Raw genomic sequence first — 56736 nt, forward strand, 5'->3', positions numbered from 1 at the left:
TGACGTGGATGCCGAAGCCCAGGCCACGGGTGACCAGGTCGGCGAGGTCGGGTTCGAGCTGCTCGTACTCCTGGCGCAGGATCGACCAGCCGTCCACCACCAGGAACACGTCGCCCCAGCCGTCGCCCTCGTAGGCGCCCGAGGCGACCATCCGCCGGTAGGTGGCCATGGTGTCGATCCCGCGCTCCACGAACAGCCGTTCCCGGCGCTCCAGCAGCGTCTTGACCTCGGCGATCGTCCTCCGTACCGCGTCGGTGTCCAGTCTGCTCGCCACCCCGCCGACGTGCGGCAGCCCGGCGAGCGCCGACAGCGTGCCGCCGCCGAAGTCCAGGCAGTAGAACTGCGCCTCCTTGGGCGTGTGGGTGAGCGCGATCGAGGCGATCAGCGTGCGCAGGAGCGTGCTCTTGCCGGTCTGCGGCGCGCCGACGATCGCGACGTTGCCCGCCGCCCCCGACAGATCCAGCCAGTACGGATCCCGCCGCTGGTCGAACGGGCTGTCCACGATCCCCGCCACGGCGTGCAGCCGCCCCGGCCGATCCTGGCCCGTGCCCGCGGCGGTGAGCCCGTGCTCGGGAGTGGCCTCGATCCTGGGCAGCAGCCGGTCGATCGGCGACGGCTCCTTGAGCGGCGGCAGCCAGATGCGGTGCGCCGCGGCCCCGTGCCCGGCCAGCCGCTCCACCACGATGTCCAGCAGGCTGTCCGGCCGGCCCTTGTCCTCGACGACCGGCGGCGCGGCCTCCACGGGCGGCAGCGGCACCCGTTCTGGGCCGTACCAGACGATCTTCCCGCGATGCCCGGAGCGGGCCGACGCCACCGGGCTCTGCGCCGAGACCGCCTGGTACGGCCCCGACACGTACGCGGCCTTGAACCGCGTCATGCCCGTCGTCTCGAACATCAGATAGGCGTTGCCCGGCTCGGGCGGCAGCGAGTACGCCTCCGCCACCCCCAGCACCGCCCGGCTCTCCGCCGCCGAGAACGTCCGCAGCCCGATCCGGTAGGACAGATGCGTGTCCAGCCCGCGCAGCCGCCCCGACTCCAGCCGCTGCGAGGCCAGCAGCAGGTGCACCCCCAGCGAACGCCCGAGCCGCCCGATCATCACGAACAGCTCGATGAACTCCGGCTTGGCCGACAACAGCTCGCTGAACTCATCCAGCACGATGAACAGCGTCGGCAGCGGCCGCAGGTCGGCCCCCTGCTCGCGGGCCTGCTCGTAGTCGCGCAGCGAGCCGTGGTTGCCGCTCGCCCGCAGCAGCTCCTGCCTGCGCACCAGCTCGCCGTGCAGCGCGTCGTGCATGCGGTCCACCAGCGGCAGCTCGTCCTCCAGGTTCGTGATCACCGCGGAGACGTGCGGCAGCCCGTCCAGCCCGAGGAAGGTGGCGCCGCCCTTGAAGTCGACCAGCACGAAGTTGAGCGCCTCGGAGGAATGCGTGATCGCCAGCGCCAGCACCAGCGTGCGCAGCAGCTCCGACTTGCCGGAGCCGGTCGCGCCGACCACCAGCCCGTGGGGTCCCATGCCGCCCTGGGCGGCCTCCTTGATGTCCAGCTCGACCGGCCGGCCATCGGCGCCGAGGCCGATCGGGACCCGCAGCCGGTTCCTGACCGGGCGGGGCTGCCAGGTCGCGGTGGGCGAGAGCCGCCGCGCGTCGCCGATCCTGAGCAGGTCGGTGAGCGTCGTGTTCGTGGCGAACACGTCCTGCGCGTCCTCCTTGCCCGCGGTGGCCGCCCGCATCGGCGCGAGCTGCCTGGCCAGCGCGGCGAACGCGGCCGGGTCCAGCCGGTCGGGCCGCCCCAGCAGGGAGCGCAGCTCCTTGCCGAGATCGTCCTCCGCGACCCTGGTCACCTCGTCCGCGGTGACCTCTAGGCGCAGGGTGAGCTGCGCGGGCGCCTGCGGGGCCGAGCCGCTGAGGTCGATCACGGTCACGCCCTCGATGACGTCCAGCGCGAGCTGGCTGCCCGCGGGCACCGTGCCGCCGTCCACGACCACGACGTGGTACGGCAGCGCGTCCGGCGCGAGCCCCTTGCTGAACCGCGGCCGGTCCTTCAGCTCGAACCCCAGCAGATCGTCCAACTCGCCCAGGTCGCCGGTGACCAGCCGCACCGGGCCCGCCCCGTCCTCCTCCACCGGGTGCAGCGCGTGCGGCAGCCACTTCACCGGCTCCCACTCGCGGGCCCGGTCGCCCGCCGCGCACACCGAGATCCGCAGGTCCTCGGGCGAGTGCAGCGCCGCCGCCTGCGCCAGCGCCGCCCGTACGAGGCCGCGCGCCGCCGCCGGGTCGCCCGAGATCAGGATGCGGGCGAACGAGTGCAGCGCCAGCGCCACGGGCAGCCCGGGAACGGTGGCGTGGGTGCGGACGAACCTGCGCAACGCCCCCGCCGTCACCGGGTCGAGGTCCTCGATCGGCTTGGTCTCCGGCGGGATCATCGGCAGCGCCAGCCGCTGCGCCGAGGTGGCGATCCTGATCTGGGCGAAGTCGTCGTCGCGCGGCCGGCGCTCCCACAGCCGGGTGGTCATCACCAGCGACCAGAGGGCGGCCGGGTCCGGATGGTTCCAGGTCATGGCCTTGTGCTGCTGCGCGGCGGCCGTCCGTACCCGCTTCCTGACCTGCTCCAGATAGCGGTAGTAGTCGCGGCGCTGGCCGTTGAGCTGGTTCTTGCGCTCACCCGCGTTGCGCGTCATCTGGCCCAGGGACATGCCGATCATCGAGACCGCGAACAGGCCGCTGGACACCAGCATGATCGGGTTGTTCGTGTTGCCGCCGGTGAACATGAGCGCCATCGCCCCCGCCCCGGCGATCATGGGCAGGTAGGTGAGGAGCTGGGTCAGGCCGCCGCCGGAGACCGTCTCGGGGATCTCCGGGGGCGGTTCGAGGAGGACCTCGCCGCCGGGTGGCTCGGGTGGCCGGCGCCGCTCGGGCCTGCGGACCACGATCAGGCTGCCGCTCACGACGCCATACAAGCCGCTGACGTAGCGATATAGGCGATATTTCAAAATTCCTGAACGTTTTTCGCCCGTCGCGCGCGGCGTCCGATCCATACACTCGTCCGGGTGAGCGCCACCGGAACCGACCTGTGCCGGGTCAGCGTCGTGACCCCGCGCGGCTTCCTGGACCTGGGCCTGCCGCCGGACATCCCGCTCGGCAACCTGCTGCCCACGCTGCTGCGCATCGCCGGCGAAGGGCTCGCGGAAGCGGGCCTGGCGCACGGCGGCTGGGTGCTCCAGCGGCTGGGCGGCCCGCCGTTCGACGTGAACGCGACGCTGTCGGAGCTGGCCGTCCACGACGGCGAGCTGCTGCACCTGCGCCCGCGCGGGCACGAGCTGCCCGAGGTGGTCTTCGACGACGTGGCCGACGCGGTGGCGACCGGGGTGCTGGAGCGCACCGGCCGCTGGCAGCCGGCCGTCACCAGGGCGTACGGCCTGCGCGCCGCCGCCGGCCTGCTCGGCGCGGGCGCTCCCGCGCTGCTGCTGACCGGGCCTCCCTGGGGGGCGACCGCGCTGGTCGCGGGCGCGGTCGCGCTGGTCCTGCTGATGGTCGCGGCGGCGCTGTCACGTGCGCTGGGCGATTCGCGGGCCGGCGCGGTGTTCGGCTACGCGGCCCTGCCGTACGGGTTCGTCGCCGGGCTGGCCGGTCCGGCGTCGGGGACGGACCTGTTCCAGGCGGAGACCCTGCTCTCGGCCTTCGGCGTGGTGCTGATGCTGGCGACGGCGACCGGGTTCGCGGTGGAGCGGGGGCTGCCGGGCTTCCTGGGCCTGGCCGCCGCCGCGCTCTGCGGGCTGCTGGGCTCAGGCGCGGTCATGGCCTTCGGCCTGCCGCCGGCCGGGGTGGCCGGGGTGCTGGCCGCGCTCGCCGTGGGGCTGACGACGGCGATCCCCTCGCTGTCGTTCAGGCTGGCGGGGATGCCGCTGCCCGCGCTGCCGACCACGGCCGAGGAGCTCAGGCGGGAGAGCGGCGACCTGGACGGCGCGCTGGTGATCGACAAGACGGTGGTCGCCGACCGCTTCTGCGCCGGGCTGCTCGGCGGGGTGTCGCTCGTGGTGCTCGGCGCGCAGGTGCTGCTCGTGCTGGAGGGCACCTGGGCCGGGTTCGCGATGAGCGCGGCGCTGACCGTGTCGCTGCTCATGCGGGCGCGCGTCTTCGAGGGCCGCGGCCAGCGCGCCTGGCTGCTGACCACGGCGCTGGCCGGCGTGGCCTGGCCGGCCGGCGCCGTGGTCGTGGCGGCGCGCGGGCTGATCCTCTACGGCATCGTCCCCGCGTTGGTGGTGCTCGCGCTGGCCGTGGCGGGGACGGCGCTGTGGCTCGCGTCCGCGCGCCCGTCCCCGTTCTGGGGCCGCGTGGGCGACATCCTCGACATCCTGCTGATGATCGCCCTGGTCCCGCTGTCGCTGGCCGTGATGGACCTGTACGAGACCATCCGCGGCCTGGTGAGCTGACCCCGCCCATGTCGTCGTCAGGGGGTCCGGTTGGTCACCACGTCGTCCAGGCTCATGTCCCCGTCCGGGGTCCTGACCCGCCAGCCGAAGGTCCGCGTGCTGTCCGGCAGCGCCTGACCCGCGCCGGGCGCGGTGAAGGTGCCCGCGTTCGCGGTGTCGATGGCCGCCTCGGTGAAGTCGATCCCCGCCTTCCCGTCCGGCCGCATGAACGCCAGCTGCACCGCCGCCGAGCCGCCGATGCCCGCCGCGACGCCGCCCAGCACGTCCTTGAACCCGAGCGAGCCCAGGAACTTCTGCAGCCGCCCGGTCGCCGCGACCAGCGCCGCGCTCGACTGGGCGCCCGTCCTGCGCATCGCGATCCTGGCCGCCACCCTGGTCTGCGGCGCCAGCGCGAGGACCTGCAACGCGGCCAGCCGGAGGTACGTCTCCTGCGCGATCTTGAACGCCGCCCCCAGTAGACGAGGAACCCATCGCCGATGCTGTCCACGTGCCCCGCCGCCCACCGCACGTTGGTGCGGAAGGCGTCGAGCCGATGGCGTCGGGGGTGATATTCCGCGTGTCCGGATTCACGATGCCCACCTTTTGACGGCTCGGGCGCGTGATGCGGGAACGTACGAGAAGGTCATTTAGTGTTCTTGATTGCGATACTGCTCGGCTTCTTGTGATTTATCCCGATAAATTGGTGTGAGAAGTGACTCTTGTGATCTGAGGGGCGGAGTGCACAGCCAGCGCGACCTTTACCAGGCTTACCGCCTCACCGTTCAGCGGATCGGGCTGGCGCTCATGCGTGCCCAGCCGAACCAGCCCGAGTGGCCGCTGCGCCGCCAGAACGTCGGTTTCCTGGCCGGCATCATGGTCGCGGTCCTGCTGTGCGTCGGCTTCGCCGTCTACGGCCTGCTGCGCCCAGGCGGCACGAAGGCGCTGGAGAACCCCGGCACGCTGATCATCGAACGGGAGACGGGGGCCAGGTTCGTCTACGACCAGGCGCAACGCCGGCTGGTCCCGGTCGCCAACTACGCCTCGGCCCGGCTTGTCCTGGGCTCGGGGACGATCAAGGAGCGGGTCGTCGCGCGGGAGGCGCTGACCACGTACGAGCGGGGCACGCCCATCGGCATCCCCGGCGCGCCCGACTCGCTGCCCAGCCCCGCGAACCTGGTCAGCGGCCCCTGGTCGGCCTGCGTGCGGCAGCGCGTGGACACGACCGGGCGCGAGCCGTACGTGACGCTGGTCGCGGGCAGCCAGGTCGGCGGCACGCCGGTCGCGGAGGGCGACGCGCTGCTGGTCGGCGTGGGCGGGCAGACGTGGGCGATCTGGCGCGGCACCCGCATGCGCGTGGCCGGCGGGATCGCCGGCGGGCTCACCGCGGCGACCCCCGCCGCCGTGCCCGTGGCCTGGCTCAACGCGCTGCCTGAAGGCCCCGACCTGGCCGCGCCGGCCATCGGCGGGCGCGGCAGGCCGGTGACCGGCCCCGGCGGCAAGACCGCCGCCGTCGGGCAGGTGTTCCTCGCGGGCGCCGTGGCCGGCGGCGAGACCCGCTGGTACGTGCTGCTCGCCGACGGCCTCGCCCCCATCACCCAGGGCCAGGCCACGCTCCTGCTGAGCGACCCCGCCAGCCGGGCGGCCTACGGCGGCGGCGCGGTGCGGGAGATCCCGGTCGACGCCGCCACCGCGAACGCCGCCCGCCGCTCGCGCACGAAGCTCCCCGCCGACGGCCTGCCCGCCGTGATGCCGAAGATGACCGCCTACGACCCGGCCGGCCCGCTCTGCGTCGTCTACGCCGACACGGGCACCGGCTCCACCCGCGCCCGCCTGACGACCGGCGCGACGCTGCCCGAGCCGCGCGGCGACACCACCGACCTGGTACGCCTCCCGCCCGGCCGGGCGGTGCTGGCCGGCGTCCTGCCCGGCGACGCCCAGCTCGACGTCGTCCAGTCCTACTACCTGGTCACCGCGGAGGGCCGCCGCTACGCCGTGCCCGGCAAGGACGTGCTGGGCAAGCTCGGCTACACGCCCGGCCAGGCGGCTCCCGTGCCCATGAACGTGCTCCAGCTCATTCCCGAGGGACCCGTGCTCGACCCGTCGCGGGCCGCCAAGCCCGTGCTGGCGGCCGATCAGTAGCCGCGGTAGCCGCCGCCGGTCTTCGTGCCGACCACGCCGGGCACGTTCGAGACCGAGCCGTAGCGCTCGACAGCGTACCGGACGCCCGCGATGATGTTGTCCACGGGATTGTAGATGTCGCCGTGACCTGCCAGTTTCCACCGGTTGAAGGTGGGGTCGATGGTCTGCATCAGGCCCTTGGACGGCGTGCCCTTGGCGGCGTTGGAGTCCCAGTTGTTGATGGCGTTCGGGTTCCCGCCGGACTCATGCTTGATGATCATCCAGATGTCGTTCGGGTTCATCTTGTCGGCGGGGTAGCCCTGCGCCTTGAGAATGGTGATCGCCTGGTTGATCCAGTCGGCGACCTGGCCCTGAGGAGCCGGGCCGCCGCCTGCGGGGGGCGGGCCGCTGGGGCCGTACCCGCCGAAGCTTGGTGACCCGGAGCTCTGCGGGGTGGTTCCGGCCAGGGCGGTGGAGCGGTCGTCCGGCTCCGCGGGCGACCAGCCGAGCGGCTTGCCCACCGCGGGCGCGAACGGCTGCGCGTCGGGCTCGTGCACCGCGGCGACCGCGCCGGGGATGGGGGAGAGGGCGGCCTGGATCTTCCCCGCCGCGTCGGCCAGCGTCGCGCCCGCGCCGTCGGCGATCCCCTTCAGCTCCTCGCGGGCCTGGCTCAGCCTGCCCTGCATGCTCTGCAGCACCTGGTCGTCGGTGGGCCGCGGCTCGGCGTCGTACTGGGCCCGCGCGGTGGTGGCGTAACCGCCGCAGATCTCCAGCGCGGCCGACTCCGCCGAGCTGAGCGCGCCGGCCGCGGTGTCGAGCTGGCCCGCGCAGTCGCGCAACGCCTGCTGCAGCGTGTCGCCGCAGCCCACCAGCCCGCTCATGTAGCCGGCGAAGGCGTCGGCGCTGTCGCCCTGCCAGGCATCGTCCACCTCGGCGGTCGCGGTGCGGACCGCGCCCGCCTGCTGCTGCGCGGTGTCGGCCGCCGCGCGCCAGGCGTTCGCCGCCGCGGTGATCGCCCCAGGATCGCCGATCACCCGGGCGGCCAGGTCGGCCAGCTCGGCGCCGCCGGGCACGCCTCTGACGTCGTCGAGCGCGCTCATCGGCGGACCGCGCCCCCGTCGGCGGCGGTGATGGTGCGATCGACCGCGTCGAGGGTGCGATCGACCGCCGCCAGGCGGCTCCCCAGCGTCCTGGCGGCCAGGTCGGCGGTGCTCACCAGGCTGCCCATCGCGGTGACCATGGCCGCGGACCCGGACACGTTCCCGAAGGCCGCCGCCGCCGGCGCCTGGCCGGCGAGCCCGGTGAAGGCTCCGGAGGCCGTCTTCGCCGCCGCCGCGCACCCGTCGAGCGCGTCCCGGTGGAACTTGAGCACCACGCCGCTGCCCCTTTCTCTGACTCCTTCTAACGGCGGAACAGCTCCAGCAGCTCTTCCGCCCGATGGGTGCGGGCGATCCACACCTCGCGCCCGCGGCGCTCCCGCGTGATCAGCCGACCGGCCCGCAGCCGGTCGCAGTGGTACGTGAGCCCGCTCGGCGCGATCTGCATGCCGGTCGCCAGCATGGACATGGTCATGGGCTGGTCGAGCACGCAGAGCAGGTCCGCGCGGACCGGCCCCACCAGCGCCGACAGCTCGTCCACTGCGGGCGCGACGGGCTTGCGCCACAGCGAGTCCGCGCCCGGCACGGGGTAGGCGATCCACACCACCTCGGGGTGGTCCAGGCTGACGATCAGGGCGTCCTTGCCGGCCAGCATCGGCACCAGGACGATCTTCCGGTCGCCCAGCTCGTACGTGCCCGGGTCCTGGCGGGGGAGGAGCAGGCCGCGCTCGCCGTACGCGATGCGGTGGCCGAGTGCTCCGAGCAGGAGCTCGGGCCCGCCGCGCACGGTCGCGACGCCGACCCGCTCGACCTCCCTGTCCAGCAGCGGGCGGGCCCGCTTCCACAGCGGCTCCATGGTGTTCCAGACGTCGCCCAGCGCGCCCGCGTAGCCGCGCAGCCAGCGGGCGGGCCGCTCGGCGGCCGCGCGCCAGTGCGGCGGCGGCGTCCCCGGCCCGAACGCCTGCTCCAGGTCCTTGAGCAGGACCTCGGGCGGGAGGTCGTACAGGGCGCTGATCTGGGCCTGCATGGAGACGTCCGCGCCGACGGGCGCGTGCGGCACGAGGCTGTCGGGTGCGACCGAGGTGCCCGGCGCGGCCAGCGGGCGCACGGCCTCGTGACCGAGCGGGCCGACGCGCGAGGCGATCGCCCGCCGCCAGAGCTCGGGCAGGCCACGCCGCCGGCCGGCGAGGGCGTCCGCGATCATGGCAAGGGCGGTCAGGTTGGGCGAGATCGAGAGATGTAGCTGTGGTGTGGAGCTCACGCGCAGCTCGCTCCACACGTCGGTCCTTGTTACTTGGGCCCCCACGGGTAGGACTGTAGACATTGAAGACATCGCTGGAGGAATGCTTCAACAATGCTCGAAACATCCGGAAGTGGATGATCATTCGGTCCTACGTGATGCGAACGCTCCTGCTTTCGAAGACGTCCGTCCGCTCTTGGGTCAAGGCCATGACATGTCCTCTTAAGTCATGAGGTGATGTGTTTTCGGCCGTGAAGCTACGCCCCTCCACTAACTACTCACTTAAAACCCTCTTACAACCCATTAACCCCTTCAGCCCCAGTGGCCCCAAGCAGGGCCGTACGGGGTCGGCGTCTTACGGTGGGGCGGGAAACCCTCTTACAACCCATTAACCCCTTCAGCCCCAAGGGCCTCAGGCGAGCCGTACGGGGTCGGGGTCTTGCGGTGGGGCCGGGAAAGCCTCTTACAACCCATTAACCCCTTCAGCCCCAGTGGCCCCAGACAGGGCCGTGTTCAGCGGGGCTGCTGAAAGCCTCTTGCAACCCCTTGACGCTTCAGCTCCAGACGGGCCGTAGGCGGCTCGTGCTGTCGGAAGGCGTACTCATCGGGCTCCTCGGCGGGCTCGCGGGCGCGGCGGGGGCCGCCGTGCTGCTGGCCGCGCTCGCCTCGGTGGTGCTCGCGACGGTGGCCAGGAGGCTGCCGTTGGCGGTCGTTCTGGCACGGGAGTGACCCCTGGGCTGAGATGTCTTTCACCCAGGTCAACGAATCGATTCCCGCGTGTGGGGTTTTCTGCGACCGTCCGGCTGGAACGGGTGGCCGATGTCCCGGCGGGATGACAGGCTGCCCGCAACCGCCCCGGTCCTCCTGCGAAAGGGTGGCCGGGGTGGAGACCTCCGCAGGGTGCACTGGAAGGAGTGCAGCATGACTGAAGACGCCAGCCGCGTCGCGGCTAAGCGGATCAACGACCACGTGGAAGTCATCCACGTGGACAACCCGGACACGGTACTGGAAGTACCTCGCCGTGACTGGGAGAGGTTCACCGCGGCCGTCAAGTCGGGTGCCTTCGACCTGGAGACGCTGAACAGGGAGGCAGCGGAGAACGTCGCCTGACATTCCCCGCAGGACAAGGGCGCCCGCTCTCGCGCAGGGGAGCGGGCGCCCGGCTTTCCCTCAGGTCCTCAGCCGCGGCCCGTCCAGTAGCTCTTGGCGCGCTCCCATGCGGCCGTGCCGACCGACCGCCCCAGCGCCCGGCCCTCCAGGTCGCCGAGCTTGAAGTGGATGCCGCCGTACCTGCGCGACACCCCGGCCTGGTCGGCGGCCTCGGTGAAGGTCGGCCAGCGCAACGTCACGTCCTGCGCCGGCGTCACGCCCGGCTCGACCTGCGACGAGCCCTGCGCGATCACCGCCTGCGAGCCGAACGCGTCGCCGCCGGTGAAGCGCTTGAGCACCTCGGCCGCCGCCGCGCTGAACGTGCTGTGGCCCGAAACGTACTCGGCGAACGGCGGCGTCGGGAACGTCGCCGCCTGGTACGGCACCCACGTGGCCCCGTCGATCACCCGGCCGCCCCAGGTCGGGATCTGCTGCCCCTTGTACAGGAAGCGGATCGTGGTGATCGGGCGGCCCGAGTCGTGGTCCCGCTTGACCTCCCACGAGGCGATGCCCGCGTCCATGACCGAGTTCGTCAGCGAGAAGAACATCTTCACGTCCTGGTCGAGCCCATGGTGGTCACGTGCGGAGACCTGCTGCGCGAACAGGCTCCAGTGCCCGGGCGGCGTCTCGCTGGCGGGGCCGTCGGCCCAGTATTCGGCGATCGCCTTCTGCCGGTCCGTCAGCGCGGCCGTGATCGACACGATCTCGGCGGACTGCGCGCTGAACGCGGCCGAGCCGTAGGGGTAGGGCGCGCGTACGGCGTCGGCGAGGTCGCGGGCGGTGCCGCCGAACGACGCCACCCGGCCCCAGTGCGGAGCCAGGAACGGCGGCGTGACCAGCGCGCCCGCCCTGTTGACGTACGTCAGCGGCGTCCAGCGCCCCGGCTGGGCCAGCGAGGTCAGCGGGTCCGCGACCACCATCGGGGCGTTGACCGGCGCGTAGCCGGTGGTGTCGGCGTAGCCGGCGAGCTGGTTGGAGCCGTCGGCGTGCCGGTGGTCGAGCACCGCCTGGCACGCGGTCCTGCCGGTCTGGGCCGCCGGGCTCGCCGGGTTGGCCGGGTCGTAGCCCAGCTCGGCCATCAGCGCGTCGAACCCGGCTCGCTGCGCCGGGTAGAGATCGACGGCCGCCAGGTGGGCGGCGAAGCTGATGGCCTCGGCCTTGTTCGCCTGGGTGCGCTCGGCGGCGGGCCGCCGCAGCGAGCCGCCCAGCCGGGTGCCGACCGCGACGCCGTCATAGGCGGCCCAGGCGTCGTAGGCGCAGGTGTGCACGATGGCCAGGGCCCTGGCCACCAGCGGCGGGCCCAGCGTCCCGGTGCGGATCGCGGCCAGCAGCGCCGTGTTCCACCTGAGCACCACGTTGGGCCCCGGAGTCTGCGCTGCTAAGGCCTGGGCGCCGTCGGCTCCCTGCGCGGGTAAGGCGGGTGTCGCGACCGCGACGCCCACGGCCAGGGCGAGCGCGATCAACGATCTCCGATCGGGCATGACGATTCTCCTCGCGTCGGCGGGCCCCCGTGTGCCCGGTAGGACGAGACGATTCCACACTCGAACTCAGGTTCGAAACTGACGCTTTGGTTACAGTTACCTGCCGCCGATTCGACGCCGATTATTGCGGATATTTTTCCGAAACTTTCGGTATCGGGGCGATACTGCCGCGCAGGGTGAGGTCGTTCGCGGGCTCCAGCCGATTGCGCGGCAGCGGCTCGCCCCGCGCCAGTGCGAGCACCACGCCGGTCGCGTCTCCGTGAGCGGCCGCGGATCGTAGTCAGGGCCGCGTGGAAGTCGCCCTCGCGGACCAGTCCGGGGCCGCCGGTGTGCCGGTCCTGCGGCTTGGACGGCACCACGGCCAGGCCGTGCTCGCGGGCCGTCCGCTCGGCCCCTTTGGCGATCTCGCGCGTACCGGCTTCCGAATGTTTCGGTGATCTTACGAAACATTATTGACGAGCTTCCCGAAGGGTGCCTAGAGTCCGGATGGATGCCCGGAACCATGCGCCGAAACTTTCAGCAGGCTGCCGTCGTCGCCGTGCCTGCGCAGATCGCCGTCATCCCGCCGTACCGGATCGTCTCCACCTGCGGCGGCTGACCGACAACCGCGAAGGAAGCCATGACCTCTGTGAACGCGCCGGGCCTCGCGCCCTGGCGGGACAGCGCCCGGACGCCCGGCGAGCGCGTGGAGTCGCTGCTGGCCGAGCTGACCCTGGAGGAGAAGGTCGCGCAGCTCGGATCCGTCTGGGTGCAGACGGACGAGCCCGGCGGCGTCGCGCCCCTGCAGGACCTCTTCATGTCCGCGGGCGGCCTGGAGGAGCGGCTGCGGTACGGGCTCGGCCACCTCACCCGTGTCTTCGGCACCGCCCCGGTCAGCCCGGCCGAGGGGGCGCAGCGCCTGCGCTCGCTCCAGGAGCAGGTGATGGCCGCGAACCGGCTCGGCATCCCGGCCATCGCCCACGAGGAGTGCCTGACCGGGTTCGCCACGTACGGGGCGACCGCGTACCCGACGCCGCTGGCCTGGGCGGCGACGTTCGACCCCGGGCTGGTCGAGCGCATGGCCGGGGCCATCGGCCGCGACCTGCGCGCGGTCGGCGTGCACCAGGGACTGTCGCCGGTCCTGGACGTGGTGCGCGACTACCGGTGGGGGCGGGTGGAGGAGACGCTCGGCGAGGACCCGTACCTTGTGGGCCAGCTCGGCGCCGCGTACGTGCGCGGCCTGGAACAGGCCGGGATCATCGCCACGCTCAAGCACTTCGCCGGGTACGCCGCCTCGCGCGCCGCGCGCAACCACGCGCCGGTCAGCATGGGGCCGAGAGAGCTCGCCGACGTGATCCTGCCGCCGTTCGAGACCGCGATGCACGAGGGCGGCGCCCGATCGGTCATGAACTCCTACACCGACCTCGACGGCGTCCCCGTCGGTGCGAGCGCGGACCTGCTGCGGCGGCTGCTCCGGGACGAATGGGGCTTTGTCGGGACGGTGGTGGCCGACTACTGGGCCATCCCGTTCCTGGCCTCCATGCACGGCGTGGCCGAGGACGACGCGGGGGCCGGCGCGCTGGCCATCCGGGCCGGCATCGACGTGGAGCTGCCCGAGACCGTCGGCTACGGCGCGCACCTCGTCGCCCACGTGCGCGCGGGCCGGGTGGACGAGACGGTGGTCGACGAGTCGGTACGCCGGGTGCTGCGGCAGAAGATCGAGCTCGGGCTGCTGGACGGCGGCCCGCTCGTCCCCGCCGGCGCGGACGACGTGGACCTGGACGGCCCGCGCAACCGCGAGCTCGCCGCGACCGTGGCCGAGCGCTCGCTCGTCCTGCTGAGCAACGACGGCGTCCTGCCCGTCGATCCCGGCGAGCGCCTGACGATCGCCGTCGTCGGGCCCTGCGCCGACGACCCCCGCGCCCTGCTGGGCTGCTACGCCTTCCCCAACCACGTGCTCGACCGCTACCCGGAGCACGGGATGGGGCTGCCCATCGCGTCCATCAGGGAGCGGCTGGCCGCCGAGTTCCCCATGGCGGACCTCCGCTACGAGCTCGGGACCGACGTGTCGGGCGGCGACGGGTCCGGCATCGCGGCCGCCGCGGCGCTCGCGGCCGGGTCCGACCTGGCCCTCGTGTTCGTCGGTGACCGGGCGGGGCTGTTCGGGGCGGGCACGTCCGGCGAGGGGTGCGACGCGGCCGACCTGCGGCTGCCCGGCCTCCAGCAGGACCTGGTCGAGGCCGTCCTGGCGACCGGCACGCCGGCCGTGCTGATCGTGGTGTCCGGGCGGCCGTACGCGCTCGGCGCGGTCAAGGACCGGGTCGCCGCCGCGATCCAGGCGTTCTTCCCCGGCGTCGAGGGCGGCTCAGCGGTCGCGGGCGTGCTCAGCGGCCGGGTGAACCCGTCGGGGCGCCTGCCCGTGCAGATCCCGGACTCGCCCGCCATCAACCCCTCCACCTACCTCCAGGCGCCGCTGGGCCGGCGGGCGGACGGGATCACGGTGCTCGACCCCACGCCGGCCTTCGCCTTCGGGCACGGGCTGTCGTACTCGGCGGTGGAGTACACGGCCATCGCCACCGACCGCGCGGACGTCCTCACCGACGGCGCGGTCGAGGTGAGCGTGACGATCAGGAACGCGGGCGGGCGGCCCGCCGAGGAGGTGGTGCAGCTGTACGCCTCCGACCCGGTCGCCCAGGTGGCCAGGCCGGCCATCCAGCTCATCGGGTTCGCCAGGGCGGCGCTGGAGCCGGGGGAGTCGCGGACGGTGACGTTCGTGGTGCCCTCGGACGCGTTCTCCTACACCGGCATCGACCTGCGCCGCATCGTGGAGCCGGGGACGATCGTGCTCGCGGCCGGCCCCTCGGCGGCCGACCCGCCGCTGCGCGCGGTCATCCGCCTCACCGGCGAAACCGTCGCCCTCGGCTCCGCACGCCGCCTCACCACCCACATCAGGGAGCCCTGAACGCCCGGACTCCCATCGCCTCGCCAGGCTCGGTCCATCGGACGCCCCAAACGCGCGGACTCGGACCGCCTGCCCATGCTCGGACCCTAAGGAGCCCTGAACGTGACCTCGAAGAAGCTGGTCAGCCCCCAGGACGGCACGCACACCGCCACCTTCCGGATCACCTCGCCGGGCTCCAGGAGCAAGTCCGTCACCTTCACCATGTGCCCCACCCAACCCTGACGGGCGCGGTCGTCAGGGCAGGCGCAGCTCGGCGAACACGCCGCGATGGTCGGTTCTGGGCACGTCCACGACCTCGACCCGCCGGACGCTCACCCGCCGGTCCGCCAGCACGTGGTCGATGGAGATGATCGGCGGGATCGGCCGGAAGTTCGGCCAGGTCGGCGTCAGGCCCTTGCCCACCTGCTCGGCCGCGTCCACGTAGCCGCGATCGAGCAGGTCGCGGAAGGCGCGGTGGTCGAGGCTGGCGTTGAAGTCGCCGGCCAGCACCCTGACCGCCGAGGAGGAGGCCGGGGGGAGCGCGCGCAGGGCGGCGTTCCACTCCACCTCCATGCGCCCGAGCGGCGGGTTCGGGTGCACGGCCACGAACTCGACCTTGCCGCCGCCCGGCAACGTCACGGTGGCGGCCGGCATGTTGTGGCCGATCGGGGTGAACAGGCCGGTCAGCTCCGTCGCCGGATGCTTGGCGTAGATGCCGCTCCCGGTCGCGCCGTACTCCGGCTGCAGCACCCGGTACGGCATGAGCTGCTTCAGCCCGGCCGCGTCCAGCCGCTCGGCCTCGGCGTGGGTGAGCTCCAGCGCGCTGAACACCTCGACGTCGTACTTGCGTATGAGGTCGACCACGGTCTTGGCGTCGCCCCGGCCGAACAGGTTGATCGTCAGCACCCGCAGCGGCGCGCCGTTCGCGGCCGGCTGCTCCGCGCTGATCGCGCGCGGCACGAGTACGGTGACCAGCGCCGCGCACACGAGCGCCGCGGCGAGCGCGGCCGGGCGGTTGCGCCTGGCCAGGCACAGCAGCGCGGTCAGCGCCGCCAGCCCGGCCCCGTAGGGCGTCGCGGTCACGAGCTGCGTCAGGAACGAGCCCTGCTCCAGGCCGCCGATCCTGATGATCGCCCACAGGGCCAGCAGCGTGACGACCGTCCAGGACAGCCATCGCCTGCGCCGCCGCCGCTTCCCGGAAGGCGGCGGATCGCCCGCGGCCTGCTGGGCGCCGACCGTCGTACTCACCGCGCCGTCCCGTCCCCGATGTGCTGCACAACTTGAACCTTAAACGGCTTTGGAACGGTACGGCGCACTCCGGATGCCTGGGTTGCGCACGTCATCCTCATGTGCGTACAGTGTTCGCATCAGAGGAACGATGTACGCAGCAAGGAGAGAATCATGGACCTGGCCCACTGGCAGGAGCGGCTGGACCGGTTGCGCGAGGCGCACCACGTTCCGGGTGCGACCCTGGCGATCCTGTCCGGCGACGAGCTTCACGAGCTGGCGAGCGGGGTGCTGCACCGTGGCACCGGCGTCGAGGCGACCACCGACTCGATCTTCCAGCTCGGCTCGATCGCCAAGATCTACACCGCCACGCTGGTGATGCGGCTCGTGGATGCGGGGGAGCTCGACCTGGACGCCCGCGTGGCCGGCCTGCTGCCCGGGTTCGCCGTCGCCGACCCGGAGGCCGCCGAGAAGATCACCGTCAGGCAGCTCCTCACTCACACCAGCGGCCTCAGCGGCGACTTCCACGTGGACACCGGCCGCGGCGACGACTGCCTGGCCCGGTACGTCGAGGCGTGCGCGGACCTGGGGCAGGACTGCCCGCCGGGCGCGGCCCTCTCCTACAGCGGCAGCGGCTACATCATCCTCGGCCGCATCATCGAGGTGATCACCGGCCTGACCTGGGACCAGGCGCTCAAGGACCGGCTGCTGACCCCGCTCGGGCTGGGCCACACGATGACGCTGCCGGAGGAGGCGCTGAGCTTCCGTACCGCGATGAGCCATCTGGGCGCGCCGGGTGCGTACCCGGACCCGGCGCCGCTGTGGGACTTTCAGGCCCGCGCGGCCGCCCCCGCCGCGCGTGTCCTCGCGAGCGCCGGCGACCTCGTCCGGCTGGCCAGGGCGCACCTGGACGGAGGCGTCGCCCAGGACGGCACCCGGGTCTTGTCAGCGAGAGCCGTCGAGGCCATGCGACGCCGTGAGGTGGACGTCCCCGACAAGTGGACGGTCGGCTCCGACGGCTGGGGCCTGGGCTGGACCCTGTACGACTGGGCCGGTGTCCCCGGCTTCGGCCACGATGGCGCGGCCGTCGGACAGTACGCCTACCTGCGCGTGGTGCCCGGCGCGGGCGTGGCCGTCGCCCTGCTGACCAACGGCGGCGGCGCCCGGCTGATGTGCTCGGACCTGTTCAGGGAGCTGCTCGGCGAGCTGGCCGGGGTGCGGATGCCCGAGCCGTTCGGCCCGCCCGCGACGCCGCCGGCCGTGGATCTGGCGCCGCTGACCGGCCGCTACCGCCGCGCGGGCGTGGCCATCACGGTCAGCGAGCGCGAGGGGCGGGGGCACCTGCGGTACGAGTTCGTGGACGGCATGAAGGACATCTCGCCGCCGATCGAGGCCGAGCTGACGCCGCTCAGTGCGACGGTGTTCGCCGGGTCGGGGGCGGGGCCGTCCTTCAGCGACGGTTATATGCCGGTGGTGTTCTCGACGCTGCCGGATGGCACTGAATGCGTGTATGTCGGCATGCGTGCCACCCCACGCGTCAGGTGAGGCCGGGGTCAGAGCTTGCGGCCGACCCCCGCGTACATCCAGGTCGAGGTGTCGGTGAAGAACGGCGTCTGCCGCCACTCGGAGACCGCCACCAGCCCCGGCTCGACCAGCTCGAACCCGTCGAAGTAGCCGGCGATCTGCTCGCGGGAGCGCGGTGTCCTGTGCGTCGCCTGGTTCGCGGTGACCGACAGGTAGTTCTCGGCCGTCTCCTCGGACAGGAAGTCCAGCGTCAGATGGCTCAGCACGAGGTAGCTGCCCTGGGGCAGGGCCTCGGCGAACGCCTTGACCAGGCCGGCCGGGTCGTCCTGGTCGGGGATGTGCATGAGGACGGCGACCATGACGAGCGCGATCGGCTGCGTGAAGTCGAGCGTGGCCAGCACGTCGGGGTGGTCGAGGATGCTGCGCGGATCGCGTACGTCGGCCTCGATGTAGGCGGTCCTGCCCTCCGGCGCGCTGGTCAGCAGGGTTCTGGCGTGCGACATCACGAGGGGGTCGTTGTCGACGTACACCACGCGGGACTCCGGCGCCTGCGCCTGCGCCACCTCGTGCGTGTTGCCCTGGCTGGGGATGCCCGTGCCGAGGTCGAGGAACTGGCGGATGCCGAGCTGGGAGAGGTGGCGGACGGCCCGGCCGAGGAAGTCCCGGTTGTTCCTGGCGCTCTCGCGCGCCCCCGGCACCGCCGCCATGGCCTGCTCGGCCGCCCGGCGATCGGCCTCGTAGTCGTCCTTGCCGTCCCGCCCGAAGGCGTAGACGCGCGAAGAGCTCGGGACGTTGGGGTTGCTGCCACCCGGAGGGTTCACAGGCATGAGCTTAGGTCATCACTGCCCGATAAATCGGCATTTTGGGGGACGGGTGATCGAGGAGCTGAACGTCCCTCGATCACCCTCCGTACAGGCCCCTCCACCCGTACGGCCTCCCAACCCGCACAGGCCCCTCCACCCGTACGGCCCCCATCCGTGCGAGGCCCCTTCACCTCGCACGGCCCCTCCTCCCGCGCGGGGCCCACAGCCCGCACGGCCCCTTCGATCCGCACGGGGCTCGCACCCCGCACGGCCCCCCGATCCGTACGGCCCCCGCACCGCACCCCCGAACGGTCCTCGGCTCAGGTGCCCGTGACGATGTCCAGCCGCCACGCGCTGAGCACTCCCGCGGTCGCGTGCGCCGGGGCCAGGTCGCTGACCCGCAGCGTCCACCCGCCCCCCGCGGGCTGCCCCACCAGCGGCGTCAGCACCGACGGCGGCTCGGTCGCGTACTGCAGCACCTCTCCGGTCTTCAGCGGCTCCCGATGCGACAGCACGATGCGCCGCCCCGTCGGCGAGTGCAGCACCAGCCGCAGGTCCTCCGGATGGTCGTGGTCGAGGTCGATGAGCACCTTCAGCGTCCGTACGGTGCCCTCGGCCTCGATCATGATGGTGTCCGCCACCCCGTGCGGATCGCTGTCCGGGATGCGCAGCTCGGGCCGCGACACCGAGGTGAACATGGCCCCGTTGACCCCCGTGGTTCCCGCCCTGAAGCGGATGGCAGGGCCGGGATCGCTGATCGCCGACAGGGTCAGCCCCGACTCGGCGCCGCTCCACAGCAGGCTGGCGGGCACCGTCGAATGTGACAGCGCCGTGCCCGCGACCCGGCTGTACAGGTCGCGGCTGTCGCCCCTGTTGAGGTTGTTCTCCAGGTCGAGGTGGCCGTCGGCCTGGAGCAGCCCGACCTGGTAGTGCCGCAGCGGCGTCCCCTCCTGCAGCTCGTTGGAGCCCCTGGTGTCGCAGTGGTAGACGGCCAGGCCGCTCGACGGCAGGTGCAGGTCGAAGCCGAGCTTGGACCGGTTCTCGACCAGGAAGTACTCCGACGGCACGCCCGTCGTGTAGCGGAACACCCGGCGGCAGTCCCCCTGCCGCGCCTCGAACGTGCCGCCCCGGTTCAGGTCCACCTTGTCCGGGCACCAGCCGGCCAGGTCACGCAGGTAGGCGCTGACCGGCGCGGGCGTCTTGCCGCCGTTCAGGTGGTTGCCCGCGCTCATGAGGCAGTACAGGCCGAGGCCCGAGCTGGTGAAGTCGTCGCCGTCGCGGTCGCCGTAGTCGTACAGGTCCGGGAAACGGCAGAGCAGGTGGCCGCTCTCGTGGCAGAAGGTGCCGATGGACAGCTCCTGCGGCCCCGCGCCCATGCTCGTCACGAGGTAGAAGTGCGTGCGCATGTCGCCGAACGTCAGCTCGATGACGCTGTTGTGCGGCCACAGGACGCTGTCCTTGATGTGGCGGCTCTCGCCGGCGTACATGATGGTCACGGCGTCCACGACCTGCTGGCCGAGGGAGTCGTACCTGGTGAGGTCCACGCCCGAGTCGACGGCCGCCTGGAGCGCCTCGGGGACGAGCACGTCGTGGTTCTCCGGTTTTTCGTAGAACGTGATGTCGCGGCTCATCCTGAACGGGCCTGCCACGTCGTTGGTGAACTGCAGCAGGCCGCTCGACACGGTCGCGAAATACTCGTTGACGGAGCAGGCGTTGCCGTTCTCCCGGTAGCCGGGCGCGTTGAGCAGCGCCTCGACCTGCTGCCGGCTGACCGTGGCGGCCTGGTCGGCGAAGTCGACGAGGATCGTCAGCCCGCGTACCGTGCCGACGCTGAGCCTGCGCCCCTCCAGCAGCCCGCCCGTCGGCCCGAACGTCATCGCGGCGTCCGCCGCGGCCTCGGCGGAGAGCGTCCCCGGCCGCTCCATGCGCGCCGCCGCCCTGACGGCGCCGGACTCGCGCAGGTGGCGCGGCACGTCGCCGGGCGCGTCGCGGGAGTCGATCCGGACCCCCGTGGAGTGCAGGCGCCCGTCCTTCAGATCGGCGTAACAGTAGGCGCCGGTCGCGGCGTCGTAGACGGCGGTGAAGCCGTCGGGGGTCTCGTAGCGGGCGTAGTGCTCGTCACCGAAGACGACGAGCCGCACCCTCTCGCCGTCCGCCTGGGTGAAGCTGAGTGTCTCTCCGAATATGGCGCTCATCGAAGCCTCCGGTCCATGGTGGGAGATTTCTCCGATCGTCGCCGCGGCACGTGGGTCCTGACCTGAGTAGCCCCCTACTCAACAGGCCGTCACGCGGTCACGTAGTCCGCGATGATCACTGTGGCGTCGTCGGCCGGCTCGGCGGCGGCCATCTCGTCGTACAGGCGGTCCAGGCAGGCGACGGGGGAGACGGCGTTGCTGACCAGCTCCGTGACGCGCGCGGCCCCGAGCGCGCGGATCACGCCGTCCGTGACGATGACGATCCGGTCGCCCGGACGCAGCGGCACGGAGCCGATCTCGGGGTTGAGCGCCGAGGGCAGGCCGATGCCGCGCAGCAGCGCGCCGTCGTCGAAGGAGTGCGAGGTGGTGAGGGGCTGCGGCGTCCCGCCCTTCGGGCAGTGCCAGATCGCGCCGTTGCCGATGTGGGCGAAGCGCAGCCGCGGGTACTCGCCCCTGTCGAGCACGACCACGTCGAGGGTGGTGGCCAGGTTCGGCATCGCGGGGTTGCGCAGCGCCGCGGTGCGCACGGCGCGGTGCGCGGCCTGGGCGCACTCGTCGAGGTCCTCCTCCCGCGTCCCCATGTGCTGCGGCCGGGTCGCGACCACCGCGCCCAGTGCCAGCGCGGCGGCGGCGTGCCCCGGTTCCGCCCCGCCCGCGCCATGGGCCGCTGCCACGAGCCGCTCCTGGATGACGTACGCGTCCGAGGGCCGCCCACCCGAGCCCTCGTACGTGCCGCCCACGGCCATCAGCCGCGGCCGCGCCACCGGCATGCCCGTCGGCCAATTCCCCCGCCGGCCTTGGACGGTCATCACCGACAGACAGCCGACCAAGATCGAGATCACGATGTAAGTCATTGGGGTCCCCTCCCGCCGCGGTGATCGCGACCTGCGCCCAGTACACGCTCATATGAAGGGACGCGACTGACGGCCGATCGGCCGTCGTAGCACTTTGACGGCCGATCAGCCGTCATGCCGCAGAGGCGGGAACCGACGAAGGTTCGGGAAGGCGGTGAAGACCGCAGAAAGCCGGCCCGAGGGACTCAGCCATGCGACCCATGACCCCATATGCCGCCACGTCTGGAGAAATCCATTTCCGTTGCTTTTTACCCACTGTGCCCTGCGTTATCGTGAGACCCGTCTTGTGCTCTCGGCGCGTACGGGCGGCTCATGGCTCAATCCGGCTCCACCAGATACGACTCGGCGACGAGCCAGTTCGACAAGGCCGTCGCGCGTACTGGTGCGGGCGCGCGGAGCGCGGTGGGCTCGGTGGCGGTCATCGCGGCGGTGCTGGGAGCCGTGCCACCGGTCTCCATGGGGTGGCTGGCCCCGATGCTGGCGGTCCATCTCGTGGCGACGGGGCTGTTCCTGCGGGTGCTGTGGCGCAAAGAGCTGCTGCCGGGCTGGCTGGTGGCCGGTGATGTGGCCATCACGGTCGCGCTGTGCCTCGCGCAGCGTCACCTCGTCGCGGAAGACGCCCTCGACACGGGGTCGAGCTGGGTCGCGGGGCTGGTCACGATGACCATCGTCGTCGCCGGGGTCACCTGGCGGATCAAGGTCGCCGTTCCCGTCGGCCTGGGCTTGGCGGCGGCGTTCGCGGTGGGCGTGCGGCTCGCCTCGCCCGCTCATGACGTGTTCGGCACGCTGGGGATCCACCTCGTCCAGCTCACGGCGATCCTGCTGCTGATGACGCTGCTGCGGCGCTCGTCCGCCGCGACCGACGCCTTCCTGAAGGAGAGCGCGCGGGCCGGGATCGCGCTCATGGTGGAACGGCTGCGGCGCGAGGACGAGCTGCGGCAGGTCGGCAGCATCCACGAGACGTCGCTGCACACGCTGACCATGGTCGGCCTCGGCACCTACGAGGAGCCCTCCCCCACCCTGCGCGCCCAGGTCGTCACGGACCTTTCGGCGCTGGAGAAGCTGCGCGACACCCCGCAGGCCGACTCCGCGCTCATCGCCCTGGACACGCTGCTGGACGAGGTGGCCGGGCGGGCGACCGGCCTGGACGTCCACAAGCGCCTCACGCCGGAGACGGTGCCGGGGAACGTGGCCGAGCACTTCGCCCGCGCCGTCACCGAGGCGCTGGCGAACATCGCGCTGCACGCCGGCGTACGCGAGGCCGAGCTGGTCTCCACCAGGAGCGGCGGCGAGGTGCGGGTCGAGGTCGCCGACTCGGGCCGCGGGTTCGACCAGCACCGGTTGCCGCCCGACAGGTTCGGCGTGCGGGGCTCGATCCTCGACACGATGCGCTCCCTGCCGAACGGCGGCGCCGAGATCTCCTCCGGAGCGCAGGGCACCCGCGTGCAGCTCTGGTGGCGGCCATGACCGAGGAGATCGAGCAGGTCGCGCAGAGGTACGCGCGCTTCACCGCGCTCGGCGCCGCGGTGATCGCCGGGGTGTGGCACCTCGGCTACGACCTCACGGTCACGATCACCGGCTGGAGCTCCTTCCGCTGGCCGATGCTGGCGCTGGTGGCCTGGGTCGTCTACTCCGTGATCTTCGTGATCGCCGCCATGTCGCTGGCCCGCACGTCGAGCGGACCGTCCAGGATCCGCGAGCTCGCCGTCGCCACGCTGGCCGTGGACGTCGCGGTGATCGCCGCCTGCCGGCCGGCCGAGCTGCTCGGCATCAGCGACTGGGGCTGGGGCTCGATCGGCTGGATCGGCGTCATGCTGGTCTGGAACCGGCCGCGCTGGCGGGCCGAGCTGATCGCGTTCCTCGTCGCGAACGCCGCCATCATGCTGACGGCCATGGCCGTGACCGGGATGCTCGACCGCGTGTCCATCGCCAAATACCTGGTGGTCATCGTCGGCGGCATCACCATGCAGCTCGGGTACACGGCGGGCTGCCACATGCTGCTGGCCCGCGCGGAGGACGCCGTGCTGCTGTCGCGCCGCCTGGCCGCCGACGACGCCTGGCGGGAGTCCGCCCAGAGCATCCACGCCGACCGGATCCGCCGGTACGCCGCGATCCGCGACGTGGCGGAGACGCTGCTCACCCAGCTCGCGGACGGGGCCGATCCGGGGGATCCGCGCGTACGCGAGGACTGCACCGCCGGAGCCGCGCGCCTGCGGCGGCTGATCACGGAGCGCGAGGACGTGCCCGACGTCCTGGTGTCCGCGCTGCGCGAGCGCATCGACGCGGCGGAGCGGCGGATGGTCCTGGTGACGGCGCCGCCGTTCGGGGAGCATCTGCCGACGATGCCGGAGGGAGTACGCGAGGACCTGCTAGCAGCGCCACTCAGAGCGCTGGACGGCGCCAGATCCCGGGCCAGGGTCACGGTGTCCGCGATGTCAACCATGGTGAGCGTGGCCGTCGTGGCCGACAACGACGACCTGCTCATCAGCGCGACCTCAGTGCAGGAGGCGAGCGGGGTCGTCGTCACTTATCAGCGGCAGGGAGGGGAGGTATGGGTCAACAGCATCTGGCAGCAGGGCCCATAACGGAGCATGTGACAGGAACGGCCGCCCGGGGTCCCGTGACGGTCGCCCTGGTGGAGGACCATCAGGTCGTCGTGGACGGCGTGCGGTCCTGGTTCAGCGCGCCGGGCCCGGTCGAGCTCGTCGCCCAGGGGCCCACCATCGAGTCGGTACGCGGCACGGACGCGGACGTCCTGCTGCTCGACCTCAACCTCAACGGCACCATGGTCATCGACCGCGTGGGCGAGCTGTGCGGGGGCGGCCAGCGCGTCATCGTCTTCTCCGAGCACGAGGAACCTGAGACGGTGCGCGCCGTGCTGGACGCGGGCGCCTCGGCCTTCATCGGCAAGGGGCGCGCGACGCGCGACTCCTGCCTGGAGACGATCCTGGAGGTGGCGGCCGACCGGCCGAGCGTCACGCCGCCGATGGCCCAGGCGATCGCGACCGACGAGGGGCCGCATCGGCCGCAGCTCTCGGACAAGGAGCGGGCGGCGCTGCTGTACTGGTTCCAGTCCATGTCGAAGGCCTCGGTGGCGGCCCGGATGGGGATCAAGGAACGGACCGTACGCCAGTACATCGACCGGGCGCGCGTGAAGTACGCGGCGGCGGGTCGTCCCGCGCCCACCAAGGAGAAGCTGCTCATCTGTGCCATCCAGGACGGACTGCTCCAGCCCGACGAGGTGACGGTGTACACCTCGCTGGCCGCCCGTCCGGGCGTGCCCTAGGTCCCAGGCCCCGGAGCGCCTTCTCGCTCCGGGGCACAGCTTCGGGGTTGAAACTTTCACCCCTGCCGCACCTCCCTGGGAAAGCCCTTTCCGCTGCTCACCCCCACCGGCACCAGGGCACACGGCAGCCGCGCGGGCGTTGACTTCAGCCCGTCATTTGTACGGATTTGTGCGGTCAGCTACCGTCCCCCACCGGGAGCGCTCCTATCTACCGGAACCCCGACCGGAACACGGAGACCGCACTATGCCCCATGCCGCACCGACCCGATGGGCGCAGCGCGCCCTGGCCCTGCTGCTGTCCATGGCGATGCTCTTCGCCATCCCCCTGGCGGACACCGCCCTGGCGCACGGCTCGACCACCGACCCGGCGTCCCGCAACTACGGATGCTGGCTGCGATGGGGCAGCGACTTCCAGAACCCCACGATGCAACAGCAGGACCCGATGTGCTGGCAGGCGTGGCAGGACAACACGAACGCCATGTGGAACTGGAACGGGCTCTACCGGGACAACGTCGCCGGTCAGCACGAGGCCGTCATCCCCAACGGCCAGCTCTGCAGCGCGGGCCACACCTCGGACAGCCGTTACCGCTCCATGGACACGCCCGGCGCCTGGAAGACGACGGCGATGTCGAGCACGTTCAACGTCAGGGTCACCGACCAGGCCCTGCACGGCGCGGACTACATCAAGGTCTACATCACCAAGCAGGGGTACAACGCCCTCACCACGCCCCTCGGCTGGAACCATCTCGACCTGGTCCGTGAGACGCCCAAGTACGCGCCCTCCGGCACGTACATGATCAACAGCCTCAGCAAGGGGTCGCGCACCGGCCACCACGTCATCTACACGATCTGGAAAGCCTCGCACATGGATCAGACGTTCTACTTCTGCAGCGACGTCACCTTCAGCTGACCGGCCTTTCCGTTCCCCAGCCACCGCCGGGCGCCCTCGTGCGTCCGGCGGTGCGCGTCATCGGGGGTGGGTCGACGCGCGTACGGCCAGCTCGATCGGGTGCAGGCGCTCCGTCCCCGCCGGCGCTGCCCCGGAGAGCAGCTCGAACAGCAGCTCGGCGCAGCTCGCCCCGGCCTCGCGCGGGCGCAGGTCGATCGCGGTGATGGGCGGGTCGGCCAGCCGCGTGCCGGCGCTGTCGACGCAGGAGGCCAGCAGGACGTTCGCGCCCGCCTCCCGCAGCAGCGGGGCGACCTCGGTGGCCGCCCCCGCCGGGGCGCAGACCAGCGCATCCATCGGCCCCCCACCGCCCGGCCCGTCGGCCATGGCACCGGACGGGGTGTCGCGTGTGGCACCGGACGGGGTCTCGCGCGTGCTGCCGGGCGGGACGTCGAGGAGGGCGCGGGCGGCGGCGCGGACCTCGTCGCCCGTGGCGTCGAAGGACACCCGCCGCACCAGCGGCAGCACCCCGTGCGAGCCGCACCAGTCCAGGTAGCCCCGGTGAACGCTGGCCGCCCAGTCGCTCTCGTCACCGGCCACGATGAGCCCAGGCCGGGTCGCGCCCGACTCGCGCAGGTGGTCGAGCAGCCGGGCGAGCATCGGGGCGTGATCCGACCACACCACCCCGTCCGCCTGCCTGGCGCCGGGGAACCGCTCGCAGGAGACCGTCGGCAGCCCCGTGCCCATCAGGCTCTCCACCACCGGATCGCCCCCGAGCGGGTCGCCGAGCACCAGCCCGTCCACGCGCGGCGCCCGGGCACGGCGCTGGCCCGAGGTGATCAGTGTGACGTCGTAGTCGTGCCGCGCCGCCTGCTCGACGACGCCGAACACGAACGACATGTAGTAGGACGATCGCGTCAGGACCTCGGGCACGTGCAGGCCGATGGTCCCGGTGCTGGCCTTGCGCAGGTGCCTGGCCGAGCCGTTGGGCACGTAGCCGAGCCGCTCCGCCACTCGCGCGACCGTCTCCCGCGTCGCCTCCGACACGCGCCCGGATCCGCGCAACGCGTCGGAGGCCGTCGTCTTGGAGACCCCGGCCTCCCGGGCCACGGTGAAGATCGTGACCGGCTCGTCTGCTTGCACGCCCCGATGGTAGCGGCCTGCCCGCGAGCTCCCGCCCGCCCGGTGTCCCAACCCCGCCCGAGATCCCGCTCGCGGGCAAGGACCCGTCCTCCCGGTTTCGCTCACCCGTGAGAACCCGTCCTCCCGGTTTCGCTCACCCCGGGAACCCGCCCTCCCGGGGCTCCGCATGCCCCGGAAGGCCCACCGGCACGGGGTTCTGCTCGTTCGCGAGGGTCCGGCCGGCCGGGCCGGTCCGGTAAACGATGTGTTTCGCCTTGACCCAAGGTCTTGTCCTACTTCCGCCCTCGCAATTATGTTAGCCCGACATTGCCGGAACGTTCCGGCAGCAGAAAGGGGCGGAACGTTGCACCTGTCCACCGGTAAGCACCCTCATCCTCTCGACCCGCTCGCCGCGCAGGAGATCGACGAGGTCAGGCGGGTTCTGATCGACGAGGGCCTGCTGAGTGAGACGGTGCGGGTCGCCTATCTCGGCCTGGAGGAGCCCAGGAAGGACGCGGTCCTGGCGTACGAGCCGGGAGCCGAGCCGGCCCGCCGCGCCCGCGCCCTCCTCCTGGACCTCGCCACCGAGCAGTCCGAGGACGTGATCGTGTCGATCAGCGCCGGCCGGGTCGAGGAGCGCAGGCCGATCGACCCGATCACCGACGGCCAGGTCCCGATGCTGGACGAGGAGCACGCCCTGGTCAGGCGGGTGCTGCGGGAGGACGCCGGCTGGGCCGGGGCGCTCGCCCGCAGGGGCATCGACGACCCCGCGACCGTCTACCTCGCCGCCCTGAGCGCCGGCCACTTCGAGCTGCCCAAGGAGGAGGGCCGCCGGGTGGCCAGGGTGCTGGCCCACCTGATGCCCACCCCCGACAGCCTTCCGTGGGCCCACCCGGTGGACGGCCTGGTCGCGTACGTGGATCTGGTCAAGGGCGAGATCCTGGAGATCGTCGACACGGGACCCCAGCCCATCCCCGCCGAGCCCGGCGACTACCACCAGGGCCCGCACAGGACCTCGCAGAAGCCGATCCACATCACCCAGCCGGAAGGCCCCAGCTTCACGGTCGACGGCCCCCTGGTCACCTGGGAGAAGTGGAGCCTGCGCCTCGGGTACGACATGCGCGAGGGCCTCACCCTCCACCAGATCGGGTTCGAGGACGGCGGGCGCACCCGGCCCATCGTCTACCGGGCCTCGGTGGCCGAGATGATGGTCCCGTACGGCGACCCGAGCCCGATCCGCTTCTGGCAGAACTACTTCGACACCGGCGAGTACCAGCTCGGCAAGCTGGCCAACTCCCTGGAGCTGGGCTGCGACTGCCTCGGCGAGATCACCTACTTCGACGCGGTCGTCACGGACGGCGCGGGCGTGCCCAAGGTGATCACGAACGCGATCTGCATGCACGAAGAGGACTACGGCGTGCTGTGGAAGCACACCGACCCGGCCAACGGCTCCAGGGAGACGCGCAGGCAGCGGCGCCTGGTGATCTCGTTCTTCGTCACGGTCGGCAACTACGACTACGGCTTCTACTGGTACCTCTACCTCGACGGCACCATCGAGCTCGAGGTGAAGGCCACCGGCATCGTCTTCACCGGCGCCTACGACGACCGCGCCGCGCCCTACGCCTCGGAGGTCGCGCCGGGGCTGGCGGCACCGTACCACCAGCACCTGTTCAGCGCCCGGCTGGACATGACGGTGGACGGCGTGGCCAACGCCGTGGACGAGGTGGAGGCGGCGCGGGCCGAGAGCCCGTACGGCAACGCGTTCGGCCGGGCCGTCACCCGGCTCCGCACGGAACAGCAGGCCAAGCGCGACGCCGACCTGAAGGCGGAGCGCACCTGGCACGTCGTCAACCCCTCGGTGCGCAACCGTCTCGGCCACCCGGTCGGCTACGCGCTGTTCCCGGAGGGCAAGCCCACCCTGATGGCCGCCGAGGGATCCTCGATCCACCGCAGGGCGGAGTTCGCGACCAGGCATCTGTGGGTCACCCGCTACCACCCCGCAGAGCGCTATCCCGCCGGGGACCTGGTCAACCAGCATCCCGGCGGCGCGGGCCTGCCCCTCTACACCAGGGCGGACCGCGACATCGACGGGCAGGACATCGTGCTCTGGCACACGTTCGGCCTGACGCACTTCCCCCGCACCGAGGACTGGCCGATCATGCCGGTCGACACCTGCGGGTTCACTCTCAAGCCGGTCGGCTTCTTCGACCGGAACCCCACGCTCGACGTCCCGCCGAGCGCCGCCGAACGTTCCTGCCACTAGAGGAGAAGAGGCCCATGCGTCCCATACGCCTGGCCTGCGGTGTCACGGCCGCGCTGCTGGTCTCGGCCTGCGCCGCCACCGGAACGACCAGCACCCCGCCCGCCGCCACCCAGGAGACCGCCGCCCCCGGCTACCTCGCCGTCGCCGATCAGGCGCTCCCGGCCGGTGGCACGCTCAACCTGCAGGTGCACATCGACAGCGGCGCGGCCACCGGGTACGACCCGCAGCTCGCCGACGTCGCCACCACCTGGCAGCTGCTCTCGCTGTCCTACGAGACGCTGGTCACGATCGGCCCCGACTTCAGCGTCCAGCCGATGCTGGCCGAGAAGTGGGACACCCCCGACCCCAAGACGTACGTCTTCCACCTGCGCAAGGGCGTCACCTTCTCCAACGGCAGAGAGATGACGGCCGACGACGTGGTCGGGAGCCTCAAGCGGCTGCTGGCCTCCAAGTCGGTGTGGCGCGGCCAGCTCGGCCCGGTCGAGTCGGTCACCAAGGACGGCGACGGCAAGGTCAAGGTCACGCTGAAGGAGGCGTACACGCCGTTCCTGGCCGCGCTGGCCAACGTGCCCGCCGCCGTCCTGCCGATGAAGGAGATCGACGACAAGTCGGTCGATCCGGCCACCACACTGCTCGGCACCGGCCCGTACGTGGTCGAGAACCACCGCCAGGACGTGTCGTGGACGTTCAAGCGCAACGACAAGTACTGGTCGAAGGACAAGCCGGCGGCCGACGCGCTCAACATCACGATCGCCCCGGAGGAGGCCGCGCGCATCGCCTCCCTGCAGAACGGCAGCGCCGCCCTGGCCACGCTGGGCAACGTCGACTCGGCCACGATGCTGGCCGGCGCCAAGAACGTCCAGGTCGTCACCCAGGCCACCACGGACTTCTACTACCTGATGCTCAACACCCTGGCGCCGGGCTCCAAGCTCGCCGACCCCAAGGTGCGCCAGGCGATCAACATCGCGCTCGACCCCCAGCAGATCGCCGACGTGGCGCTCGGCGGCAAGGGCAAGCCGACCGCCGTCACCCCGGCGGGCCTGCCGGGCGCCTGCGACCCCGCCGCGCTCCCGTCGGCGAAGCAGAGCCTGGACGAGGCCAAGAAGCTGCTGGCCGAGGCGGGGGCGCAGAACCTGACGTTCACGCTCAGCATCTTCGCCACCGAGCCGGCCCCGGCCGTCGCCCAGGTGATCCAGCAGAACCTCCAGCAGGCCGGCATCACCGTCAAGATCGAGCAGATGGACGAGGCGAGCTGGTCGGGCAAGGTGTACGGCAAGGCGCCCGCCGAGTTCGACGCCGCTCTGTCCTGGTTCGCCGGCTACGCCGACCCCGGCATGGTCACCAAGTGGTGGAACCCGGAGACGGCCGGCTTCAACGTCGGCTTCATGAAGCCCGACAAGGACCTCAACGCGCTCATCGACGCGGCCGGCAAGGAGCCCGCGGGCGCCGCGCGGGACCAGGCGCTGGCCGCCGTCTGCGCCAAGGCCGACGCGGACGCGCAGATGATCCCGCTGGTCACCAGGCCCGCCACGGTCGCCTTCAGAGGCGACGCGCTGAGCCCCAGCCTGTACGCCACCGAGGGCTACGGCAACGTGCTGCGCCTGGTCGCCGACGCCCGCGTGAAGAAGACCCAGTAGCCATGCGGTTGCTGATGTGGTGGTCAGGCCGGGCGCTCAGCTCGGCCGCCACACTCCTGGGCGTCTCCGTGCTGATCTTCGCCGCCGTGCGCCTGATGCCCGGCGGCTTCGCGGAGACCGTGCTGGGACCCTTCGCCACGCCGGAGCAGAAGGCGGAGCTGGCCACCCGTTACGGCCTGGACCAGCCGGTGTTCCTGCAGTACGGGCACTGGCTGGCCGCCGTCACGGGCGGCGACTTCGGCGTCTCGATGATCAGCCGCCAGCCGGTCGGCACGGAGCTGCTGGCCCGCCTGCCGGTGACCGCCGAGCTGACCGTGCTGGCGGTGGCCGCCAGCGTGCTGGCCGGGGTGCCGCTGGGCGTGCTGACCGCCGTCCGCACCCGCCCGGCGCGTAATAAGGGCGGCGCAGGGGGAGGTACGGTGGGCCGGCTGCTCAGCGGGCTGGGCGTCAGCGTGCCGGAGTTCGTGCTGGGCAGCCTGGTGGTGTTCGTCTTCTCCCGGTACGCGCTCGGCCTGGAGGTCGGCTCCTGGGTGCCGATCGGCCAGGACCCCGTCGCGAACCTGGCCGCCATGATCCTCCCGGCCGCCGTGCTGTCGATCTTCTCCATCTCCGTGACGGCCAGGACGACCCGCGACGCGGTCATGGGCGTGCTGGTCGAGCCGTACGTCACGGCGGCCGTCGGGCGTGGCGAGTCGCCGTGGTTCATCGTCAGGCACCACATCCTGCGCAACGCCGCCACCCCGGTGGTCACGCTGCTCGGCACGATCACCGCGTACCTGCTGGGCGGGACGCTGATCGTGGAGCACGTGTTCAACCTGCCGGGCGTCGGCTCGTACATCGTGCAGGCCGTCGGCCGCCGCGACTACGCGGTGGTGCAGGCCGGGGTGCTGCTGGCGGCCGGGGTGTTCATCGTGATGAACGTGCTGATCGACCTGCTCGTCGGAGTGCTCGACCCCAGGCTCGGCGTGCTGGCGGGAAGGCGATCATGAAGGCGGCGTCGGTTGGGACGGCGTTCATGAAGACGGCGTCCATCAGGGCTGGGAGGCGCGCATGAAGAGGCTCGGCTTGGACCGGCTTTCCGTCGCCGGGCTGGTGTGCCTGCTGGTGCTCGTGGTGTTCGCGCTGGGCAGCCTGGTCGGCGCCGGGGGAGACCCGGACGCGATCGTCGGCCCGCGCCTGCAGCCGCCGGGGCCCGGCTGGTGGCTGGGCACCGACAATTTGGGCCGCTCGGTGCTGCCCAGGGTCATGGAGGGCGTCGGCACGACGCTGCTGCTCTCGTCGATCGCCGTGCTGCTGACGGCGGCGTTGAGCGCGACATTCGGCATCATCGCCGGATACCGTGGCGGTTACCTCAACGAACTGGTGATGCGCCTGGTGGAAGTGCTCTACTCCTTCCCCGCCATCGTGCTCGCGATCCTGGTGGCCGCCGTGCTCGGCCCCGGGCAGCTCGCCGCGCTGGCCAGCATCGTGCTGGTGACGATCCCGCTGATGACCCGCCTGGTGCGGGCCGCGGCCGTGGCCGTGTCCCAGCGCGATTACGTCACCTCGGCGGTCATCAGCGGCGCCCGGCTGCCGCGCGTGCTCGGCCGCCACGTGCTGCCGAACGTGGCGGGCACGATCGCGGTGCAGGGCACGTACGCGCTGTCCGTCGGCATCGCGGTCGAGGGCGGGCTGAGCTTCCTCGGCTTCGGCGTGCAGCCGCCGCAGGCCTCGCTCGGCGTGCTCATCCAGCAGGGCGGCACGTACATGATCGCCGCGCCCTGGCTGATCCTCGGCCCCGGAGTCGTGCTGGTGCTGGCGATCCTGTCGATCAACGTGGTGGGCGACGGCCTGCGCGACCGCCTCGAACCCCGGGAGACGAGGTCTTTGACATGAGCCTTCTCACCGTGCGCAACCTGGTGATCGACTATCCGCAGACGCGGGCGCTCGACGGGGCCGACCTCGACCTCCGGCAGGGCGAGACGCTCGGCCTGGTCGGCGAGAGCGGCTCGGGCAAGTCCACGCTCGGCTCCGCCGTCGGGCGGCTGCTGCCGGGCACGGCCGTGCGCTCCGACGGGGAGGTGACCGTTGCCGGGGAGCCGGTGTTCGACCTGCCTCCCGGCAGGCTGCGCCACCTGCGCAAGAAGCATCTCGGGTTCGTCTTCCAGGACCCGATCGCCTCGCTCGACCCGACGATGCGCGTCGGGGCCCAGCTCAGGCTGGTGCTCGGGCGCGGCGCCGACGTCGGCTTCCACCTGGGGCGGGTCAAGCTCGACGACGCCCGCGTGACGCGCGCGTACCCGCACCAGCTCTCCGGCGGCATGGCGCAGCGGGTGGCCATCGCGATGGCCATGGCCACCGCGCCCGAGCTGCTCGTCGCCGACGAGCCGACCGCCGCCCTGGACAGCCAGGTGCGTGAGGAGGTGCTGAACGTGGTCTTCTCGCTCGCCGCCGACGCCGGGACGAGCATCCTGTGGCTCAGCCACGACCTGCCCGCCGTCGCGCGCCGCTGCGACCGGGTCGCGGTCATGTACGGCGGCCGCGTCGTCGAGAGCGGCCCCGCGCGCCAGGTGCTCGGCGACCCCGCCCACCCCTACACGGCGGCGCTGGCCAGGTCGGCGCCCGCCGCCGCGGCCCGTGGCACCCGCCTGGAGCCGGTGCCAGGCCGCCCGCCCGTGCTCACCGGAGCGGCACCCGGCTGCGCCTTCGCGCCGCGCTGCCCGTTCGCGGTCGAGCGCTGCGAGCACGAGCGCCCGGCCCCGGTCCGGATCCGCGAGCAGGACGTCCTCTGCCACCGGGCGGGGGAGCTGGAGGCGCACATGACGGCAGGCCGGCGGCCGGAGGTGACCGCATGATCCTCGAACTCGACGATGTCACCGTCACGTTCACGGCGGGACCGCCGCTGCGGCGCATCCACCTGAACGCCATGCGGAACGTGTCCCTGTCCGTCGCCGAGGGCGAGACCCTCGGCCTGGTCGGCGAGTCGGGCTCGGGCAAGACGACCACGAGCCGGGTCGCGCTCGGCCTGCAACGGCCCACGAGCGGCGCCGTCAGATTCGACGGCCGCCCCTTCCCCAAGCGGCGGCGCGAGCTGGCCGGCCGCATGCAGGCCGTGCTCCAGCACCCGCACTGGTCGCTCAACCCCAGGATGCGCGTCGGCCAGAGCGTGGCCGAGCCGCTGGCCGTGCTGGGCCGCCCGGCCGGTGACGCCGTCACCGGCATGCTCGAACAGGTCGGGCTCGAAGCCGCGCTGGCCGGACGCTACCCGCACGAGCTGTCGGGCGGCCAGCGGCAGCGCGTGTCCATCGCCCGCGCGCTGGTCACGAAGCCCAGGTTCATCGTGTTCGACGAGGCGGTCAGCGCGCTCGACGTCTCCGTGCAGGTGCAGATCCTCAACCTGATCAAGGACCTGCAGGCCGAGTACGGCTTCAGCGCCCTGTTCATCTCCCACGACCTCGGCGCGGTCCGCTACGTCGCCGACCGGATCGCGGTCATGCGCGCCGGCGAGATCGTCGAGACCGCCGACACGGCCACCTTCTACACCGATCCGGCCCACGAATATTCGAAGCAGCTTTTGGAGGCCCTATGAATGCCCCAATGGATGACACAGTGGATGACACAGTGAACGACGCTGTGACCGACGGGCACCGGCTCGCGCGGCCGTCCGAGTTCGCGCCCGGCGTCCCGCGCAACGCGGACCTGCCGCTGACGCCGCAGGCCAGCCCGGGGCGTGGATCCGTCGCGTTCGACCTGCCCGGCGTGTTCGTCGGCACGGCCGAGTACGGCGAGGGCCCGACCGGCTGCACCGTGATCCACCTTCCGGCGGGCGCCCGCACGGCCGTGGACGCGCGCGGCGGCGCGGTCGGCATGAGCGGCGGCTACGACTACAACCACGCGATCTGCCTGGCCGGCGGCTCGGTGTACGGGCTGGCCGCCGCGGCGGGCGTGAGCGACGAGCTGCTGGCCCGCCGCGACAACCGCACCAAGTGGGACGAGCTGCAGCTGGTGTCCGGGGCGGTGATCTACGACTTCTCCACCCGCGACACCGCCGTCTACCCCGACGCCGAGCTGGGCCGGGCCGCCCTGCGCAACGCCGTCGAGGGCGAGGTCCCCGTCGGCCGGTGCGGCGCGGGACGCACGGCGAGCGCGGGCAAGGTCGACTTCGGCCGGGCCGAGTTCGCCGGGCAGGGAGCCGCGTTCGGCACGTTCGGCGCGGCCAAGGTGCTGGTGGCGACGGTGGTCAACTCCGTCGGCGCGGTGATCGACCGGCAGGGCCGGGTCGTGCGCGGCAACTACCACGAGGACCTCGGCGCCCGCCGCCACCCGAGCGAGGACTACGCGGAGCTGATCGACGGCCCGGCCGTCATGGGCAACACCACGCTGACCGTGATGATCACCAACGTGAAGCTGACCGACGTCGAGCTGCTCCAGATCGGCCGCCAGGTGCACAGCTCGATGCACCGGGGCATCCAGCCGTTCCACACGCTGACGGACGGCGACACGATGTTCGCCATGACGACCGACGAGGTCGAGCTGACCGGCGTCAAGCCCACGGGTCTCGGCACGCTGGCCTCCGAGGTCGCGTGGGACGCCATCCTGAGCGCCGCGGAGTAGGGCGTGTACACCTTCCCCCGCTATGCCGCCGCCGGCCCCGAGCAGGTGGCCGGCCTGGTCAGGCAGAACCCGTTCGCGCTGGTCGTCAGCTCGGCGGACGGCGTTCCGGTGGCCACGCACGTCCCCGTCGTCGTCGAACGCCTCGAAGAGGGCCGGTTCGAGGGCGGCACGCTGCTCGGCCACATGGCCCGCGTCAACCCGCACTGGCGCTCCTGGGAGTCCGGGACCGAGGTGCTCGTGGTGTTCTCCGGGCCGCACGGCTACGTCTCGCCCACCGTGTACGCCACCGACCCGGCCGTCCCCACCTGGGACTACGCCGCCGTCCACCTGACCGGCCGGGTCGAGGTGATCGGCGACACGCTGGACGTGGTCGAGCGGACGGTCTCCGCGGTGGAGTCGCTCCGCGAGCCCGCGTGGGAGCCCACCCCGGCGTCGAGGGAGAGGTTCACCGCGCTGCTGCCGGGGGTAGTGGCATTTCGCGTTCATGTGCGTACGGAGCAGAGCATGTTCAAGCTGAGCCAGGACATCGACGAGGAACGTTACGAGCGGGTCCGCGACTCGTTCGCGGCCGACAATCCGGGGCTCGCCGACCTGATGGATCGTTCATGACATTTCCCACGTTCACCTCCACCCAGACCGACCCCCACGCCCGCGGCAAGGAGCTGGGCACCCACCGCCGCAAACAGATCACCGGCAACCTGGCCGGCTACACCGACCTGTTCGAGACCGCAGGAGCCACCCCCGCGCAGGTGCGCGTGTGGGGTGAGCGGGCGCTCGACCGCTGTGCCGGCTGGGCGCCCAGGCTGGCCGAGGAGATCACCGGGATCGCGGCGGGCGCCGGGCTGGAGCCCTGGCAGGTCGCGGTCGTCAACGCCCGCACCGAGATCCTGGCCGCCATCGACGCGACCGGCGAGGGGGAGTGCTCCACCTCGGTCGTCCTGCCGGGCGGCGGCCTGCCCCCGCGCACCGTGCAGACCTGGGACTGGCACGACCACCTGCGGGACGCGCCCATGCTGTGGGAGCTCGAACCCGCACCCGGTCACGTGGTGCGCACGTTCACCGAGGCCGGGGCGCTGGCCAAGATCGGGATCAACACGGCGGGGCTCGGCATCCACTTCAACATCCTGCGCCACGACACCGACACCGCCGACGTCGGCGTGCCGGTGCACCTGATCGCCCGCAGGATCTTGGACGAGGCGGCCACCGTCGAGGAGGCCGCGGACATCGCGCGCTCCGCCACGGTCTCGGCCTCCACCGTGATCACGGTCGTGACCGGCTCGGAGGCGGCCTCGATCGAGATCTCGCCTGCCGGCGTCGCCGTCGTGCCGCCCGGGCCCGACGGCGTCCTGCTGCACTGCAACCACTTCCTCGACCCCGCGCTGGCGGTGGGGGAGCGGCACGCCACCGAGCGGCCCGGCACGTACATCCGGCATCGGCACCTGCGTGACAACGTCGAGGGACTGAGCGGGGAGGACCTGACGGGGCGGGCGCTGACCATGCTCAGCCACGGTCCCGACGACGCGCCCGTGTGCGCGCACCCCGACCTCAGCCAGCCGCTCAACCAGCGGTGGGAGACGCTGGCCACGATCGGGCTCGACCTGCCCGCCCGGCGGATGCGGGTGCACCAGGGCGGCCCCTGCCAGGTCACCGAGGCGACCTGGCAGGTGTTCTGAGCTCTTCCTGAGCCGGGGCCCTGTTTGAAGGGCCCCGGCTTGAAGGTGAGGCTCTACTTGAAGGCGGCGACGCCGGTCAGCGCCTTGCCGACGACCAGCGAGTGGATCTCCGAGGTCCCCTCGTAGGTCAGCACCGACTCCAGGTTCACCGAGTGCCTGATCACCGGGTATTCGAGGGTGATGCCGCTCGCGCCGAGCAGCGTGCGGCACTTCCTGGCGATGTCCAGGGCTTCACGCACGTTGTTGAGCTTGCCGACGCTCACCTGCTCGGGGGTGAGCGTGCCGGCCTCCTTCAGGCGGCCGAGGTGCACCGCGAGCAGCAGGCCCTTGCCCAGCTCCAGCGCCATGTCGGCGAGCTTCTCCTGGGTGAGCTGGAAGGAGGACAGCGGCTTGGCGAAGACCTCGCGCTCGCCCGCGTACGCGATGGTCGTCTGCAGGCAGTCCAGCGCCGCCCCCATCGCCCCGAAGATGATCCCGAAGCGCGCCTCGTTCAGGCAGCCCAGCGGCCCGCGCAGGCCCCTGGCCTCGGGCAGCATCGCGTCGGCCGGCAGGCGGACGCCGTCGAGCACCAGCTCGCTCGTCACGCTCGCGCGCAGCGAGATCTTGTGCTTGATGTCGTTGACGGTGAAGCCCGGCGTGCCCGCGGGGACCAGGAAGCCTCTGACGCCCTCGTCCGTGCGCGCCCACACGACCGCGACGTCCGACACTGAGCCGTTGGTGATCCACATCTTGGTGCCGTTCAGCACCCAGTCGCCGCCCTCGCGCTTGGCCGTGGTGCGCATGCCCGCCGGGTCGGAGCCGAAGTCGGGCTCGGTCAGGCCGAAGCAGCCGATGCGCTCGCCGGCCGCCATCGCGGGCAGCCACTCCTGCTTCTGCTCCTCGCTGCCGTACTTCCAGATCGCGTACATGGCCAGCGACCCCTGCACCGACACCAGGCTGCGCAGGCCGGAGTCGGCGCCCTCCAGCTCCAGGCAGGCCAGTCCGTACGACACCGCGCCCATGCCGGCGCAGCCGTACCCGTCCAGGTGCATGCCGAGCACGCCGACCGAGCCGAGCGTGCGGGCCAGCTCGCGGGCGGGCAGCTCCCCGGTCTCGAACCAGTCCGCGACGTGCGGCCGGATCTCCCGGTCGCACACGCGCCTGACCGTGGTCCTGATCTCGCGCTCCTCCTCGGTCAGCAGCGTGTCGAGGGCGAACAGCGCGGTCGGCTCGATCATTGTCCCGGGTCCTCCTATTTTGGATCCAATATTGAAAATCCAATATTACACAGTTAGGGTGCGTTGACCATGGACGTTCTGAATCTCATCGGTGGCCGCTGGGTCGAGGGGGACGGCGAGGAGTTCGCCGACACGAACCCGGCCAGGCCGGCCGAAGTGGTGGCGCGTGGCCGGTTCGCCTCCCCGGAGGAGGTGGGCCGGGCGGTCGCGGCGGCCAGGGAGGCCGCGCCCGGCTGGGCGGCGACCCCGCACCACGCCCGCGCGGCCGTGCTCAACGCCGCCGCCGACCTCGTGGACGCCGCCGCCGAGGAGTGGGGCGCCGAGCTGGCCCGCGAGGAGGGCAAGACGCTGCCCGAGGGCATCGCCGAGGTGCGCGGCTCGGCCCGCATCCTGCGGTACTACGCGGGCGAGGCCGACAGGGAGAGCGGCGAGATCTACGCCTCACCGCGCCCCGGCGAGAACGTCCTGGTCGTCCGCAAGCCGGTCGGCGTGGTCGGGATGATCACGCCGTTCAACTTCCCGATCGTCATCCCCGCCTGGAAGATCGGCCCCGCCCTCAGCTACGGCAACACCGTCGTGTGGAAGCCGTCCTCGCTGGTGCCGGTGCTGGCCTACCGGCTGGCGCAGGCGCTGACGTCGGCCGGCCTGCCGGACGGGGTGCTCAACCTCGTGTACGGCGAGGCGGACGCGGGCTCGGTCATCGTCGGCCATCCCGGCGTGGACGCGGTGTCCTTCACCGGCTCCACGGCGGTCGGCCGGGCCGTCATCGCCCGATGCGGCGAGCTGGGCAAGCCGGTGCAGACGGAGATGGGCGGCAAGAACGCCTCCATCGTGCTCGCCGACGCCGACCTCGACCACGCGGCGGAGCAGGTCACCCTCGGGGCGTTCCGCTCGACGGGGCAGAAGTGCACCGCGACCTCGCGGCTCATCGTGGCCGACGAGGTCGCCGACGAGCTGCTGGCGCGGGTCGCCGAGCGGGCGGCCCGCCTGGTCGTCGGCGACCCGCTGGACGCGGCCGTCGAGATGGGCCCGCTGGTCAGCTCGGCCGCCCGGGACCGCGTGTCGGCCGGGGTGGCGCGGGCCGTGGGGGAGGGGGCCAAGCCGCTGGCCGGCGGGTCGCCGTCCGAGCTGGACGGCTGGTTCGTGCCGCCGACCGTGCTCGACCTGCCGGGGACCGAGGTGGACTTCTGGCGTACCGAGCTGTTCGGGCCCGTGGTCGGCGCGGTGCGCGCGGCGGGCACGGAGGAGGCTCTGGGGCTGGCGAACCTGAGCGATCACGGCCTGTCGGCGGCCATCTTCACCAGGGACCTCGGGGTCGCGCTCAAGGCCGTCGAACGCCTGGACGTCGGCGTGCTGCACGTCAACTCCGAGTCGGCGCTGACCTTCCCCTACGTGCCGTTCGGCGGGGCCAAGCAGAGCGGGTTCGGGCCCAAGGAGCAGGGGCGGGCGGCCAGGGAGTTCTACACCAGGACGATGACGGTCTACCTCGGGACGCCGGCGTGAGCGGTGCCCTGTCGGGGCTGCTGGTCGCCGACTTCAGCCGGGTGCTGGCCGGTCCCTACGCCACGATGCTGCTGGCCGACATGGGGGCCGAGGTGGTCAAGGTGGAGCGGCCCGGCACCGGGGACGACACCCGCGCCTGGGGGCCGCCGTACGCCGGGGGCGAGGCCACGTACTTCCTCGGCGTGAACCGGAACAAGCGCTCGATCGCCCTCGACCTGCGGGCCGACGTGGAGGTCGCGCGGGCGCTCGCGGCGCGGGCGGACGTGCTCGTGGAGAACTTCAGGCCCGGCACGATGGACCGGCTCGGGCTCGGCTACGACGCGCTGCGCGAGCTGAACCCGGGGCTGGTCTACTGCTCGATCACCGGGTTCGGGTCGGGCGAAGGGGCCGGGCTGCCGGGGTACGACCTGATCGCGCAGGCGGTCGGCGGGCTGATGAGCGTCACGGGCGAGCCGGACGGGCCAGGGACCAAGGCGGGCGTGGCGCTGGTGGACGTGATCACCGGCCTGCACGCGGCGCTGGGCATCCTCGCCGCCCTGCACCACCGCGACCGCACCGGCCGCGGCACCCGCGTCTTCGACGACGGCGTCTCAGGCGGCGCCTCCGGCAGCGTCTCCGGCGGCGTCTCAGGCGGCGTCTCAGGCGGCGCGGAGCGTGCGGCGGGCGGTGCCGGGCAGCGGGTCGAGGTGTCGCTGCTGTCCTCGCTGCTGTCGGCGCTCACCAACCACGCCTCCGCCTACGCGGCCGCCGGGGTCGTGCCGCACGCCATGGGCAACCGGCATCCCAGCATCGTCCCCTACGAGGTGTTCCAGGCCGCCGACCGGCCGATCGTGATCGCGGCCGGCAACGACCGCCAGTTCCAGGCCCTGTGCAAGGCGCTCGGCCGCGAGGACCTCGCCGCGGACCCCCGCTACGCCGTCAACGCCGCCCGGGTGGCCGCCCGCGACACCCTCGTCGCCGACCTGACCGCCGCCCTCGCCACCCGTACGGCGGACGAGTGGTTCGAGCGGCTCACCGCCGCCGGGGTGCCCTGCGGCCCGATCAACGACCTGGCCGCCGCCTTCGCCCTGGCCGAGGACCTGGGCCTGGAGCCGTCCGTACGGATCGACGGGGTCGGCCAGGTCGCCAATCCGGTACGCCTGAGCGCCACCCCGCCCACCTACCGCCGCCCGCCGCCCGCGCTCGGACAGGACGACGCGTGGGTCCATGAGATATTGGGGCGGTGATTCCGGACGAGGCACGACGCAGGCCGCCGACGGCCCAGCAGTTCGTGCTGGCCGAGCTGCGCCGCGCCATCACCACCGGCCGGCTACGGCCAGGCACGCCCATCCGGCAGGACGCGCTGGCCGAGGAGTTCCAGGTCAGCCGCGTCCCCCTGCGCGAGGCGCTGAAGACGCTGCAGGGCGAGGGGCTGGTCACGTACGAGGCCCATCGGGGCTACTTCGTCGAGACGCTCTCCCTCGACGACCTGCGCGAGGTCTACCGGATCAGGGAGCTGCTGGAGGAGGAGGCCGTCCGCCGGGCCGTCGCCCGCCTCACCGACGCCGACCTCGACCGGCTCGACGCCGCCCAGGAGGAGGTCGAGCGGGCCGCGTCGGCGGGTGACGTGCTGGCCATGGCCACCGCCAACCGGCTGTTCCACATGACGCTGTTCGAGTGCGCGGGCATGCCCAGGCTGGCCCGGCTGATCAGGACCCTGTGGGACGCGACCGACGCCTACCGGTCGATGTACTACGGCGACGCGGGCAACCGCGAGCGCGTCGTCAAGGAGCACCGGGCCACCCTCGACGCCCTGCGCCGCCGCGCCGCCGACGAGGCCGTGGCCACCCTCAACGTCCACCGGGACCACGCGGTCGCCGAGCTAGAGTCCCAGCTCGACTCCTGACCGCCCGGCCAGGCGCCTGACTCAGGCGGCTGGTCCAGTGCGCCTGCTTCAGGGCGCCCGCCTCAGGGCGCCTGCTGGGCTCTCATTCGCCCGCGGTCACGGCTTTCAGCTCGTCGAGCGACTGCCGCATGAGCTGCCCCAGGTCGGGCTGGCCAGGGTCGGCGATCCAGCGTTCAAATGCGATCTTGAAGACGGCGATGCCCGCCTCGGCGGCCAGGCTCGCGGCCGGCTCGGGGACGTCGCGCCTGCGCAACGCGTCCGCGAGCGCGGCGCCGAGCCTGGCGAGCTTGATCAGCTCGCGCTCCTGGAGCTCGGCGTTCGCGGCGATGACGGCCTGCCGCTGCCTGGCGCTCTCGTGGCGCTGCTCGAACAGCTCCGCGACGACGTCGAGGGCCCTGCCGATCGCGTCGATCGGCGTCGTGCCGGCGGGCGCCGCGGCGACGGCGGTCGTGAAGAGCTCCTGGAGCATGCCCGAGCCGCCGAACAGGACCTCGCGCTTGTCGGCGAAGTGCCGGAAGAACGTGCGCTCCGTGAGCCCCGCCCGCTTGGCGATCTCCGTCACCGTGGTCTGTTCGAAACCGCGCTCGCCGTAGAGCGCCAATGCCGCCTGTTCGAGGCGCTCGCGTGACTTCGGCTCCCATCGACCCATGGTCCGATCATAGTTGATGTCAGTCACTGACATGCTCTGCTACTGTGAAGACAGTGACTGACATCAGTCGCTCTCGTGCGCTTCGCCGCGCCCGAGGATGGGCAACTACCCGAAGGATTTCCTCATGCGCGTTTTCGTCACCGGGGCGTCCGGCTGGATCGGCTCCGCCGTCGTCCCCGAGCTCATCGACGCGGGCCACCAGGTCACCGGCCTGGCACGTACGGACGCCGCGGCCACCGCTCTCACCGCGGCCGGGGCAGAGGTGCTGCGCGGCACCCTCGACGACCTCGGCGTCCTGCGGGACGCGGCCGCCGCGTCGGACGGTGTGATCCACCTCGCCTTCAAGCACGACATCGCCTTCTCCGGGGACTTCCCCGGCGCCGCCGAGGCGGATCTGCGCGCCGTCGAGACGTTCGGGGAGGCGCTCGCGGGCTCCGACCGGCCGCTCGTCATCGCCTCCGGAGTGCTGGGGCTCCGCCCCGGCCGGCCGCTGACCGAACGGGACGGCCGCGACCCCGAGTTCTTCGCCCGCCAGGCCGAAGGCCCGATGTCGCGGGCCGCCACGGCGCAGCTGACCCTCTCCCTCGCCTCCCGTGGCGTCCGCTCGTCGGTCCTGCGGCTGCCCCCGACCGTGCACGGCGAAGGGGACCCCGGCTTCATCTCGATGCTGGCCGGCGTCGCCCGCGCCAGGGGCGTCGCCGGATACCTGGGCGACGGCTCCAACCGCTGGCCGGCCGTGCATCGGCTCGACGCCGCCCGTCTCTTCCGCCTGGCGGCCGAGCAGGCCCCGGCCGGATCGGTGCTGCACGCGGTCGCCGACGAGGGTGTGCCGATCCGCGCCGTCGCCGAGGTGATGGGCCGTCACCTGAACGTGCCGGTCGCCGCGATCCCGGAGCAGGACGCGGGCGGGCACTTCGGCTGGCTGGGCCACGCCGTCGGGCTCGACAGCCCGGCGTCGAGCGCGCTGACCCGCGAGCTGCTGGCGTGGCAGCCGACCGGTCCCGGGCTCATCGACGACCTCGGCAAGGGCCACTACTTCACCGGCCCGGCCGCCTGACCGCGTGGCGGCCTAACTCAGTGTGAGGGCCGAGACGGGCTGGCCTCTGTGGTCGAGCAGGTCCACCTCCGTCCCTGTACGGCCGGGCCGCCACGCCAGCCCCTGCAGGCCGTGATCGGGCACGGGGACCTCCTGTTCCTCGATCCGCACGGCGCCGACCTCGGCGGACAGCCGTACGAAGCCGTAGGTCACCCACCTGGCGGGCCAGTGCAGCCACGGCACGGAGCTGGCGTTGAACCGGGCGCTCTCCCCGGCCTGCGCGTGCCCGTGCAGCGTGTCGGCCCCGAGACGCGGGCGCAGCACGTCCTCGTCGTCGGGATCGGCCGCGAGGGTGCTCCCGGTGCGCAGGCTCCACCGCCCCCCGCGCTTCGGCGACAGCAGCCAGACGTCGAACCAGAACATTCCGACGTCGTCCAGCCGCGCGAACGCCGTCGCCGCCAGCCGGGCTCCGACGTAGAGGGAGAGCGGGGTGAACCGGTGCCGGCCCCCGAGCGTCTCCGGCAGCTCTTTCGGCAGGCCGTGAGCGATCAGCCGGAGGCTCTCGGTGGCCGGGGTGTACCCGAGGTACTGAGTACGGTCCAGAGGTGTCATCATCGTGGGCACTCTCGCCTTCCCGGGGCAGGGCGGCTCGCGATCACCTGTCGCAGGCGTCGCGGCAGCCGCCGAACCGGCCGGTGTCGGGCTTGGTGAAGGGGGTCTGCGCGGTGCCGTCCAACGCGGCCGTCATGGAGTTCTTCCAGATCGGGCCGGGGATGGTGGTGCCGCGGACGTTCGGGTAGCGCTCGCCGCCGATGGTGACGTCGGCGAGCTTGTGCTTGTAGGGCTGATCGGAGTGGCCGAGGCTGACGGCCGCCGCCAGGTCGGGGGTGTAGCCGGCGTACGTGGCGGTGACGTTGGCGTCGGCCGTGCCGTCCATGCCCGCCGCGTCGCGGCCGAGGCCCTTGATCGGGCTCCTGGCCAGCGCGCCCGCCAGCACACCGGTCACGGCGTCGGCGACCGGCGCCTCCAGCACCTGCTCGCACCGCGCGGGGAACGCACGCGTGAAGCCGCCGTCGCCGCGGACCTCCGTGACCACCCGTGGCGCGCAGCGCAGGCCGCGGGCGGCGAGGGTGGCATACGTGCCGGCCACCTCGACGGGGTCCACCTCGTTGATCCCCAGCGCGAACGTCTCGAACTCCTGCAGCGGCGCGCCGTCGGCCCTGGCGAGCCCGAGCCGCTTGGCCATCGTCACGCTCTCGCAGAGGCCGATCCGCTCGGTCAGCTTGAGGAAGAACGTGTTCTCTCCGGCCCACGTGCCCGTCTCCAGGGTGGTGAAGTCATCGTGGCCGCCCTTCTGATCGTTGACCACGCTGAACGTGGGGTCTGCGACGTTCTCGGCCTTGCAGTTCTTGACGGCGGAGTACGCGGCCGCCCGGTAGGACGCCGCGTAGGGGAAGCCGTCGGAGTAGCGCAGGCCGCTCTCCAGCGCCGCGGCCAGCGGATACACCATCGCCGTGCTGCCCTGCTGGAACTTCTGCGCGCCGCCGTGGCTGGTGGCCAGCGCCCTGATCTCCCCGGTGCCGGGAACGACCATGGCCTGGACGGCGACGTACGGGTCGTCGCGGCCGACGTAACGCTCGATGGCCTGCTGGGCGGCCTCCTGCGTGCGCGGGTCGATCGCCGTCCTGATCGTCAGGCCGCTTCCGGTCAGGAGCTTGGCGTCGCTCGCGAGCAGCTCGGCGCGTACCCGGTCGCACAGGTAGGGATAGCGGCTGGCGCCGCACTCGCCGGAGAACTCCTCCAAGGTCGTCCCCTGCGCGTCGATCAGCACACTCGGATGCGTCTCGGCGATCGTGGAAACCAGACGCTCCCTGGCCGGCTCGCCGTCGCCGCGGAGGACCAGGATGATCGCCGCGACCAGCACACCCGCTGCCGTGACACAGATGGAGGCGATACGTAAGGCGCTCACCGGTGGATCTTACGGCGGCGCGGGTCCCCGTGGCGATGCCGTCGAGGACGAGCTTCGGTGCACGGCGGTGCGAGTCCAGTGGCGGCACCGTCGGAGGCCGGGCCGCCGCCTACGGTGGCGCGCGGCCGGCACCGGGACGGTGGCGGCGTAGCGCCGCTCCGCGCAGCCTACGGGCGGCCGCGGGCCCGGGCGGCCAGGTTGACCACGGCGCCGACGACCTCGTCGCCGGTCAGCATGGCCAGGTCGTTGTGCCCGGCGCCGGGGATCTCGACGGCCGTGGCCCGCGCCGCCGCCGCGACCGCCTGGCTGAGCCGCGGGGGCACGATCGTGTCGCGGGTGCCGTACAGGACGACGACGGGCGCGCGTACGCGGGCGATGCGCTCCGCCACCGGGAAGCGGTCCCGCAGCAGTGGCCCGACCGGCAGGAACGGATAGTTCACCCGCCCCGCCGCCGCCAGATCCGTGAACGGCGAGCGCAGCACCAGGCCGGCGGGCGGGCGTTCGAGCGCGAGCCCGGTGGCCACCGCCGCGCCGAGGCTCTCGCCGAAGTAGACGACCGGCACGTCACCGAGGAAGTCGCGGGCGGCCAGGGCGTCGAGCCGCAGCCCCTCCTCGGTCGGCGAGCCGGGATTGCCGCCGTAGCCGCGGTAGTCCATCAGCAGCACCGGCAGGCCGTGTGCGGCGAGTGCGCGGGCCAGCGGCGCGCGGTCCCGCCTGTTGCCCGCGTTCCCGCCCGTGACCAGCACGGTCACGTCGCGGGTGCCGGGCAGGTACCAGGCCGACAGCCGCAGGCCGTCGCTCGTCGTGAACGAGACGTCGCGCGCCCCGGGGACGACCTCGGCGGCCGGCGGCACCGCCGCCCCGTCGGGCAGGTAGATGAGCCGCCGCTGGAACACCCACAGCAGGCCGAGCAGGACGGCCAGCACCGCGACGATCACGATCGCGGTGCGGATGGCCGTCGTCACCCTGCCAACGGTACGAGATTCCTCAGCCGGTGACGATCGCTCCGGCCTGGACCACGTGGCGGATGGTTCCTCAGCCCGTGACGATCGCTCCGGCCTGGACCACGTGGCGGATGTGCGCGGGGTCGGCCAGCACGCCGATGTCCGCCAGCGGGTCGCCGTCCAGCACGAGCAGGTCGGCGTGCGCGCCCACGGCCAGCGTGCCCAGCTCGCCCGCCATCCCGGTCAGCTCGGCCGCGCCGGTCGTGGCCGCCCGCAGCACGTCGATCGGCTGCTGCACCTCGCGGCGCAGCCGGAACTCGTGGTTCTGGTGCCGGTGCATGCCGCCCAGCAGGTCGGTCCCGTACGCCAGCCGTACGCCGCCGCGCGCCGCCCGCTCCAGGGCGACCAGGCCCGCTTCGAGCACCTCGTCCACCTTGCGCCAGCTCCGCTCGGGCAGCCCGAACGCCAGGCCCTCCTCCTTGAGCGCCCAGTACGTCACCAGCGTCGGCACCAGGTACGCCTCGTGCCGCAGGAACAGCTCCACGCTGTGATCGTCGATCAGGTTGCCGTGCTCGATGGAGCGCACCCCCGCCTCAAGCGCCCGGTCGACCGCGCGCGCGGTGTAGGCGTGGGCGGCGACGTAGCGGTTCGCGGCGGTGGCCTCGTCCACGACGGCACGCAGCTCGTCCATGGAGTACTGGGTCGAGTCGATGCGGTCGGTCGGCGAGGCCACGCCGCCGGAGGCCATGACCTTGATGTGGTGCGCGCCCTTGCGCAGCTCGTCGCGGGCGGCGGCGCGGACCGCGTCCACGCCGTCGGCGATCCGCCCGACCCCGGCGCAGCAGGGATGGTCGTCCTGCAGATGCTCGCCCCGGCCGCGGAAGTCGGCGTGGCCGCCGGTCTGGCTCAGCCCCTTGCCGCAGAACAGCAGCCTGGGCCCGCGGATGAGCCCTTCCGCCTGCGCGTCGGCCAGCCCGAAGTCGGCGCCGGATGCGTCGCGGACCGTGGTGAAGCCCCGGCTGAGCATGTCGCCCATGATCCGGGCGCTGTGCGCGGCGACGTAGGAGGGCGACATGGAGCCGAGCGAGCCCAGGTTCGCGGTGGAGGCGGTCACGTGCACGTGGGCGTCGATCAGGCCGGGCACCACGGGGGCGCCCGCCACGTCGATCACCCGGGTGCCGTCGGGCGCGCTCAGCCCGTGGCCGGTCTCGACGATGCGGCCGTCGGCGCAGCGCAGGTCGCCTTCGGCGTACTCGCCCGAGTCCATGTCGAGCAGCAGGGCGTTGCGCAGGAGCAGGCTCACCGCTCACCTCCCTGGAGGGCCGCGCGCAGCGCGGGCACGGCCGACGGGGCCAGCGACCTCGCCGCGGCGACCGACTCCTCGTCGTAGCTGCCCTCGGCGTCGAGGATGTTCAGCACGCCGAGCACCTCGTCACCGTCGATCACGGGCACGTTGATGATCGACCCGCAGCCGAGGCTCTCGATCAGCTCATGGTCGGCGAAGATCTCCCGCACCGCGGCCCGGTCCTTGCCGAAGTACGGCTGCCGCCCCTCGATGCACTGGGTCAGCCAGCCCTGGGCGACCTCCACGGTCTTCTCCCCGCCCACGGGGTACTGCCCGGGATGGCTGCTGTGCACCCGGCGCAGCGCCCGCCGTTCCGGCACCCAGGCCAGGACGGTGAACAACCGCACCCCGACCTCCTGCCGCACCGCCGACTCCAGCTCGGTCAAGCCGCTCACTTACTGGCCTCCTTGGTTGGTTCTGTCAGCTCTTCGAGTGATCGGCCCGCCGTGGACAGGCCGAACACGATCACGCATACCACCCCGGCCACCAGCACCGCCGTGGTCAGGCCGAACACACCGGCGAAGCCGAGGCCGGCCGCCGACAGTCCGATGATCGTCGGAGCCAGGATGCTGCCGACCCGCCCGAAGGCGCTCGACAGGCCGGTCCCGGTGGCGCGGATCCAGGTGGGGAACAACTCGGGGGTGTAGGAGTAGACGCCGGCGTACGTGCCGTTCAGGAAGAACGACAGCACCGCGCCCGCGAGCGTGATCGTCGCCGGGGTGTCCATCTGGGACAGCCAGAACGCGCTGACCGCCGAGCCGGCGAGGTAGATCGCGATGGTGTTCTTGCGGTCCAGCCGCTCCGACAGCCAGGCGGCGGAGAAGTAGCCGGGGATCTGCGCCAGGTAGATGATGATCGAGAACTCGAAGCTCTTGGTCACGGTGATCCCGCGCTGCACGAGCAGGGTGGGGATCCACGAGAAGAACCCGTAGAACGAGAACGTGATCACGAACCACACCAGCCAGATGACCGCGGTCCGCTTGGCCATGGCGGGGCTCCACAGATAGCGCAGCGCGCTGAGCAGGTTCACCTTCGGCGCGTTCGCGGCAGGCGCCGTGGCGGTCTCCGGCACCGGCGGGAGCGGCTGTCCTGTGGCCCGCTCGACGCGGCGTTCCAGGTCGGCGACCACCGACTCGGCCTCGTCCACGCGGCCGTTCTGCAGCAGGAAGCGCGGTGACTCCGGCAGCGAGCGCCGCCACCACAGCAGCATCACGATCGGCAAGGCGGTGATCACCTGCGCGACCCGCCAGCCGTCGTCCATCGTGGGCACCACGAACCGGCCGATCAGCGCGGCCATCACGAACCCGAACGAGAAGAACCCGGCCAGCGCGCCGATGAACCACCCGCGCCGCTTGGCGGGCACGAACTCCGACAGGAACGGCGCGATGATGGCGCTCTCCGCGCCCGCGCCCGCTCCGGCCAGCACCCTGGCGCCCAGGAACACCTCATAGCTCGGGGCGAAGGCGGCGATCACCGAGAAGACGGCATAGAAGGCGAGCGCGTACATCATCACCTTCTTGCGGCCGATGCGGTCGCCGAGCAGGCCTGCCGCGGTCGCGCCGAAGAGGAAGCCGAACGGGGTCGCGGAGCCGATCAGGCCGAGCTGTCCGTTGGACAGTCCCCAGGCCTCCTGCGCGCTCGGCAGCAGGAAGGCGACCACGGCGGAGTCCATGCCGTCGAAGGTGTAGCCGAGCCCGCCGATCAGGAGCAGAACGTAGTGCGGACGGCTCAGCGGTAGCCGGTCCAGACGGGCCAACAAGGTCATCGAACACACCTTTCCCCAGGTCGGGGCACCGAAAGTCGAATTCGAAGCAACATATAGTGCAATACCACTGATTTGCAATACCCTTTGCAAGTCGAGGGTGTTACAAGCGCGTAGCATGTTCCCGGCCGAGGGGGAGGATCACGTGACAGAGCGCGCCACCGACAGCTTCGAGGACTGGCTGCGCGCCCGCGTGCCCGAGCGCGGGCTGCGCGGCAAGGCGGCGGCCGTGCTGGAGGTGCTGCTCTCGCAGCCGCGCCGGGCGTTGTTCGGGTCGGCGGTGGAGCTGGCCCAGCTCGCCGGGGCGAACGTGGCGACCGTGACGAGGACCGCCCAGGCGCTCGGGTTCGCCGGCTGGCCCGCGCTCCAGCAGGAGCTGCGGGCGCGTTACCTGTCCTTGCTCAGCGCCGGCCAGGTCGCCGCCGAGCACAGCGGCACCAGCTCACCGGGCTCCTCGCCCAGCTCCCGGTCGCTCAGCCGCGACCTCGACAGTCTCGCGCTGCTCACCCGCCGCATGGACGAGACGGTGCTGCTCACGATCGCCGAGGCCATCGCCGCCGCGCGCCGCACCGTGATCGTCGCCGACGGCAGCTACGCGGCCGTCGGGCTGGCGCTGGCGCACAACGCCCGGCTGGCGGGCTACCCCGTCACGGCGGTCACCGCCGGCGACGCGGAGCTGGCGAACGCGGTGGCCGCGATCCAGGCGGGCGACGTGCTGGTGGCGATCAGCTTCTGGCGGCTGTACGAGAGCACCGTGCTGGCGGCCAACGTGGCCCGCTCGCGAGGGGTGCGGGTGTTCGCGCTGACGGACGCGGCCAGCCCCGCGCTGGCGGCGGCGGCCGAGGAGGTCGTCATGGTGCCGGCGGAGGGGGAGGCGTTCTTCCCGTCGCTGACGGCGGGGCTGGCGGTGGCGCAGGCGCTGGTCACGCAGCTCGCCGCGGTGGATCCGGCGCGCACGGGAGCCTCCATCGAGGCGGCCGAGGCCATGTGGACCCGCTTCGGCCTCCTCCACCGCCGCCCGCTGGCAGGCGATCACGCCTGACCGCCCGCCAGGTGCTGCGGGGTCAGAGCCAGCTGGCGCGGACGCTGGTGGCCGATTCGTCGGGCGGGGTGGCGAGATGGCCCGCCCGTACGTCGGCCAGCAGCCGGCGTACGGCGTCCACGATCTCCGGCGTACGCTCCTTCAGCCCCGCCACGTCCGCCGCGCTGACCTCGTCGCGATCGGCCCCGACCTCGGCCAGCACGCCCTCGATGTCGGCGAGCCGCGCACTGAGCCACTTCAGCGGCTCCGCCGACAGCTCCTTGTCGAACACCCGCCCGCCCGGCTCCCATCCCTCGACGGCCGGGTGGTGGTGGGTGCGGTCGAAGCTGCCGGGCGTGCCGGTGACCGACTCCAGCAGGTCGATCCGCCAGATGGGCTTATCGACGGTGATGGGGCGCGCCGAGTAGATCGATCCCTTCAGTTCGCCCGGTTCGAGCCTGCGGACCTCCAGGCGGACGCCCCGCTCGGCGCCGTCCTGGTCCTTGCCGGGGTTCGGGTCGACGAAGTAGATGTCGCTCACGGCCACGCCGATCCGTTCGAAGCCGAAGAGGTAGAGCACGGAGAACCACGTCCTTCGCAGATGACCACACGTTCGATTTCAACGTAACCCGCGAGGCCCCGCGCGGTCACGGCGCGGTGCGGCTACCTGATGATCACCGTGTGCTCCCCGGCGGGCACGAGCTCGCCGATGACCGTCGCGCCCGGAACCTCGCCGGCCACCAGCAGCCCTCCCGAGGTCTGCGCGTCGGCCAGCAGCAGCAACTCCTCCTCCGTGACCGGGCCGGCGTCCAGGTGGGGCGACACCCACGCCAGGTTGCGCCGGGTGCCGCCGCTGACGTACCCGTCGCGGACGGCCCCGCGCGCCCCGGCCAGGTACGGCACCGCGGCGGCATCGACGACGGCCGTCACACCGCTCGCCCTGGCCAGCTTGAACAGATGTCCCAGCAGCCCGAACCCGGTCACATCCGTCGCGCAGCGGGCTCCCACCCCTGCCGCGGCGCGGGCGGCGTCCCTGTTGAGGGCGGTCATCGACGCGATCGCCTCGGGGAACACCTCGCCGGTGGCCTTGTGCCGGGAGTTGAGCACGCCGACGCCGAGCGGCTTGCTCAGGCTCAGCGGCAGGCCGGGGCGTCCGGCGTCGAGGCGGAGCAGCCGCTCGGGGTCGGCCAGCCCGGTGACGGCCATGCCGTACTTGGGCTCGGGGTCGTCGATGCTGTGTCCGCCGCCGACCGCGCAGCCCGCCTGCCGGGCGACGTCCAGGCCGCCGCGCAGGACCTCGTGGGCGAGCTCCATGGGGAGCAGGTCGCGGGGCCAGCCGAGCAGGTTCAGCGCGACCAGCGGCTCGCCGCCGACGGCGTAGACGTCGGACAGGGCGTTGGCCGCGGCGATCCGGCCGAAGTCGTAGGGGTCGTCCACGACCGGGGCGAAGAAGTCGACGGTCGAGACCAGGGCGCGGTCGCCGTCGATCCGCACCACGGCGGCGTCGTCACCATGCTCCAGCCCGATGAGCACCGCCGCACCGGGCACGCCTCGCCCCTCGCGGGGGTCGAGTGGGGGGAAGGCGGCGAGGACCGCTTCCAGCTCACCAGGCGGGATCTTGCAGCTGCAACCGCCGCCACGGGCGTACTGCGTAAGCCTGACTTCCGTCATGATCGTCATCGGCTCCTTCGCGGAGAGGTCACGATTGCGGATGGCTCCGCGACCATGACCGTCATATCGTGAAGTATCCGTCCTGGAGGCGCGTGTGTTCTGGTGGGCACCCCGGTCTTCAAAACCGGTGGGCGGCGCACGGCGTCGCCGGCGGGTTCGATCCCCGTGCGCCTCCGCGCGAGGTCCGGCATGAGCGGCGATCCACGACGCCGCATCCCGCGTACCGATGAGGTGCTGGCCGATCCCCGGCTGGCCGGGGCGGCGGCCGGGGGTGCGGGCCGCAGTGCGGTCAAGGCCGCGGTCGTGGCCGCGCAGCAGCGGGCCAGGGAGGGGCGGATCGCCCCGGAGGAGGTCGTGGCGGCGGCGGTGTCCGCGCTGGCGGCGGGGCCGCGACGGGTGATCAACGCCACCGGCGTCCTCGTGCACACGAACCTGGGCCGCGCCCCGCTCTCACCGGCGGCGGTGGCGGCGATGGGCGCCGCGGCCGGGTGTACGGACGTGGAGTTCGACCTGGAGACGGGGGAGCGGGCCCGCCGCGGGCGGACGGTGCTGGCCGCGCTGGCGGCGACCGTGCCCGAGGCGGAGGACGTACACGTCGTCAACAACAACGCGGCGGCCCTGGTGCTCGCGGCGACCGCGCTCGCGGCGGGCCGGGAGATCGTCATCAGCCGCGGCGAGATGGTGGAGATCGGCGACGGGTTCCGGCTCCCCGACCTGCTGGAGTCCACCGGGGCCCGGCTGCGCGAGGTCGGCACCACCAACCGCACCCGCGTCCGCGACTACGCGGAGGCGGTGGGGGAGGCGACGGGGTTCGTGCTGAAGGTGCATCCGTCGAACTTCCGCGTCGAAGGCTTCATCGCCGCCGCCCCGGTCGCGGAGCTGAGCGCCCTGCCGGTGCCCGTGGTGGTGGACATCGGCTCCGGCCTGCTCGATCCGGAGCCGCTGCTGCCTGACGAGCCGGACGTCCGTACGATGCTGCGCGCCGGCGCCGCCCTCGTGACGGCCAGCGGCGACAAGCTCCTCGGAGGACCGCAGGCGGGGCTGATCCTGGGGCGTGCCGACCTGGTCCACCGGCTGCGCCGGCATCCGCTGGCCCGCGCGTTACGCGTGGACAAGCTCACGCTGGCCGCGCTGGAGGCCACGCTCCGCTCGGACCCTCCGGTGCGTCTCGCCCTGCGCGCCGACCTGGCGGAGCTGCGCCATCGCGCCCGCCACCTGGCCGGGCGGATAGACGACCGGCTGGGCGACGGCGAGGCGGCGCGGTCCGGCCCGGCGGTCGGGTGCGAGGTGGTGGACAGCGTGTCCGTGGTGGGCGGCGGGGGCGCGCCAGGGTGCGAGCTGCCCAGCGTGGCGCTCGCCCTGCCCGTACGGCTGGCGCTGCCGCTCCGCCTGGGCGACCCCGCGGTGGCCGGGCGCGTGGCGGGCGGGCGGCTGCTGCTCGACCTGCGCTCCGTCCCGCCCGACCTGGACGAGGAGCTGGTACGGGCGGTGCTGGCATGTACGTGATCGCCACCGCCGGGCACGTCGACCACGGCAAATCCACCCTGGTACGGGCGCTCACCGGCATCGAGCCCGACCGGTGGGCCGAGGAACGCCGCCGCGGCATGACCATCGACCTCGGGTTCGCGTGGACCGTGCTCCCGTCCGGGCGCCGGCTGGCCTTCGTGGACGTGCCGGGACACGAGCGGTTCGTCACCAACATGCTGGCGGGGCTCGGGCCGGTGCCGGCGGTGATGTTCGTGCTGGCGGCGGACCAGGGCTGGCAGGCCCAGTCGCAGGAGCACTGGGAGGCGATCGAGGCGCTCGGCGTGGAACGCGGGCTGCTCGTGATCACCCGGTGCGACCTGATGGACCCGGCGCCGGCGCTGGAGGAGGCCCGCCGGCGGATCTCCTGGCCGGCGCTCACGGTGAGCGGCAGCACCGGCGAAGGGCTCGACGAGCTCCGCCGGGGGCTCGACCTGCTGGTCTCCTCGCTCCCTCCGCCGGACGCGGGCGCGCCGGTGCGGCTGTGGATCGACCGGGCGTTCACGGTCAAGGGCGCGGGGACGGTGGTGACCGGCACGCTGGCCGCCGGTACGCTCCGGGCCGGTGACCTCCTTGTCCTGGACGGGGAGCGGGTGCGGGTGAAGGCGCTGCAGGTCGCCGGGGAGCCGGTCGAAGAGGTCACGGCCACCGCCCGGGTCGCGGTCAATTTGCGCGGGGTGGAGCGGGATCGGGCCGCACGGGGGAAGACGCTGCTCACCCCTGACGCTTGGCTGACGACGGACCTCGTGGACGCCCGGGTGTCCGTGGTTGCCTGGGCGCCCGTAGACGCGCGGGCGCCTCGGGACCCGCGGGTGCCTGGGGACGTGCGGGTGTCTGGGGACGTGCGGGTGCCTGGGGACGCGTGGGGTGACGCGCGAGTGGGTGCGCGGGTGCCCGTGGGCACGCGGGGTGACGCGCGGGTGGCGGGTGCGCGGGCCGACGGTGGGCTGGTGCCGCGTGAGGCCGTGCTCCACATCGGCTCGGCCTCGGTCCCGGTCCGCCTCCGCCCCCTCAGCCCTGGGCCAGTGGGCTCCGCTGCGTCCGGTCCGGGGGCGTCCAGTCCGGAGGCGTCTGGTCGGGGAGCGCCCGCACAGGAGGTGCCCGGTCGGGAGGCCCGAGGTCTGGGGAAGCGAGGTCTGGGGGCGCGGGGATCGGGAGCACTGGGGTCAGGGGCGGACGCTTCGAGGTCATCGGGTGTGAAGGGGGCGGCGGATGCGAGGTTGCCGGGTGCGAAGGAGGCGGGGTCGGAGTTGGTCAGGCTGACATTGGCGCGGCCGCTTCCCCTGCGGGTCGGGGACCGGGCGCTGCTGCGGTGCTCGGGGCGGCCGATCGCAAGCGTGCTCGTCCTCGACGTACGCCCGCAGCCGCTCCGCCGCCGGGGCGCGGCCGCCAGACGCGCGGCGGAGCTGGCCCCGTTCGCGGTCCCTGATTCGGCGGGGAGGGCGCCGGATGCCGCAGGGGCGTCGCCTGGTCCGTCGGGGCGGGTGCCCGATGCGGCTACCGTGCTGGGCTGGCGGGGTGTGGTGCGCCGGTCCGAGCTGATTGCCATGGGGTGTGACCCCGTGGGGCTCGACGTGCCGGGCGCGGGTGAGTGGATGGTCGATCCCGGGCACTGGGCGAAGTTGGGGGAGCGGCTGGGCGCGGTGGTGGGGGAGCAGCCGGGCATTCCGGTGGACGCCGCGCGGACCGCTCTTCGCCTGCCGGCCCGCGAACTGGTCGAAGCGCTGGTGCGGGCGAGCCCGTCGCTCCAGGTGTCCGACGGGCGGATCGATGCCGGTGGCGTGCCCGAGGCGGTCGTCGCCGCCGTCGAGCGGTTGCGTGCCGAGCTGGCGGCGGACCCGTACCGTGCGCTTGAGGCGGCGCGGCTGCCCGGGATCGGGCTCACCCGGCAGGTGGTGGGGATGGCCGCCCGAGCCGGGCTGGTGCTGCGGCTGGCCGAAGGGGTCGTACTGATGCCGGGGGCCGACACCGCCGCCGCGCGTACGCTGGCCGGGCTGCCGCAGCCGTTCACGGCGGGTGACGCGCGGAACGCGCTCGGGACCAACCGGCGCGTCGTGATCCCGCTGCTGGAACACCTGGACCGGCTCGGCTTCACCCGGCGCATCGATGATCGGCTGCGTGCCGTCACAGGGAAGTGCGATGAGGGAAGTGGCTGAAACGCCGAAGCACCGGGACGTGCGATGACGGAAACAGGAGAGAACGCCGGGGTGCCGGGACGTGTTGAGCGGGTCCGGGTCGGGGTCGTCCTGCCCAGGCCGCAGGGTGATCCCGGAGAGTGGCTGTCGGAGGCGGTCGCCTTCGAGGCGGCCGGGGCCGATGCGCTGTGGCTGGATCACGGGGTCGCGCCGCCGCTCGACCCGCTCACCCTGACGGCCGCGCTGGCTGCGGTGACCTACCGAGCGCTGCTGGTCGCGGCCCTGCCGGAGCCGGTCGGGTCGCGGGCGCTCGCGACGGTGGAGCGCCTGAGCCGGGGCCGCCTCGCCCTCATCACCGACCACCCCGAGCCAGCCGATCGTCCCGAGCCGGCCGACCACTCCGAGCCGGCCGACCACCCCGTGCCGGCCGATCGTTCCGTGCCGGCCGATCGTCCCGAGTCGGGTGACGGTCCCGAGTCGGGCGAACGGCCTGCGCTCGCCGACAGTCCCGCTCCGGGTGAGCGTCCCGAGTGGGGTGAGGAGCGGGGTCAGGTTGTTGGGAAGGAGGGGGAGCTTGCCGATGCGGAGGGTGGATGGGTGCGGGTGTTGCGGATGGCGGACGGGGGTTACGACGAAGGCGGGGCGGGGCGGTGGGCGCCTGCGACCGTGCCCCTGGGGCGTCCTGCCTGGCGGGAGGTGCTGCGCCTGGCGGCCGAACGGGGCGACCACGGCGTGCTCGTACCGGCCGATCCGAGGTTGCTCGACCTGCTGCGCAACCCCGAGGATCCCGGCGGGCGGCAGGATCTGCAGTTCGCTCAGGGGTAGACGAGCGTTCTGTCGGATCATACGGTGAGATAACGGAACGGTACCCACGGCTGCAGCTGAGGGGAGTCCGGTCATGGACGTCAGCCGACGGCGGTTCCTGAGCATCGGCCCGATGGGGGTGCTCGGCGGCTCCGCCCTGGGTTTCGATCTGGCCGAGTCGATCGAGGTCAAACAGCGGCTGCGGATCGAGGGCGCCGCGATCTCCCACTCGCTGTGCCCGTACTGCGCGGTCGGGTGTGCGCTCGTCGCCTACACCAAGAAGGCCGCGAACGGCACCACGGAGCTGCTGCAGATCGAGGGCGATCCGGACAGCCCGGTCAACGAGGGGACGCTGTGCCCGAAGGGGGCGACCTCGCTGCAACTGGCCGTCTCCCGCAGGCGGGTGCCGCACCCGCTCTACCGCGCCCCGGGATCGGCCGAGTGGAAGCAGGTCTCCTGGGAGTTCGCGCTGGACCGGCTCGCCAGGAACATCAAGAGCTCGCGCGACGCCACGTTCGTCACGCAGGACGCCGACGGGAACGTCGTCAACCGCTGCGAGGGCATCGCCTTCGCGGGCGGGGCGGCGTTCAGCTCGGAAGAGGGCTATCTCGCTACGAAGCTGATGAGGGGGCTGGGCCTGGTTCACCTCGAACAACAGGCCCGTGTTTGACACGGTCCCACGGTGGTCAGTTTGGCTGCCACGTTCGGCCGAGGGGCCATGACCAACCATTGGCGTGACATCAGGCACGCCGACCTGATCCTGGTCAACGGCGCCAACCCGGCAGAGGCCCATCC

51 protein-coding genes and 1 tRNA gene (2 of these 52 only partly in view) are annotated in these 56736 nt (G+C 72.5%); 30 read left to right on the forward strand and 22 right to left on the reverse strand.

Features of this window, described 5'->3' with window-relative positions; all coding sequences use genetic code 11:
- Nucleotides 1-2944 carry the 5' portion of a type VII secretion protein EccCa gene (eccCa, locus tag ABEA43_RS05790; RefSeq protein WP_345559433.1) on the reverse strand. The gene continues 1031 nt to the left of window position 1, outside the view, so 2944 of the gene's 3975 nt are visible here — the first part of the coding sequence; the start codon lies at nt 2942-2944; the stop codon falls past the left edge of the window.
- Nucleotides 2945-3046: 102 nt separating this feature from the next.
- On the opposite strand from eccCa, the gene eccD reads away from it, so the two are divergent.
- Nucleotides 3047-4429, forward strand: coding sequence for a type VII secretion integral membrane protein EccD (gene eccD / locus ABEA43_RS05795; protein ID WP_345559435.1), 1383 nt, complete (start codon nt 3047-3049; stop codon nt 4427-4429).
- Nucleotides 4430-4446: 17 nt separating this feature from the next.
- Here eccD and ABEA43_RS05800 read toward each other — a convergent pair whose 3' ends face one another.
- Entirely contained in the window at nt 4447-4932 is a 486-nt protein-coding gene (locus ABEA43_RS05800; protein WP_345559437.1) for a hypothetical protein, read from the reverse strand.
- Between the two features lie 214 nt (nt 4933-5146).
- On the opposite strand from ABEA43_RS05800, the gene eccB reads away from it, so the two are divergent.
- Nucleotides 5147-6547, forward strand: a complete 1401-nt coding sequence (eccB, locus tag ABEA43_RS05805; RefSeq protein ID WP_345559439.1) for a type VII secretion protein EccB — start codon at nt 5147-5149, stop codon at nt 6545-6547.
- Here the strand turns inward: eccB and ABEA43_RS05810 are convergent.
- The 3 genes from ABEA43_RS05810 to ABEA43_RS05820 are packed head-to-tail and all read right to left on the reverse strand — an operon-like array spanning nt 6541 to nt 8929.
- Nucleotides 6541-7626, reverse strand: coding sequence for a transglycosylase SLT domain-containing protein (locus ABEA43_RS05810; RefSeq protein WP_345559441.1), 1086 nt, complete (start codon nt 7624-7626; stop codon nt 6541-6543). The two genes, eccB and ABEA43_RS05810, sit on opposite strands and share 7 nt — an antisense overlap.
- Nucleotides 7623-7901 carry a hypothetical protein gene (locus tag ABEA43_RS05815; RefSeq protein ID WP_345559442.1) on the reverse strand — a complete coding sequence of 93 codons (279 nt, stop codon included), beginning with the start codon at nt 7899-7901 and terminating at the stop codon, nt 7623-7625. The genes ABEA43_RS05810 and ABEA43_RS05815 overlap by 4 nt, the downstream gene beginning before the upstream one ends.
- 26 nt (nt 7902-7927) lie before the next feature.
- Nucleotides 7928-8929, reverse strand: a complete 1002-nt coding sequence (locus ABEA43_RS05820) for an ArsR/SmtB family transcription factor (RefSeq protein ID WP_345559444.1) — start codon at nt 8927-8929, stop codon at nt 7928-7930.
- Nucleotides 8930-9409: 480 nt separating this feature from the next.
- On the opposite strand from ABEA43_RS05820, the gene ABEA43_RS05825 reads away from it, so the two are divergent.
- Both ABEA43_RS05825 and ABEA43_RS05830 read left to right on the forward strand, forming a co-directional pair.
- On the forward strand, nt 9410-9592 hold the full coding sequence (locus ABEA43_RS05825; protein WP_345559446.1) for a hypothetical protein: 183 nt from the start codon (nt 9410-9412) through the stop codon (nt 9590-9592).
- Between the two features lie 192 nt (nt 9593-9784).
- Nucleotides 9785-9973 (forward strand): hypothetical protein, encoded by a 189-nt coding sequence (locus ABEA43_RS05830; protein WP_345559447.1) that lies wholly within the window; start codon nt 9785-9787, stop codon nt 9971-9973.
- A gap of 68 nt (nt 9974-10041) precedes the next feature.
- On the opposite strand, the gene ABEA43_RS05835 is transcribed toward ABEA43_RS05830, so the two are convergent.
- Nucleotides 10042-11493 carry a vanadium-dependent haloperoxidase gene (locus ABEA43_RS05835; RefSeq protein WP_345559449.1) on the reverse strand — a complete coding sequence of 484 codons (1452 nt, stop codon included), beginning with the start codon at nt 11491-11493 and terminating at the stop codon, nt 10042-10044.
- A 121-nt stretch (nt 11494-11614) separates the two neighbouring features.
- A complete protein-coding gene (locus ABEA43_RS05840) occupies nt 11615-11737 on the reverse strand; it encodes a hypothetical protein (RefSeq protein WP_345559450.1) in 123 nt (40 codons plus the stop codon).
- A gap of 375 nt (nt 11738-12112) precedes the next feature.
- Here ABEA43_RS05840 and ABEA43_RS05845 point away from each other — a divergent pair, with 375 nt between their 5' ends.
- Nucleotides 12113-14434 (forward strand): beta-glucosidase, encoded by a 2322-nt coding sequence (locus ABEA43_RS05845; RefSeq protein ID WP_345559453.1) that lies wholly within the window; start codon nt 12113-12115, stop codon nt 14432-14434.
- A 234-nt stretch (nt 14435-14668) separates the two neighbouring features.
- Here ABEA43_RS05845 and ABEA43_RS05850 read toward each other — a convergent pair whose 3' ends face one another.
- Nucleotides 14669-15661, reverse strand: a complete 993-nt coding sequence (locus ABEA43_RS05850; RefSeq protein WP_345559455.1) for an endonuclease/exonuclease/phosphatase family protein — start codon at nt 15659-15661, stop codon at nt 14669-14671.
- Between the two features lie 153 nt (nt 15662-15814).
- Between ABEA43_RS05850 and ABEA43_RS05855 the strand changes: the two genes are divergently transcribed.
- The gene (locus tag ABEA43_RS05855; protein ID WP_345559457.1) at nt 15815-17185 is read left to right on the forward strand and encodes a serine hydrolase domain-containing protein; all 1371 of its coding nucleotides are present in this window, start codon (nt 15815-15817) and stop codon (nt 17183-17185) included.
- A gap of 8 nt (nt 17186-17193) precedes the next feature.
- Here the strand turns inward: ABEA43_RS05855 and ABEA43_RS05860 are convergent, their stop codons facing one another.
- The 3 genes from ABEA43_RS05860 to ABEA43_RS05870 form a co-directional block, all read right to left on the reverse strand.
- Complete coding sequence (locus ABEA43_RS05860; protein WP_345559459.1) at nt 17194-17985, reverse strand: SAM-dependent methyltransferase; 792 nt, start codon at nt 17983-17985, stop codon at nt 17194-17196.
- Nucleotides 17986-18287: 302 nt separating this feature from the next.
- Nucleotides 18288-20162 carry a M6 family metalloprotease domain-containing protein gene (locus tag ABEA43_RS05865; RefSeq protein ID WP_345559461.1) on the reverse strand — a complete coding sequence of 625 codons (1875 nt, stop codon included), beginning with the start codon at nt 20160-20162 and terminating at the stop codon, nt 18288-18290.
- Between the two features lie 89 nt (nt 20163-20251).
- Nucleotides 20252-21016 (reverse strand): PP2C family protein-serine/threonine phosphatase, encoded by a 765-nt coding sequence (locus ABEA43_RS05870; RefSeq protein ID WP_345559463.1) that lies wholly within the window; start codon nt 21014-21016, stop codon nt 20252-20254.
- A gap of 312 nt (nt 21017-21328) precedes the next feature.
- Between ABEA43_RS05870 and ABEA43_RS05875 the strand changes: the two genes are divergently transcribed.
- The 4 genes from ABEA43_RS05875 to ABEA43_RS05890 all read left to right on the forward strand — a co-directional run bounded on the left by ABEA43_RS05875 (nt 21329) and on the right by ABEA43_RS05890 (nt 25212).
- The gene (locus ABEA43_RS05875) at nt 21329-22483 is read left to right on the forward strand and encodes a sensor histidine kinase (protein ID WP_345559465.1); all 1155 of its coding nucleotides are present in this window, start codon (nt 21329-21331) and stop codon (nt 22481-22483) included.
- Nucleotides 22480-23601, forward strand: coding sequence for a hypothetical protein (locus ABEA43_RS05880; protein ID WP_345559467.1), 1122 nt, complete (start codon nt 22480-22482; stop codon nt 23599-23601). The genes ABEA43_RS05875 and ABEA43_RS05880 overlap by 4 nt, the downstream gene beginning before the upstream one ends.
- 8 nt (nt 23602-23609) lie before the next feature.
- On the forward strand, nt 23610-24302 hold the full coding sequence (locus ABEA43_RS05885) for a response regulator (protein WP_345559469.1): 693 nt from the start codon (nt 23610-23612) through the stop codon (nt 24300-24302).
- A gap of 244 nt (nt 24303-24546) precedes the next feature.
- Nucleotides 24547-25212 carry a lytic polysaccharide monooxygenase auxiliary activity family 9 protein gene (locus tag ABEA43_RS05890; RefSeq protein WP_345559471.1) on the forward strand — a complete coding sequence of 222 codons (666 nt, stop codon included), beginning with the start codon at nt 24547-24549 and terminating at the stop codon, nt 25210-25212.
- 57 nt (nt 25213-25269) lie between these two features.
- Here the strand turns inward: ABEA43_RS05890 and ABEA43_RS05895 are convergent, their stop codons facing one another.
- Entirely contained in the window at nt 25270-26331 is a 1062-nt protein-coding gene (locus ABEA43_RS05895; protein WP_345559472.1) for a LacI family DNA-binding transcriptional regulator, read from the reverse strand.
- Nucleotides 26332-26674: 343 nt separating this feature from the next.
- Here ABEA43_RS05895 and ABEA43_RS05900 point away from each other — a divergent pair, with 343 nt between their 5' ends.
- The 9 genes from ABEA43_RS05900 (at nt 26675) to ABEA43_RS05940 (ending at nt 36476) form a co-directional block, all read left to right on the forward strand.
- Complete coding sequence (locus tag ABEA43_RS05900) at nt 26675-28573, forward strand: primary-amine oxidase (RefSeq protein WP_345559474.1); 1899 nt, start codon at nt 26675-26677, stop codon at nt 28571-28573.
- Nucleotides 28574-28587: 14 nt separating this feature from the next.
- Entirely contained in the window at nt 28588-30210 is a 1623-nt protein-coding gene (locus tag ABEA43_RS05905; RefSeq protein ID WP_345559476.1) for an ABC transporter substrate-binding protein, read from the forward strand.
- A 2-nt stretch (nt 30211-30212) separates the two neighbouring features.
- Nucleotides 30213-31199 carry an ABC transporter permease gene (locus tag ABEA43_RS05910; protein ID WP_345559478.1) on the forward strand — a complete coding sequence of 329 codons (987 nt, stop codon included), beginning with the start codon at nt 30213-30215 and terminating at the stop codon, nt 31197-31199.
- Between the two features lie 61 nt (nt 31200-31260).
- On the forward strand, nt 31261-32085 hold the full coding sequence (locus ABEA43_RS05915) for an ABC transporter permease (protein WP_345559480.1): 825 nt from the start codon (nt 31261-31263) through the stop codon (nt 32083-32085).
- Complete coding sequence (locus ABEA43_RS05920; RefSeq protein ID WP_345559482.1) at nt 32082-33044, forward strand: ABC transporter ATP-binding protein; 963 nt, start codon at nt 32082-32084, stop codon at nt 33042-33044. Before ABEA43_RS05915 ends, ABEA43_RS05920 begins: the two co-directional genes overlap by 4 nt.
- The gene (locus ABEA43_RS05925; protein WP_345559484.1) at nt 33041-33778 is read left to right on the forward strand and encodes an ABC transporter ATP-binding protein; all 738 of its coding nucleotides are present in this window, start codon (nt 33041-33043) and stop codon (nt 33776-33778) included. Before ABEA43_RS05920 ends, ABEA43_RS05925 begins: the two co-directional genes overlap by 4 nt.
- A 20-nt stretch (nt 33779-33798) precedes the next feature.
- Nucleotides 33799-34803 carry a P1 family peptidase gene (locus ABEA43_RS05930; RefSeq protein ID WP_345559489.1) on the forward strand — a complete coding sequence of 335 codons (1005 nt, stop codon included), beginning with the start codon at nt 33799-33801 and terminating at the stop codon, nt 34801-34803.
- Between the two features lie 3 nt (nt 34804-34806).
- Nucleotides 34807-35412 (forward strand): FMN-binding negative transcriptional regulator, encoded by a 606-nt coding sequence (locus tag ABEA43_RS05935; protein ID WP_345559491.1) that lies wholly within the window; start codon nt 34807-34809, stop codon nt 35410-35412.
- Nucleotides 35409-36476: a C45 family autoproteolytic acyltransferase/hydrolase gene (locus tag ABEA43_RS05940; RefSeq protein WP_345559493.1), complete on the forward strand. Its 1068-nt coding sequence runs from the start codon at nt 35409-35411 to the stop codon at nt 36474-36476. The genes ABEA43_RS05935 and ABEA43_RS05940 overlap by 4 nt, the downstream gene beginning before the upstream one ends.
- A gap of 53 nt (nt 36477-36529) precedes the next feature.
- Here ABEA43_RS05940 and ABEA43_RS05945 read toward each other — a convergent pair whose 3' ends face one another.
- On the reverse strand, nt 36530-37693 hold the full coding sequence (locus ABEA43_RS05945; protein WP_345559495.1) for an acyl-CoA dehydrogenase family protein: 1164 nt from the start codon (nt 37691-37693) through the stop codon (nt 36530-36532).
- A gap of 69 nt (nt 37694-37762) precedes the next feature.
- On the opposite strand from ABEA43_RS05945, the gene ABEA43_RS05950 reads away from it, so the two are divergent.
- The 3 genes from ABEA43_RS05950 to ABEA43_RS05960 are packed head-to-tail and all read left to right on the forward strand — an operon-like array spanning nt 37763 to nt 41081.
- A complete protein-coding gene (locus tag ABEA43_RS05950; protein ID WP_345559497.1) occupies nt 37763-39196 on the forward strand; it encodes an aldehyde dehydrogenase family protein in 1434 nt (477 codons plus the stop codon).
- Nucleotides 39193-40422 carry a CaiB/BaiF CoA transferase family protein gene (locus tag ABEA43_RS05955; RefSeq protein ID WP_345559499.1) on the forward strand — a complete coding sequence of 410 codons (1230 nt, stop codon included), beginning with the start codon at nt 39193-39195 and terminating at the stop codon, nt 40420-40422. Before ABEA43_RS05950 ends, ABEA43_RS05955 begins: the two co-directional genes overlap by 4 nt.
- Entirely contained in the window at nt 40419-41081 is a 663-nt protein-coding gene (locus tag ABEA43_RS05960; RefSeq protein ID WP_345559501.1) for a GntR family transcriptional regulator, read from the forward strand. Before ABEA43_RS05955 ends, ABEA43_RS05960 begins: the two co-directional genes overlap by 4 nt.
- A gap of 82 nt (nt 41082-41163) precedes the next feature.
- On the opposite strand, the gene ABEA43_RS05965 is transcribed toward ABEA43_RS05960, so the two are convergent.
- Nucleotides 41164-41730 (reverse strand): TetR family transcriptional regulator, encoded by a 567-nt coding sequence (locus tag ABEA43_RS05965; protein ID WP_345559503.1) that lies wholly within the window; start codon nt 41728-41730, stop codon nt 41164-41166.
- A 124-nt stretch (nt 41731-41854) separates the two neighbouring features.
- Here ABEA43_RS05965 and ABEA43_RS05970 point away from each other — a divergent pair, with 124 nt between their 5' ends.
- Nucleotides 41855-42787, forward strand: coding sequence for an SDR family oxidoreductase (locus ABEA43_RS05970; protein WP_345559505.1), 933 nt, complete (start codon nt 41855-41857; stop codon nt 42785-42787).
- 12 nt (nt 42788-42799) lie between these two features.
- Here ABEA43_RS05970 and ABEA43_RS05975 read toward each other — a convergent pair whose 3' ends face one another.
- The 6 genes from ABEA43_RS05975 to ABEA43_RS06000 form a co-directional block, all read right to left on the reverse strand.
- Nucleotides 42800-43381: a hypothetical protein gene (locus ABEA43_RS05975; RefSeq protein WP_345559507.1), complete on the reverse strand. Its 582-nt coding sequence runs from the start codon at nt 43379-43381 to the stop codon at nt 42800-42802.
- A gap of 40 nt (nt 43382-43421) precedes the next feature.
- Complete coding sequence (locus tag ABEA43_RS05980; protein ID WP_345559509.1) at nt 43422-44735, reverse strand: hypothetical protein; 1314 nt, start codon at nt 44733-44735, stop codon at nt 43422-43424.
- A 167-nt stretch (nt 44736-44902) separates the two neighbouring features.
- The gene (locus ABEA43_RS05985; RefSeq protein WP_345559511.1) at nt 44903-45700 is read right to left on the reverse strand and encodes an alpha/beta hydrolase; all 798 of its coding nucleotides are present in this window, start codon (nt 45698-45700) and stop codon (nt 44903-44905) included.
- A gap of 70 nt (nt 45701-45770) precedes the next feature.
- Nucleotides 45771-46946: a metal-dependent hydrolase family protein gene (locus tag ABEA43_RS05990; protein WP_425570194.1), complete on the reverse strand. Its 1176-nt coding sequence runs from the start codon at nt 46944-46946 to the stop codon at nt 45771-45773.
- A 32-nt stretch (nt 46947-46978) separates the two neighbouring features.
- A complete protein-coding gene (locus ABEA43_RS05995) occupies nt 46979-47419 on the reverse strand; it encodes a GAF domain-containing protein (protein ID WP_345559515.1) in 441 nt (146 codons plus the stop codon).
- Nucleotides 47416-48789: an MFS transporter gene (locus tag ABEA43_RS06000; RefSeq protein ID WP_345559517.1), complete on the reverse strand. Its 1374-nt coding sequence runs from the start codon at nt 48787-48789 to the stop codon at nt 47416-47418. The genes ABEA43_RS05995 and ABEA43_RS06000 overlap by 4 nt, the downstream gene beginning before the upstream one ends.
- Before the next feature lie 142 nt (nt 48790-48931).
- Here ABEA43_RS06000 and ABEA43_RS06005 point away from each other — a divergent pair, with 142 nt between their 5' ends.
- Nucleotides 48932-49828, forward strand: coding sequence for a MurR/RpiR family transcriptional regulator (locus tag ABEA43_RS06005; RefSeq protein ID WP_345559519.1), 897 nt, complete (start codon nt 48932-48934; stop codon nt 49826-49828).
- A 22-nt stretch (nt 49829-49850) separates the two neighbouring features.
- Here ABEA43_RS06005 and ABEA43_RS06010 read toward each other — a convergent pair whose 3' ends face one another.
- Nucleotides 49851-50387: a hypothetical protein gene (locus ABEA43_RS06010; RefSeq protein WP_345559521.1), complete on the reverse strand. Its 537-nt coding sequence runs from the start codon at nt 50385-50387 to the stop codon at nt 49851-49853.
- 83 nt (nt 50388-50470) lie between these two features.
- A complete protein-coding gene (selD, locus tag ABEA43_RS06015; RefSeq protein ID WP_345559523.1) occupies nt 50471-51487 on the reverse strand; it encodes a selenide, water dikinase SelD in 1017 nt (338 codons plus the stop codon).
- A 75-nt stretch (nt 51488-51562) separates the two neighbouring features.
- On the opposite strand from selD, the gene ABEA43_RS06020 reads away from it, so the two are divergent.
- From ABEA43_RS06020 to fdnG, 6 genes are all read left to right on the forward strand, one after another.
- A tRNA-Sec gene (locus ABEA43_RS06020) sits at nt 51563-51655 on the forward strand.
- 12 nt (nt 51656-51667) lie between these two features.
- Nucleotides 51668-52984 carry an L-seryl-tRNA(Sec) selenium transferase gene (selA, locus tag ABEA43_RS06025; protein WP_345559525.1) on the forward strand — a complete coding sequence of 439 codons (1317 nt, stop codon included), beginning with the start codon at nt 51668-51670 and terminating at the stop codon, nt 52982-52984.
- Nucleotides 52975-55158 carry a selenocysteine-specific translation elongation factor gene (gene selB, locus ABEA43_RS06030; protein WP_345559527.1) on the forward strand — a complete coding sequence of 728 codons (2184 nt, stop codon included), beginning with the start codon at nt 52975-52977 and terminating at the stop codon, nt 55156-55158. The genes selA and selB overlap by 10 nt, the downstream gene beginning before the upstream one ends.
- Before the next feature lie 24 nt (nt 55159-55182).
- On the forward strand, nt 55183-55962 hold the full coding sequence (locus ABEA43_RS06035; protein ID WP_345559529.1) for an LLM class oxidoreductase: 780 nt from the start codon (nt 55183-55185) through the stop codon (nt 55960-55962).
- Between the two features lie 73 nt (nt 55963-56035).
- Nucleotides 56036-56611, forward strand: a complete 576-nt coding sequence (locus ABEA43_RS06040; protein WP_345559531.1) for a hypothetical protein — start codon at nt 56036-56038, stop codon at nt 56609-56611.
- A gap of 12 nt (nt 56612-56623) precedes the next feature.
- On the forward strand, nt 56624-56736 hold the start of the coding sequence (gene fdnG / locus ABEA43_RS06045) for a formate dehydrogenase-N subunit alpha (protein WP_345559533.1). Its footprint extends 2311 nt past the window's final position; 113 of the gene's 2424 nt are visible here — the first part of the coding sequence; the start codon lies at nt 56624-56626; its stop codon lies beyond the right edge, outside the window.

The organism is Nonomuraea rosea (genome assembly GCF_039539705.1).
GTDB classification, from domain to species: Bacteria; Actinomycetota; Actinomycetes; order Streptosporangiales; family Streptosporangiaceae; genus Nonomuraea; species Nonomuraea rosea.

Bases quoted from the DNA above. Each gene is read 5' to 3' on its own strand.
- ABEA43_RS05810 (WP_345559441.1), bottom strand. From the start codon at position 7,626: ATGAGCGCGCTCGACGACGTCAGAGGCGTGCCCGGCGGCGCCGAGCTG.
- ABEA43_RS05830 (WP_345559447.1), top strand. From the start codon at position 9,785: ATGACTGAAGACGCCAGCCGCGTCGCGGCTAAGCGGATCAACGACCAC.
- ABEA43_RS05835 (WP_345559449.1), bottom strand. From the start codon at position 11,493: ATGCCCGATCGGAGATCGTTGATCGCGCTCGCCCTGGCCGTGGGCGTC.
- ABEA43_RS05845 (WP_345559453.1), top strand. From the start codon at position 12,113: ATGACCTCTGTGAACGCGCCGGGCCTCGCGCCCTGGCGGGACAGCGCC.
- ABEA43_RS05855 (WP_345559457.1), top strand. From the start codon at position 15,815: ATGGACCTGGCCCACTGGCAGGAGCGGCTGGACCGGTTGCGCGAGGCG.
- ABEA43_RS05865 (WP_345559461.1), bottom strand. From the start codon at position 20,162: ATGAGCGCCATATTCGGAGAGACACTCAGCTTCACCCAGGCGGACGGC.
- ABEA43_RS05870 (WP_345559463.1), bottom strand. From the start codon at position 21,016: ATGACTTACATCGTGATCTCGATCTTGGTCGGCTGTCTGTCGGTGATG.
- ABEA43_RS05875 (WP_345559465.1), top strand. From the start codon at position 21,329: ATGGCTCAATCCGGCTCCACCAGATACGACTCGGCGACGAGCCAGTTC.
- ABEA43_RS05880 (WP_345559467.1), top strand. From the start codon at position 22,480: ATGACCGAGGAGATCGAGCAGGTCGCGCAGAGGTACGCGCGCTTCACC.
- ABEA43_RS05890 (WP_345559471.1), top strand. From the start codon at position 24,547: ATGCCCCATGCCGCACCGACCCGATGGGCGCAGCGCGCCCTGGCCCTG.
- ABEA43_RS05905 (WP_345559476.1), top strand. From the start codon at position 28,588: ATGCGTCCCATACGCCTGGCCTGCGGTGTCACGGCCGCGCTGCTGGTC.
- ABEA43_RS05910 (WP_345559478.1), top strand. From the start codon at position 30,213: ATGCGGTTGCTGATGTGGTGGTCAGGCCGGGCGCTCAGCTCGGCCGCC.
- ABEA43_RS05915 (WP_345559480.1), top strand. From the start codon at position 31,261: ATGAAGAGGCTCGGCTTGGACCGGCTTTCCGTCGCCGGGCTGGTGTGC.
- ABEA43_RS05920 (WP_345559482.1), top strand. From the start codon at position 32,082: ATGAGCCTTCTCACCGTGCGCAACCTGGTGATCGACTATCCGCAGACG.
- ABEA43_RS05925 (WP_345559484.1), top strand. From the start codon at position 33,041: ATGATCCTCGAACTCGACGATGTCACCGTCACGTTCACGGCGGGACCG.
- ABEA43_RS05940 (WP_345559493.1), top strand. From the start codon at position 35,409: ATGACATTTCCCACGTTCACCTCCACCCAGACCGACCCCCACGCCCGC.
- ABEA43_RS05945 (WP_345559495.1), bottom strand. From the start codon at position 37,693: ATGATCGAGCCGACCGCGCTGTTCGCCCTCGACACGCTGCTGACCGAG.
- ABEA43_RS05950 (WP_345559497.1), top strand. From the start codon at position 37,763: ATGGACGTTCTGAATCTCATCGGTGGCCGCTGGGTCGAGGGGGACGGC.
- ABEA43_RS05965 (WP_345559503.1), bottom strand. From the start codon at position 41,730: ATGGGTCGATGGGAGCCGAAGTCACGCGAGCGCCTCGAACAGGCGGCA.
- ABEA43_RS05970 (WP_345559505.1), top strand. From the start codon at position 41,855: ATGCGCGTTTTCGTCACCGGGGCGTCCGGCTGGATCGGCTCCGCCGTC.
- ABEA43_RS05975 (WP_345559507.1), bottom strand. From the start codon at position 43,381: ATGATGACACCTCTGGACCGTACTCAGTACCTCGGGTACACCCCGGCC.
- ABEA43_RS05990 (WP_425570194.1), bottom strand. From the start codon at position 46,946: ATGGACTCGGGCGAGTACGCCGAAGGCGACCTGCGCTGCGCCGACGGC.
- ABEA43_RS06000 (WP_345559517.1), bottom strand. From the start codon at position 48,789: ATGACCTTGTTGGCCCGTCTGGACCGGCTACCGCTGAGCCGTCCGCAC.
- selD (WP_345559523.1), bottom strand. From the start codon at position 51,487: ATGACGATCATGACGGAAGTCAGGCTTACGCAGTACGCCCGTGGCGGC.
- selA (WP_345559525.1), top strand. From the start codon at position 51,668: ATGAGCGGCGATCCACGACGCCGCATCCCGCGTACCGATGAGGTGCTG.
- selB (WP_345559527.1), top strand. From the start codon at position 52,975: ATGTACGTGATCGCCACCGCCGGGCACGTCGACCACGGCAAATCCACC.
- ABEA43_RS06035 (WP_345559529.1), top strand. From the start codon at position 55,183: ATGACGGAAACAGGAGAGAACGCCGGGGTGCCGGGACGTGTTGAGCGG.
- ABEA43_RS06040 (WP_345559531.1), top strand. From the start codon at position 56,036: ATGGACGTCAGCCGACGGCGGTTCCTGAGCATCGGCCCGATGGGGGTG.